Consider the following 53630-nt stretch of genomic DNA (forward strand, 5'->3'; position numbering starts at 1 on the left):
TATGCCGTCTTTTATGGAGGGGATTGAGCTCGATTAACACTGTTCTGCGATGGTCAATCTGGCGTCGCACCCATCAATGGCGAGCGCAGCAGGCTCATTATCGCGCTCGTGGTTGCGCGCCACCGTGAATAGTTACGGCTGTAGTATTAGAGCCGCTAACACAAGTCGTCCACGAAGCGCGAACAGATCACGGCAGCGGGCAAGCAGAGCAAGGCGATATGGATGTCCAGACGCCGCTCGAAGCGGATGCGCAGCTTACCCAAACCGGCAAACCAGGCGTGCGTGCGCTCGACTACCCAGTCGGACCTGAACAATCCGTCCAGGCTGATGCAGCAAGGCTGGAAAGCTGGAACGGTATGGTGGGAATTGCAAGAGACAGGCATATTGGCGTGAATTTCCTGCAAATTTCGACGAAGGTTGAATGGGTCCAAAGACGCTGGTGCCAGAGGGGATTTATTCCGCCAGCCGCTGCGCGAGCAGATCAACTTGAAGCATCCGTTGGTTCGTCTGGCCGATCTAATTGACTGGGACCGATTGAGCACGGCGATGAGCGCGAGCTTCGTGTCGCACTGCGGCCGGCCGGCAACGTCGTCGCGTTTGATCGCGGGGTTGCTGTACTTGCAGCACGCCTTCGACCTGTCGGACGAGGACGTGGTCTGGCAATGGCTGGAGAACCCGTACTGGCAAGTTTTTACCGGTGAGACGTACTTGCAGACCCGGGCGCCGATCGATGCGTCGAGCCTGACGCGCTGGCGTAAGCGGTTGGGTGAAGCGGGCGTTGAAGAACTGCTAGCCGAGACAATCTAGGCGGCCAAGCGGGCCCACGTCATCAAGACCTCGAGCCTGAGGCGGGTGATCGTTGACACAACGGTGATGGAAAAGGCGATCGCTTATCCCACCGATTCGCGGCTGCTCGAGCGTTGCCGGGAACATCGGGTGAAAGCCGCCGCCCGGCACGGGCTGAAACTGCGACAAAACTATAACCGTGAGGCGCCACGTCTGGATCAGCTTGTCAGCTTCGAACGCCGCGAACATCTTGTCAAGAACCGGCCGATGCATAGCAAGCGCGTCGGTATGTACGTCAACACACGACGCATGCAGTACCAAGCTTGCGTTAAGGTCTTCAGCGAGACGCACTGAGGTCAACGAGAAGCGCACCATGACCATGTGCCGAGCCGACTGGATTGGAAAAAAGATCATGACCGATGGTTTGCTTAAACTACGTGCCAACGGAGGTGCTTGAACTAACTTTTCCTGTCCCTGTTTTCTGAGATCGCCCCCCTAGATACAAGTGGTTGGTTCTATGTACGAGAGATTTTTGTGTGGAAAAGCGACTCGGCCTCTCCCAGCGGGAGCGTTTAATGTAAATATACTTTATTCGTTACTCCATCACGCTGTTGGAGAACCCAATGAACCTTCGTATTGATGTTGAAACTGCCCGCGCAGCGCACGCGTTCTTGCAACGCGTCGCCGGTCGTTACTCGGTGAATCGAGCGATCTTGTTCGGTAGCCGCGCACGTTACGCGCACGGGCCTGAGAGCGACGTGGATATTGCCGTGATTCTATTAGGACAACATGGCAAGCGCACACCGATCGCGTTGGACATGGCCGGTATGGCGTTCGATGTGCTCCTGGAGACGGGCGTGCTGGTCGAAGCGTTGCCGCTTTGGGAGGATGAGATGGAGCATCCCGAACTGTTTAGTAACCCGGCATTGATCAAAAACATCCGTCGCGAGGGTATTGCGCTATGAACATGACGACCAAAAACTACATCGCCAAGGCGGACGCGCACTCGAAGAGGCGCATGTACTGTTGAATGCTGTTGCGCGCAAAGTAAAAATGAGCCACTTCAAGGCGCGATACAAACCTTGTACTACAGCCCTACATGATATATGATATACATATCATGCAAAGGAGCTTTTATGAGTCGTATCCTCGTTGACTTACCGGACTCGCGGCTCGAGGAGTTGGCAGCCATTGTGGAGATCGAGCATCGCCCACGCGCTGCCATCATTCGTGACGCGATCGAGGCGTATATCTCCCAACGTAAGGGCTCACTCGGGGCAGATGCCTTCGGGCTGTGGAAGAGCAAGAAGGTCGATGGCCTTGCCTATGAGCAGGAGCTTCGTTCCGAATGGTAAAGGCGCTCTTTGACACGAACATCTTGATCGACTATCTAAGCGGGATCAGCGCTGCAAGGAAGGAGTTGGGGCGTTATGAATATCGTGCGATCAGCACGATTACCTGGATGGAGATTCTTGTTGGTGCCTCTACCGAGGAAGAATCCGCGATTCGAGCATGGCTCGGCTCGTTCAATGTAGTCGCCCTCGATAATGCAATCGCGAACCGGGCAGTGGAAATTCGAAAGACCAAACGGGTTCGATTGCCAGATGCCATTGTGTGGGCGACAGCACAGGTGCACTCGCTCCTGCTTGTTTCACGAAATACGAAAGATTTTCCTGCGGACGAACCAAGCGTACGCGTCCCGTATAAAATCTAGGAAAAGCGCAATGGCCTACAAAATCACGCGTGCTGGGGACAAAATAAGGTAAGTGTTTGTACTAAACCGCTGACGCGGTAGTGGAAGATCGGCGGAGGTGGGTACCTGGCACTCGACACCAGTGGCATTTTTAGTCCATGGGTTTTCTCGGCGCACGGGATGGGAATATCCCCGGCATGAGCCAAGCCGACGCTGAACCATCTGCACACCGGCCCTCTCGCACAAGCGAGCGCGCACTGGTTTGCGTGACATCGTCCGCATCAAAATCGACAAAAGATTGAGTACGGCTGGTAAGCTGAGCCCCATCACCTGGCCACCTATCCATTTCAAGCACTCCGTGCCATTGACAAACACGTACTTTGAATGGCAAGGCAAACGCGTTGCGCTCGATAGCGAACGTTTCACCCACTGGGCGAAGCAAAGCGGTCTACCCGACAATGAGCGTGAGCGCTCAACACAGCGAAGAGGCGCCCGTTGTCTGAGCCACCACCACTCAATGGCTGGCTCGAAGCCTTGATGCCGTGGGCACGCTTGGCCGATATGCCTTCCAGTCGTGTTCAGGGCTGACGACTGACATCGCTTGTAAACAGTACACGGCAGTTGTCAGCCGTGCTGTCTCTATCACCGCAGCGCTGTTGCCGCACATCGTATGGTCGCGTGCCTTCCACATTGGCTGACCGCTGCGCCGCCGCGCGCGGCCATGTGCACTGATCCAATGTGCTGTATCAACAAAAGTTGCGACTCGTTGTCATCAGCGAACCTAGTAAATGCGACAGATTCACCAGGCGCCGAGCGACTAAGAGTCGCTAACGCAACCTGGATGTCAGGCCGTAAGCCCCGCATCCTGGGGCCATGGCAAAAGGCAAAATCAGTAATGAATGGTGGGCGGTACTGGAGCCGTTGATTCCAGCGTTCACGCTCTCACCCAAAGGCGGCCATCGGCGCACTGTTGACGAGCGGGCGGCATTGAACGGCATTCCGTATGTTCTGCATACAGGCGTTGCATGGTAAGACTTGCCGCAGGAGCTCGGCTTCGGTAGTGGCATGACATGTTGGCGACGATTGCGCGACTGGCAGGGCGCAGGCGTGTGGAGCAGGCTGCATCTGGCGATGCTTCGCCGGTTGCGTGAACATGGCCAGATTGATTGAGAACGAGCGAGCCTGGATGCGGCCAGCGTTGCCAGCCCCCGGGGGGCCAGGAAACCGGCCCCAACTCGACGGAGCGAGGCAAACTCGGGAGCAAACGGCATCTGCTCGTAGATGCCCGAGGCCCTCCCTTGGCGATCACCGTCACGGGTGCCAACCGGCATGATTCGATGGTGTTCGAGCGCACCCTCGATACCCTCCCAGCCGTGCCGGGCTTGAGCGGTTCGCCGAGCAAACGCCCAGGCAAACTGCGTGCGCACAAGGGCTTTGCTATTTAGTCTTGCAAACCAAACAAGCTGACTACACCGTTGCACATCACAATGCAGGTATTTTCGGACACGGCAACTCAACAACTAGGCCCATGATCTAGTCAACGCCAGCCGATCGCGCACGTCATGATGCGCATCGAGACTGTACTGGCGCGACCGCTGGAATCTACACGTGCCTCAATCCAAATTTGTCTTCGGGTCCTGGGTCGTTCCATGCGCTTCGGCCGAGGGGGCGTCCCGGCATTCCATCTGCTGCGCGTCCACCGATGCGTGCGCCGATGGCGGCTGCGCCGGCTGCGACGACGTCTTTGCTCTGTGCGCTTCGTTTGACGAGCCCACCGCGTCGGTCTTCGCATCGGCACGTTGTCGTTTGGCGCCGCCATGCGGATGCGAGCGCCGCGACGCCAGCCAACGCGCGCGCGCTGCCTGCGGCGCCGAAACCTCACCGACAGGATTGCCTTGCAAATCGACACGCGCAGCATGTTCGACAAGGCAACTCCAGTAACGATTACCCTGACACCACGTCGCGATCGCATCCTTGATCTGCGCTTCGGTCAACCCAAGCTTTTTCGCATGCTGCATCGCATCGATATGAATACCGAGTTTGAGCGGCAGCTTCGGTTCCGGTTTTTTAGGGAAAGCCTTTGGAAAGCACTTCTGCAAGCGCCAAATCGCTTCCACCACCGGATCGACCAGTTTGTTGCCCTGCGCAACGGACCGCTGCTGACCGTGCTGCTCGGTTCGTGCCAACTTTGCATGATAAGCCGCGGACTGTTGCTTGCCCTGCTGCTTGCCTTGTTGGGCATGCTGCGGCCCGCCTCGTTCTGTACGCTGCTTCGCCTGCTCAGCACGTTGCTGTTTAGCCTGTGCAGCGAGTTGCTGCTTCAGCGCGGCAAGTTGCTCAAAACCCATGTTGCTTGTTATTTAAAAGGAGTCTGCCCATTGTAGCAGTTCATCTTTGGGCGCAAGAAACTGTCGTCCGGTCACGAAGCCGCGTGCGGCGGCTGCGGCGTACCCGAATTGGCACTCAATAAGTCCTCGCTGCGCTCAATCACATAGCGCTCCAGCCTCAAGACCACCGCGTCGTTTCGCAGTTCATTCCATGGTATTGCCGCAAGCGGCACGATTCGCACCGGCGCGCGTGGTTGCGCGTGATCGAGCACGCGGCCGCGATAGTCGATCTGGGCGCCGACGCACGCTTCGTCGCGTGGCGCGAACGCTAGAAACGCACGTCCCCATGGAATGCGCGCTTGCGGCGTCGAAAACCCGATTGTCACGCTCAACAAAGCCACGCGGATCGTCGTTTGCGATGTGATCATCGCTCTCCCATCGACGGTTCGCGCTTGCCTTGCGGCCCGCGTGTGCGAGTTGGATGCCCGGGATCGCGCCGGCTGCCTTGGTCGCCGCTACCGACGGCTCGAATACCGCGGCCTGCGCATCGGACCACGGCCGGCCCTGCAGCCGCGGTGCATCATGGCTCAGCCGAGGTCAACCGGTATAAAGATTTGGGCGTTGTCGCGCTGCACCAGCAACGCAACGCTGCTACCGGCCCGCGAGAGGCTTGATGCGAGTTGAGCAGGCGTGGTGACCGGCTGGCCGTTCACCGCCAGGATGACATCGCCAGGCTGCACGCCGGCAGCCGCTGCCGGGCCCGCGACGTCCTGCACCAGCAGACCGTGAGCCCGCACCGCGCGTTGCTCCTGCGGCGTCAATACGCGTACCGCGACACCGAGCCGGCCCTGCGCCTTGCCTTGCGCATCGTTGGACTCGACCTTGCCGTTTGCGAACGCGCCCAATGTTACATTCACGTCCTTCGTGCTTCTGTCACGCCACACCTGCAGTTTTGCAGTCGTGCCCGGTTGCATCGCGGCGATCTGCGCGGGCAATTCCGACGAGCTGAGCACCGGCGCGCCATTGACCTGCAAGATCACGTCGCCTGCCTTCAGTCCGGCCTTTGCGGCCGGTCCACCAGGCTCAACCGAACTGATCAGCGCACCCTGCGGCTGCTTTAAGCCAAACGAGTTGGCCAGCGCCTGGTTCACGCCCTGCACCGACACACCCAACCGCCCACGACTGACATGACCGGTCTTCACTAACTGGTCCTTCACACGGATCGCCTCATCAATCGGGATCGCGAATGACAGGCCCTGGAAACCACCGGTCTGAGAGTAAATCATCGAGTTGATCCCGATCACATCACCCTGCAGATTGAACAACGGTCCGCCTGAATTGCCTGGATTCACCGGCACATCGGTTTGAATAAACTGTGTATAGTTCTCATCCGGCAGCGCACGCGACTTCGCGCTGATAATGCCCGACGTCACGGTGTTGTCAAAACCATACGGCGAGCCAATCGCGACCACCCACTGACCGACCTTGCTTTGCTTTGGATCGCCGATCTTCACCACCGGCAGGTTGCCCGCGTCGATCTTGAGCACCGCCACATCAGACTGCTTATCGCTGCCCACCACCTTCGCGCGGAACTCGCGCTTATCGGTCAGTCGCACGGTCACCACGTTCGCGCCATCGATCACGTGCGCGTTCGTCAGGATATATCCGTCCTTGCTGATGATGAAGCCCGAACCCAGGCTGCTGCTCGGCACCTCCTGCTGCGGGCCGAGGTTGCCACCAAACCCGTAGAAGCGGCGGAAGAATTGGAAGAACGGGTCACTCGGGTCGATTGGCAACGGCAGGCCGCGCTGCGCGGCCTGCCGCACGATATGCTTCGCGCTGATGTTGACGACCGCCGGACCGTACGTTTCAACCAACCCGGAGAAATCGGGTACGCCGGTCTTCGCGGCAGCCTCGGCCGGCATCATCGGAACGGCATGGGCCGACTGCACAGGCTCAATGTCCTTGTGCCCAGCGAAGTACCCGGCCGATAACGCGGCCGCCACCGCGACGGCCACGGCGCTACGCGACAGGATTTTGGTTTTCATCGATTGCGCTCCTCGTCGAATGACTGCTATGACGCCTGCCAGAATAGGAGCGGCCGCTTAAATCTATCTTAAAACGAGAGCCTCAGGCTCGGTGCGTAATGCCGTGTCTTGTCCAGGGGCGCTCGGGCGACATCGCCCTGCCTAGTACGGGGATCCCATTGTCATACATGGCTGCTTATCGTCCGTCGAGCCCACGGAACAGCAAAGCAAGCGCGGCCTCCAGGCGGGAGGCGAGGTATACGAGCGGATGGTGCGGTTTCGAGACGACTTGACAAGTGGCGCTGGCCATAAGCCACGCGGCCAGCGCTACTTGCCAAGCCGCGCGCGCAGCGCCCGCGCCGTTCCCAGCAGCCCTTCGTAGCCCGAACGCGCATGATCCGGCAGATCCGGATCACCGACCAGCGCCCCTAGTGTCTCGATCAAGCTGTACAGGATACCCTTGGCGGCGCCGGCTGCGATATGGCCCGACGAAAGCTGTGTGTCCACATGATTGAGCGCGGCATCCAGATGGTCAACATCTGGCCGTTCGCCACGCACGCCTGGCGAAGACGACTGCCCAACGGGGTTCGATTCTTCTCGCATTCCGCTCTCCTGTTCAAAGATCCGCTTACCCATCCCGCCTATCGTCCCCTTTTGGAAAGACGTTGGCGCGACGTCGGAACTCCGGTCTGACGCTTAGAGCATACCCTTTATTCACAATATCATATTGGCTCAATACACGGAATGCGGCAATGAGTCAGCGTTTCAGGGTGCTTGAGCAAATCGCTTTTTTGCTTGTCGTGATGTTTGGGTTGATCTGTTTCGCCGTGGTCGTTTACGGGTACAGCCCTAGGGCGCGGCACGCGGTGCACGCGGTCATCGAGACAGGCCGCCAATTCCCTGCACCATGCTCATCGCCGTCGCCGGACAGCTGCGTAGCCTACCTGATCAACTAACGCACTCAGCCGGAGCCGCACGACACGCGACCCCCGCCGGCTATACCGTGCCGGACCCGAACACTTCCGTATGGACCCGCTCCGGCACAACGCCCGCGTCGATCAACGCGCGCTTGTGTGGCGCCATGAACGGCACCGGCCCGCACATGTAAAAGTCAGCGGTGCGGACCAGTTCGTCATCGAGCCATTCCGACGGCTCGCCGCGGCCGGTCGCATCATAGTCGACGCCTATTCGGTCCATGTCCGACGCGAGTTCGTAGTAGACCCGCTTCGTAATGTTAGGGTGGGTTGCCACCCTGTCATTCAGCCAATCGCGAAACGCGTGTACCGCGCCGTTGCGGCACGCATGGACGAATACTTATTACACGGCGCAATATTGGACGAAACGTCGCAGGCCGCACGGCACCTTGCGCGCATGGCCGGTTCAGCCGTCTGCCGCAGTGGGCTGCCGAGCGACGTCCGCCGTGGGCATGGCCCCGTTTGGGCCCAGTGTCTCGGACAAAAAATCGATGAAGGTGCGCACCTTCGACGTCATGTACTTGCGGCTCGTGTAGACTGCGTACACGCGCGGCGAGAACAGCACATAGTCTGGCAGCAGCCTGAGCAGTGCGCCGTCGCGCACCTCGTTCGCGACAATCCACTCCGGCAGGTACGCCAAGCCTAACCCCGCCTTGACACATTGCAGCGCCATCGATGTGTCGTTGGTCTTGAGCACCGCGCGGTTCCTGATAGTGAACCGCCCACGCGGCCCTGACAACTCAACCCTGTCCAAGTTCGTATAATTCGGCAACACGATCCGGTGCGCCTCGATGTCGAGCGGCTCGCGCGGCATGCGATGCCGAGCTAGATAATCGGGTGCGCCCACTAGCAGGAACGGCACTTCGCACAATGGCCGCACGATTAGCGACGGCGACGGCTCGGAGGTGGCGCGCAATGCCATGTCATAGCCTTCCTGCGTCAGGTCGACAAAGCGATTCTCCAGTCGCAAGTCGATCAACACATGGGGAAACCTGTGCTGGTAGGCCGCGATCAGGTCCGCGAATCGCCGCGTCGCGAACCAGCCCGGTGCCGAGACTTTCAGCACACCCTGCGGCTGGCTGCTCTGTGCGCCAAGCGCCGCTTCGGCGACCTGCAGAATGTCCAGTGCCTCGCAGCATTGTTCGTAATACACGCTGCCTGCCTCGGTCAGACTCATGTGACGCGTGGTGCGGTTTAGCAACCGGACATGAAGCTCACGCTCGAGGTTGGCGATATGCTTGCTTGTCATCGCAGTCGAGATATTCAAGCGCTCGGCCGCCTTCACAAAACTGCCCGCTTCGGCGACTTCACGGAACACCCGGATGCTGGTGAGTCTGTCCACGCTGCCCTTCCTGTTGATAAGACCGACGCGCGGATGATAGCGGGTTCCGCGCGGCACCGTCGCCGGGCACGTGCATCATTTCCTCTTGATACGAAAGGCCCTCGACGTGGCAATCCTGCCACATACCAAACACATCAGTGCCGAGAACACGCGTGCGTTGGGCGATATACGCGCCGACCGCGCCGCGGATCACTGCAGCACGCTGGGTGAAGCCCGAGACTGGCTGACCCTACAACCCTTTATCAACGGTAGGCCAATCAAGCGAACCACCCAGCGAGCCTCAACCTGCACGGAGAACGCCGTATCAAGCATCGTGCCCCGGCGCCCGTTCACGCGCGAGCACCGGTGCAAGCGCCGCGCCAGTATGGCTGTGCCTGACCTTTGCGAGCTCCTCGGGCGCCGCGGCGGCCACCACCGTCCCGCCGCCAGCGCCGCCTTCCGGACCCAGGTCGATGATCCAGTCCGCCTCGGCGATCACATCAAGGTCGTGCTCGATCACGACGACGCTGTGCCCAGCATCGACGAGCCGGTGCAGCACGTGAATCAGCTTCGCGACATCAGCCATGTGCAGACCGACCGTCGGCTCATCAAGCACGTATAGCGTATGCGGAATGCGCTGGCCGCGTCGCGCGACGTCATCACGGACCTTGCTCAACTCGGTGATGAGCTTGATGCGTTGCGCCTCCCCCCCGGACAACGTCGGTGATGGCTGTCCCAGCGTCAAATAGCCCAGACCCACGTCTTTCATCAACTGCAACGGATGCGCAATCGATGAGATCGCGCCAAAAAACTCGACTGCCTCATCCACCTCCATCGTCAGCACGTCACCGATACTGCGGCCGTGCCACGTGACAGCCAGCGTTTCCAGATTAAACCGTTGCCCGTGACAAACGTCACACGGCACCTTGACGTCCGGCAGGAAGCTCATGCCGATGGTGCGTACGCCCTGTCCTTCACACGCTGGACAACGGCCGTCGCCGGTGTTGTACGAAAAGCGCGATGCCTGGTAGCCGCGCGCCCGTGCCTCCAACGTCTGCGCAAACAGCTTGCGGATCGCATCCCAGACGCCAATGTACGTGGCTGGACAGGAGCGCGGCGTTTTGCCGATCGGCGTCTGGTCCACTTCCAGCACCCGATCGATGCCGTCCCAGCCGGTAATCGACTCACAACCGCGCCACAGATGACGGACACTGATACGCGGACGGGCATCGGTGCGCGCCAGCACGCTCGCGCGTCGGGTGCGTGCCGACATGGTGTTGGCGTCGCCCTGCACCGCTTTGCGCGCGCGACGCTCCGCCGGCGATGACAGCACCGAGCGCCCGACCGCATCGAGCAGATTTGCCATCAGGACATCGCGCGCGAGCGTCGATTTGCCGGAACCCGATACGCCCGTGATCGCGACCAGCCGCGCCAGCGGGATATCGACCGTCACATCGCGCAGGTTGTGCAGCGACGCGTGTCGCACGGTCAGCCAACGCGACGGCGCCGTGCGGCCGGCCGCATCGACAGCGCGTCTCGGCTGCAACGGGTGCACGATCGGTTGCGCGAGATAGCGGCCAGTCAACGACCGCGGGTCCGCCGCAATGTCGGCAACGCGGCCGGATGCGACGAGCATACCGCCGCGCTTGCCGGCTCCAGGCCCGACGTCGATGATATGGTCCGCGCGCCGGATCGTGTCCTCATCGTGCTCGACAACAACCAGCGTGTTGCCCTTCTCGCCGAGCTTGCGCAGCGCGTCCAGCAAGATCCGGTTGTCCCGCGGATGCAGTCCGATCGTCGGTTCGTCCAGCACATAGCACACCCCTTGTAGGTTGCTGCCGAGTTGCGCGGCAAGGCGGATGCGTTGAGCTTCGCCACCGGACAGACTGGGCGCCGCGCGATCCAGGCTCAAATAGCCCAACCCAACCTCTTCGAGAAATTCGAGCCGGCTTTGTATCTCGCTGACGACGTCGCGCGCAATCTCCGCATCGCGCCCGCTCATCCGCAATTGACTGATCCAGTGCCGCGTATCCGATACCGTCCACTGTGCAATCGCGACGATGGGCTGACCCGCAAACGTGATCGCCCGCGACACGTCGTTCAGCCGCGTGCCGCCACAATCCGGGCAAGGTGTGTCGTCGACGCCTTCAGGCTCTTGCTCTTCAGAGGGCAACGTTTGCTCCCGACCACGCTCATCCCCGCCGACGACCGTGTCATCGAACGCGGCGCGTTGCTCGCCCGTCAGTTTCAAACCGGTACCGACGCATGTCGTGCACCAGCCATGCTTGCTGTTGTACGAGAACATACGCGGATCCAACTCTGGATAGCTGGTGCCGCACACCGGGCATGCGCGCTTGGTCGAGAATACCTTGATCGCACCTATATCGGCACCCGAGCCGCCGCGCGTCATGCCGTCGAGCAGGCCGTCCAGCGGCGCAAGCACGTGCATCACACCCTTGCCGACCTCGAGCGTGTCCGCCAGCAGGCGGCGCAACTCGCCTTCATGATCCGCCGACACGACCAGGTCGGCGACCGGCAGCTCGATCGTATGCTCTCGGAAGCGGTCCAGCTTCGGCCACGGATCAACACCGACGAACGCGCCATCGACACGCAGGTGCGTATTGCCCCGTGCCTTTGCCCACTTGGCCAGGTCTGTATAGACGCCCTTGCGGTTCACAACGAGTGGGGCGAGCAAGCCGATATGCTGTCCCTTATAGTCACGCAGCAACTGCGCGGCAATCGACTCGATGCTCTGCGACGTGACCGGCGTGCCGTCATGCACGCAATGCTGCACGCCCAGCTTCACATACAGCAGACGCAGAAAGTGCCACACTTCGGAGGTCGTCGCGACCGTGCTCTTGCGGCCGCCGCGCGACAACCGTTGCTCGATTGCGACGGTCGGTGGAATACCATACACCGCGTCGACTTCCGGCCGGCCCGCAGGCTGCACGATCGAGCGAGCATACGCGTTCAGCGACTCGAGATAGCGGCGCTGCCCCTCATGGAACAGAATGTCGAACGCGAGCGTCGACTTGCCCGAGCCCGACACCCCGGTGACCACGTTGAACTTACCGTGGGGGATATCGACGTCGAGTGACTTCAGATTGTGCTCGCGCGCGTTAACGATCCGCACCGCCTGCTCGGCGCTCGCACGCCGCACGCGCCCCGTCGCCAATGCCGTTTGCAGCGCAACGCCGGCGGCAGCGGCCTCGCCGGCCAAGTACGGCACCAACGGCTCGTTCACGCAATGCGGATCGGGTAATGTCGCACTGCCGGCGCCCGCCTGCAATGCCCGGTCGTATTGCAGCAGCGCCTGACCCGTGTGCGATTGCGCGCAGCGCTTCGCGTCTTCCGGCGTGCCACTGCACACGAGCTTGCCGCCCGCATCGCCGCCATCGGGACCGAGATCGATCAGCCAATCCGCCGTACGGATCACATCGAGATTGTGCTCGATCACAATCAGCGAATGACCTCGCTCGAGCAGCTTACCAAACGCGCGCATGAGCTTCGCGATGTCATCGAAGTGCAGGCCGGTGGTCGGCTCATCGAACATGAACAACCGTGCCGGTACGATGCCCGCGCCTCGGCCCGGCGTGGTCTCGGCGAGAAAGCCGGCGAGCTTGAGCCGCTGCGCTTCGCCGCCGGACAGCGTCGGCACAGGTTGACCGAGTTTCACATATTCGAGCCCGACGTCGACGATCGGCTGCAACACACGCAGTACTTCCGCATCGCTGGCAAACAGCGCCGTCGCCTCGCTGACCGTCAATTGCAGCACGTCGGTGATCGACAGGCGGCGCGGCGCGCCGCCTGTCGCCACGCGCTCGATCGTCACGTCCAACACTTCCGCGCGATAACGCTTGCCGTCGCAATCCGGGCAGCGCAGATACACGTCGCTGAGGAACTGCATCTCGACATGCTCGAACCCCGAGCCACCACACGTCGGACAGCGCCCATCCCCGGAATTGAAACTGAATGTGCCGGCCGTGTAGCCACGCTGCAGCGCGAGGGGCGCCTTGGCGAACAGCTTGCGGATTTCGTCGAACGCACCCACATAGCTGGCCGGGTTCGACCGCGCCGTCTTACCGATCGGTGACTGGTCGACAAACACGACGTCGCCCAGTGCGTCGGCGCCGCGCAGCGCACGATAGGCACCCGGCGCGTCGGTCGGCTTGCCAAAGTGGCGCGCTAGGGCCGGGTACAGCACGTCCTGTAGCAGCGTTGATTTGCCGGAGCCGGACACACCTGTCACACATACCAGCCGCTGCAGCGGAATCTCGACGGTGACGTCGCGCAGGTTGTGCTCGGCCGCCCCTTCGAGCACCAGTCTTCGCGTCTGCGCATCGATAGGTCGGGGCAGCCACTCGGACGCATCGGCGACACGCTGGCGGCCGTCCAGATACGCGCCGGTCAGCGTCGACGCGTTGCGTACGTCAGCCGGCGTGCCGTCGTAGACGATCATACCGCCGCGCTCCCCCGGACCGGGGCCCATATCGATCAGGCGGTCGGCCGCAAGCATCACGAGCGGGTCATGCTCGACGACCACCAGTGTGTTGCCGGCATCGCGCAATCGCTGCATCGCCTCGATGATCCGGCCGAGGTCGCGCGGGTGCAAGCCGATGCTGGGCTCGTCCAGCACGAACAACGTATTGACCAGCGACGTGCCCAGCGCGGTCGTCAGATTGATCCGCTGCACCTCGCCGCCGGACAGCGTGCGACTCTGCCTGTCCAGCGTCAGGTAGCCAAGACCGACGTCGCACAAGTAGCGTAAGCGGGTGCGCACTTCGGCCAGCAGCAGCTTCAGTGCATCGTCGAGTAACAGACTCGGCAGCGTTAGCTCATCGAAAAACCGGCGGATGCGCTCGATCGGCATCAGCATCAGGTCATGAATTGTCAAGCCGGGCAACGCTTCGAGCTGCGCACGCGTCCAGTCCACGCCGCGCGGCATGAACCGCTGCTCGCGCGGTAACACCGCGTCCGCATTGGCTTGCGTGCCGAGCCGCCACAGCAGCGCGTCCGTCTTGAGCCGTGCGCCGCCGCACGTGTCGCAGGGCGTATAGCTGCGATACTTCGACAGCAGCACACGGATATGCATCTTGTACGCCTTCGATTCCAGATAATCGAAGAAACGCCGTACACCGTACCAGTGCCGCTGCCAATCGCCGTCCCAATCCGGCGAGCCGTTGATGACCCAATCGCGGTGCTGCGCGGACAACTGCGCCCACGGCGTGTCACGCGGGATGGCCGCGCGCGCCGCGTAACGCATCAAGTCGTCCTGGCACTCCTTCCACGCGGGGGTCTGCATCGGCTTGATCGCCCCCTCGCGCAGCGACTTGCGCTCGTCCGGGATCACCAGCCCAAGGTCAACGCCGATCACGCGGCCAAAACCGCGGCACTTGTCGCACGCGCCATACGGCGAATTGAACGAGAACAATGCCGGCTGCGGCTCCGCATAGCGCACATCACTATCCGGGCAATGTAGACCGGTCGAGAAGCGCCAGGTCTGCGCGGACACATCGCCGTGCTCGGGCACCTGCACGTCAACGCGGCCGCCGCCGCGCTTGAGCGCCATCTCGATCGCCTCCACGACCCGCGCCTTATCAGCGTCGTGCACGCGAAAGCGGTCTGCGACGACGTCCAGCAGCTTGCGAGAACCGGACACGGTGGCCACCATGCGCTGCGCGTGTACGCGCGTATAGCCACTTGCCGACAGCCACTGCTCGACTTCCGCCTGCGTTGCGGTGTCCGGTAGTTCAACTGGGAACGTCACGATCACCCGCGGGTCACGCTCGCGCGTGCGTTCAATCAGCTCCGCGTAGATCGTCTCGGGCGTATCGTGGCGCACCCGCTGCGCGGTTCGGCGGTCAAACAGCTCCGCGGCACGCGCATAAAGCAGCTTCAGATGATCGTTCAACTCGGTCATCGTGCCGACGGTCGAGCGTGAGCTACGCACCGGATTCGTCTGGTCAATCGCGATGGCCGGCGGCACGCCATCGACCCGATCCACCTGTGGCCGATCCATGCGGTCCAGGAACTGACGCGCATACGCGCTGAAGGTCTCGACATAGCGCCGTTGCCCTTCCGCATAGAGCGTGTCGAATACAAGGCTCGACTTGCCGGAGCCCGACGGTCCGGTCACCACTGTCATTTCGCCCGGATACAAGTCGAGGTCGAGGTTCTTCAGGTTATGCTGGCGCGCGCCACGGATACGGATTGAGTTCGAGGAAGACAATTTATCCGACCATTTTAGGAGACTCCCCAATACTGTACACGCATACAGTGTTTTTGTCTTCTACGATCGGATCAGCGGCACGCGTCGCCGCTTGTTATTATTTTCACGCTCACACTGACCGGCGTCATCATCGCAATAGCAACAATCGGCGCGGGCCATCCGATACTTGGACTGCGACTTTACCTGGCTTCGACGCTGTCCCTTGTATTGGATGGAACGTGATGCGCCAGCAACGCAATCGAAGACGAACGACGCGCTGGACAGACGCTGCCACGCTTATGCGGCCCGGTCTAACATGCACCGCGCCGACATCAGTCGCCGATCCCACTGGCCGAGCATACGTGCCACAACCGGCGGTTTGCTCAGGATGGCGCTATCATAGCGCTTGCCAGCAAATCGCATCACGTCGACGACGCGAAATCCCTGTGAACGATAAAACGCGATGAGGTGCGCCGCCGGATACGGGGTATCGAGCGCGAGCGCCGCGTAGCCCCGGGTGGCCGCCCGATGCTCGGCGAACGCCAGCAGCAGCGTGCCGAATCCGCGTCCCTGCCATGCCGGATCGATGCCAAACTGACGCAGCGTCGCAACATCATGCAACCGATAGTAATCGCATGCGGAATCAACATCGGGTGCGTACAACGTCATTGTGCCGATTAACGTAGAGCCGCATGCCGCGACGAAGCAATCGCCGGCCCGCGCACGTTGTATCGTCGAGGTAACCGACTGGTCGACACACGCACAGTTCAGCCCCATGGTTCCAAGGCCAGCAAATGCGCGATGCAGCATGGCGGTCAACGACGCATAGGAATCCGCGCGTGGGTCGAACCGCCTAATTGTGATGCTCCGTTTAACTGTCCGCGCCTTGCCGCCATCAACACACGAGCGCTGCAACACCATGCGACCTCCGACACTGAATCAGTTGTACGAAGTCTAGAGCCCGACTTCGCGGTGTCGCAAGAAAAAATACTGTAAAAACGCGGCGACCGTCGTCGCGACGCGCGCTGCACCGTCAGGCCGCGTGGCTGCCGGGGACCGCGCGGGCGCCGATTGTGCTGCGCTCGTTATACTCGCCGATAGCGATATTGATCATTGTATGGCTGCCGATACCGTTGCTGATCGTTAGATCGGTATATTGGCGCTAGTATCGTTGCTGATTGTTATATTGACGCCAGTATCGCTGCTGATCGTTATATTGGCGCCAGTATCGTTGCCGGTCGTTGTATTGCCGCCAATACCGTTGTCGATCGTTATATTGGCGCCAGTATCGCTGCTGATCACGACGCGCCCGCTCGCTCGCGCTGTCGCTGATACGCATGCGACAATCGTCGTTCTCGTACCGCACGGTGCCCGGCTCCATGGCCATGCATCGAAGCGCGTGGGCAAGGATCATCGTAGCCAGCAGTATCACTCGTTTCTTGTGCACCGACATTCTCCATTGCATGGCCTGTGCGGGACGTGGCACAGTAGCGCGGCAGCGCGGTCACGTGCCGAAACGACTTCGCATGCGGCGCGCCGGCAACGCGGTGCCGAACACAAAATTCGCCCAGCCAGTTATGCTTTCGGATACATTGGCGGACCCTGGCGGATCACACATGGACAACCTAAGCAAGGCGGAGCAGAAAACAAGCGGTGCCGAAGGCATGCTTGACGTCGGCAACGGCCATTCAATCTACTGGCGCGAATTGGGCGATCCGCAGGCGCAGCCGATCGTCGTGCTGCATGGCGGCCCCGGCGGCGCGATGAACTTGGGCTGGGCCGACCATCTCGATAAGACGCGCTGGCGGATTGTCTTCTTCGACCAGCGCGGCTGTGGCCGCTCCACGCCGTTCGGCGAGCTTACGCACAACGGCATCGCGGATCTGGTGGGCGATATTGAGAAGCTGCGCGAACACTTGCGCATCGAGCGCTGGGCCGTGTTCGGTGGCTCATGGGGTACGACACTCGCGCTCGCCTATGGCAGCACGCATCCGCAACACTGTAGCGGATTTCTGCTGCGCGGCGTCTACCTGGCGCGCGAGCAGGACACCGACTGGTTCCTGTGGGACGTGCGGCGTCTGTACCCCGACCTACATGCGGCGTTTCTCGAGGCAATCGAAAAAGCCAGCGGCCAGCGACCCGCCAGCGCACGTGACGTGCTCGCACTGACGCACGCGTCGCTGGCGCGCTGCGATGCAGCCGGCATTGAACTCGCCCGCGCGTGGCATCACTATGAAACGACGCTGTCCATCATCCGGCACGATACGGTGTCCGGCCAGAAACCCATCCCCAAGGACGCACAGGCACGGGCGGCCATCGCCATGGCGCTGCTCGAGCGGCATTACATGGCCGACGAACTGCCGCCGTCACCGCCGCTGCTCACGCGTGTCTCTCGTATCGCCCATTTGCCATGCCACATCGTCCATGGCCGTTTCGACATGGTCTGTCCGGCCGACCAGGCCTACGCGCTGGCCGCCGCTTGGCCGCGCGCGCGGCTATCTTTCGTCGACGCTGCCGGGCATTGGACATTCGATCCCGGTATTTCGGCCGGCTTGCTGGAAGCGGCCAGCCGGCTCCGAGCCGACTTGGCTGGTTGACACACGGCCTTGCCGCCGCCCTGCCGCGCCCGGCCATGTCACACCTCGATTTTACAGCGCTTTGCGTTACCTCAAAAAGACGCCGTCGACTCAATGAACCGACGGCGAGCAGAGAAAGACCCAATACGGTCTTGCTATACAGTCTCGCTGCCAAGCTGTATAACGCTTTGATCATAGGCAATGGTCTATATAGGATTCGATACTGCGGCGTACTGCTATAAAGATTTGTCGCATCAAGGCGCCCCACTACCTACATCCGACGCAAGCTGTGCCGTTTCTTCCCGCCTCCGCGGTATTTAATCTACTTCGCCATGCTATGAATCGAAATTTGGTAGAGTCGCAATTTCGTCAGCCAACTTATGCCTGCACTTAAGTGAGTAGCTGGCTCGAGGTGCATGTGTCCGTCCCGCCTGGCGTTTTGTCGCTCGTTGCCACGCGCGGCACGCGCCTTGCGAACGATCCTGGTGTATATCGACATCCTGGCCGTAAGGTTTGAGGCCCGATTACCGGTTATGCACAAAAATGGATGCCATGGGTACCCCACTCACAAATATCGATGTGGCACCGGCCGTGCCCGCCTGCGACCCCGGGTGCCGCACTGGACCGGCCCGCCTGCAGAATCCGGAACATGGCCAACCGGCAGCATGCGGCGCCCCCAGGAACGTAGCCGAACATCTTGGCCACCGATGGCACCCGAGATAGCTCACGTCAATCGCGCGGTGTCGGCGATGGCAGCGTCTCGAAGTCCCAAGCGATACTGGCATACGCACGTGCGGCCCTTTCAGGATCCGACGATCGTCTAGCGTCATCGAAATCATGCGCCGGCCCGACCGTCATCGCCGCCACTCCATTGATTAGCGAACCGAAACAATTTACCGCAGCAAGGTACGTCTCGCCTGATTTTAGATGCTCAATGGCATCGCGGCTGAATACCCTGCTTTCGACCAGATGCGCCCCCGTATGGGTTTGCGTACCGGAGCACAACCCTTTCATATTCGCAATGACCCCGTCATGCGCGTGATCCGATATGCCGATATTCTGTTTCTCCAATAGGCCACTGACTTGTTGCACCACGGGAGGATAATACTTCGCTTCAGGGTGCTGAGCAAAGAAGGCAGCCTGGCTCGTCACGTTCCTACGCCTTGCCATCGACGCGTGGCGCGCAAGCGCGGGCAACTCAGCCAACACGCCCTCTGGCTTTGAACCGGCACGTGCTCGCCCCTGCCCCGCGACTTCGCTATGTGTATTCAACTCATTGTGAAACGACAAGGAATCCACCGGCGCCGAGCCTGGATTGATCGTATTGACTTGCATGGGGGGCCTCACTCATTAGACTGTCAAATAAAGGCATCTGGCTTGACGGATATGCAACGCGTACTGATTCAACAACGTCAGTCAGTGCTCAATCAGGTTAGGTCCGCGCACAGACATTAATAGTCACGATGGCGATCAAAGAGCCGTTTTAGCGAAGTCTCGATGATCCATTTATAATTTTTCAGCCTACCTAATTAATACAAACTGAACTGCTTTTAAAGTAACGATAACGCAGATGCGGCCAGTAGTCCTGCGGCACTGCGTCACAGGACGGAGACAGCGTATGATTTACTTCTTCGCGGAATAGGTAGATACCGCTCAAACAATAAACCCTATAGGCGGTCGCATGAACAGCACGATGGCCACCCTTGCGGTAAATCTGTGTACCCATACTTTCGACCAGCGTGTCATCCGCTTTTAATGTGGCTCCACTATCAATAGATCGATAATCGGATTCAACCATGCAGGAGACAGTATGCACGGCATACCCCATATTGACGTTGTGTCACAGCAGCAAAGCTGCCCGCTTAGTGTGGTTCCCAGCGCGCCATGCGACAGACCCGGGCATGGTCCTGATCTACTAGACCGGCGCTCAAGCGCTAACGCATGGATTCAACTGCTTGAACGCCATGCAACCGTTCGGCCCGCTGATACAATGGGTGTTGCCCCACAAGCATTCAGGTGGATTCGTCAATCAGCGGATGGTACGCGGCATACAGGGTGAGAGCATCGGCAAATGCCTGGTATTCACCGATGGCTTGTCGCTCGAGGTACACCACGGCGGGGACAGGCTCGACTGGCTCGAGCCGTGCACTGAACAGGGACACAGACGTCCCAGGCTACACGAATCTCTAGCCCGTCGCGATCAACTGCGGACTTTCTGCGCTTCAACGTATCGCACTGCTGCAATCGGCCGCAGATCTTCGATGTGCTGCGTCGCGCGATGGATCGAGCCAGCATGGCTTGACCGGGCGCGAGTGGCACGCTATTCCCGAAAAACCTCACCTTTGCGACGCCCGCTGCCGCGTCGCATCAGAATCCCATGCCCTTGTCCCGAATACTCTCACCTTTGGGATGTCAGGCCGCATGCCTGCATCACGCTCGAAGAGCAGCAAGCCGACGCGGTCGTCGCCACGTCATCAAGCTGGCTCAATCTCGGTGCGTGAGCGTTTTCGCGGAAAGCGTGGAACCCGACGCGCAACTGCGCCGCCGGCGGTCCACGGCAGGCCAGACCCAACAAAGACGCCTATTCGGGCGACCCGAAGCACAGGAAAACCTGCGCGGCCCAGTTCACCCCGACGTGGCCGCCGGGGGATAACGCGCACCATAGCGGGTTCCTGTCACCACCATGGCCGATGCGCGCAGCCGGCGCTCACTTCAGCAACTTGTCCAACCATCCGACGTAGCGATCGGCGAAACCTTGCAAGAACTGCTTCGTTCTGGCATTCGCAATGTCGCCACCGGCACTGAAAGTATCGTCCTTGATATGCAAGAAGACCTCGGGCTGACCGAGCGTGGGCACATCTAGGTACGCAAGTACGTTGCGCAGCTGCTGCTGAGCGATCGCCGTACCGATCGTGCCGATCGAGGCACCCGCCACCGCAGCCGGCTTGCCAGCGAAAGAATTCTTGCCATACGGACGGGAGGCCCAGTCGATCGCGTTCTTCAACACGCCGGGCAGGCCACGGTTGTACTCGGGGGTGAAGAACCACAACGCCTGCGCCGCCTCGATATCACGCTTTAGCCGGCTGACCGGCTCCGGCACCTGCGCTTCCAGATCCTCACTGAACAACGGCAACGTAGCAATATCGACGAACCGGCACTCGAGCCGGTCGCCCGCCAGCCGCGTGAGCGCATGCGCGAGCTTCTTGTTCCACGAATCCGCACGGATACTGCCGACGATTACCGCAACTTTGTAAGCCATCACGCCCTCCTTCGAACAGTGGATAGGACAGTGCACGCCCATACGGATCATCGCGCGCCACCTCCCCCTCACTATAGCGGCGCTGGATGAAAGTATCGAGCAGCGCGTGCAATGCATTCGGGCAACACATGAGACAGGCTCGGCCAACATCGCTCAGACCCGCACGCGCTGCGCGCGTCAGCGTGTTGCATCGGCGCCATCGCCCGTTACCACTTCAGGCGTTTGCGTACAATCGTGATGTCCGCGCATGGCCGTCCTGAACCGTTGTTCTACGGAAAGGCGCCGTCATTGCGCCGGCGCCCAATGATTGATCTTCTTGCTTTTCGCGCATTAGTGACTACGATCATTCAATCAGGGGCCAGCAGCCCGCCAGCCCCGGATGATGCGGCGTGACGCGGCCGTGCACACCGCCCCCGCTCGCGCCACGCGGGGAGCCTATCATGGAGATCGTTTTCGTCAATACACCGCCGGAATTCCGCGGCTGGAATCTGACCGTGGGATTCACCGCAAAGGTCGATGACCGACAAGTCGATTGCTCGATCTCGGCAGAAGCACTCGAGGACCATTTCGGCGCGGAGTCGCCCAATCCGGGCGACCTGTTGGCAGCGTTCGACCGGCACCGCGCAGCAATCCAGCGTGTCGCACGTAACGTGCTTCAAGGTTCGGGTTTCAACGAGATCTTGTTGCGTAGCGGCTACCTGCGCTTCCAGCAATGCCGCGAAGCGGCACGCGCGACACAGTGTAGCTGAAGCCGCGCCCCTATCACGTTGGTTACGCCGGATCGCCGGTCATGGTCGAGACCAGACGGTGTCCCCGCACCACCGCGAAGGAACACACAATGCGCGTGACAAGCCTAGTTAACGGTAGCGACCCGCAGGCTCGCGACACATTCACGATGTTGTGGCACTGACACCTGCAAGCAGTCAACCGCGAAGTCGAACCGGCCAAGCCCAGCGGATTGCGCCACTGACGGCGTGGCGTCAGCGACGCACGAACGGCACAGAAACTGCGGCAGCACGACGCGCCCGCCGTCGCAGCCGTCGCTGCACGCGCCAACGACGGCGCCACTGCTCGCCGATAGTCTGGTGTGCACGCCAGCACTCCGCGAGCTGCCATGACGCGAGCGCCAGGCCGCTGAACACGACCTCGCGCATGCGCTTGGTCACCGCCAACGACATCGCGGTCGCCGCATCGACTCCCAGCATCTGCGCCAGCACGAGCACCGCCGCCTCTTGCACCCCAAGACCGGCCGGCACGATGAACGCGGCGTGGCGTACCGCCTGGATCAGCGCCTCGATAGCCAGCGCCGCGCCGATCGATACGGGATGACCCAGCAGCGCCAATGCCCAATACGTTTCCAGCGCGCCAATCACGTAGCCGGCCAGTTGCCATGCAAACGCTGACGCCAACGTCGCCGCACGCGTGAGCACCGCGTCGATGCGGCGATCCAATGCGGCACCGTCGACGCCGGCCAGCAACCGATGATCGGCCCCGAACAATCGTTTCGCGAAACGGTCGAGCTTGTCGAACAAGCCGCCGCGTCGCAACAACACCACGCATACGATCGGTATCGGCAACGACACTACGAGGCCGACGACAATTGGAGTCAGCGAACCGTGGTGCGAAGCCTGCAGAAAGATCAGCACGATGCCCAGCGCTGAGAACACATACTGGACCGCAATCGTGGTCAGTACCTCAACAACCACCGACGCGGCCACCAGGCCCGAATCGTTGACGCGCCACGCGGCCAGCCGGATACCAACCAGTTCACCGCCGATGCCCGCGGACGGCAGCATCCGGGACACGGCTTCGCGCACCGTCGCCGCCCAGGTCAGGAACGGCAGCGACGCGCGCCGTTCCAACAGGATTCGCCATGCTTGCGCATCGAATGCAAGCGGCACGATGTGAAACGGCACCAGCCATAACAACGCAAAGCCCGCCTGCGACAGCGACTGACTCACGTCATGCACGCCCTCGTGCCACAGCAACGCGACGAAGATCGCGATGCCCAGAGGCCAACTCAGTGCGCGCAGCAGCTTCATGCTAGCGCCTCGCGATTCGCGCCGGTTCGGGCCGGCAGCACATCGCGGAAACCGCCGCGCCGCACGTTCGCCGCTGCCAGCGCCGCGGCAACACGCGGCGACAGCAGCGCGTCGAGTTCGTCCGCATGGCGATAATCGCGCATCGACGGCGTGATGGCCCCCTCGCCCGGCACAGCCGGATGCAGATAGATCTCGCCGATCCCGGGCGGCAGATGCGCGACAGCCGCGAGCAGCGCGGCCTCGTCCATCTGGCCACTGCGGGCCATACCCACTACGTAGTCATTGTGCGCGATCCCGGCACGCCGCAGCCGCGACTTGACCAACGTGATCCACGGCCGCAGCAGCAGCGGCGCGTCAGCCTCTCGGGGCAGCCGCATCGCGTGCATGCCGTAATCGCGGCCGATTTCAACGATCAGCGACAAGACGGTCGGGTGCAGGTGGAAATGCTTGTGCGTATTGACGTGGTCCAGCGTCAGGCCAGTCGCCGCGAACGCGTCGAACTGCGCTCGGATCTCGCGAGCCAGTTGCCGGCGCACATGCGGCAGGAAAAAGAACCGAACCCCGTCGCGAGCCATCGCATCGCCAAACCGGCCATGTGCGTCGACCAAGGACGCGATGCGCTCACGCGGCAGCATCGCATTGCCGTCGGCCAGCACCAGATGTAAGCCGACACGCAGCGACGGCATCCGGCGCGCGCGCTCGAGCGCATCGCGCGCGGCTGGCGCGGCCACCATCAGGCTCGCCGCATTCAGGATGCCCTCGCGATGCGCGCGCTCGACTGCCTCGTTCACGCGCGGATGCAGCCCGAAGTCGTCGGCGGTGACGATCAATGCGCGGGCCGACGACTGTGTCACGCCTCGTGTGCTCGCAGGAAGCGGAAGAACTCGACCCCCTCGCGCAGCCGGCGCTTCATCATTTCCCAGCTCGTTAGCATCTCCCGCACGATCTCCCAGATCTTCGACGGCCGGAAATAGAACCGCTTGTAAAACTCCTCGAGGCCGTGATAAATGTCCTCGCGCGACAGGTGCGGGTAGCCGATCGCCGCCAACTGCACGCCCTCATGGCTGACCAGGTTGATGACCTTGTTTTCCTCCAGCCAACCGTTCTCGACGGCCTGTTTGTACAGCGTCGTCCCAGGATACGGCGCGGCCAGCGACACCTGGATCGTATGCGGGTTGATTTCCTTCGCATACGCAATGGTTTTTTGAATCGTCTCGCGCGTTTCTCCGGGCAGGCCGAGGATGAAGGTGCCGTGAATCTTGATACCGAGCTTGCGGCAGTCCTCACTGAAACGGCGTGCGATATCGGTGCGCAACCCTTTCTTAATATTCAGCAAGATCTGATCGTCGCCGGACTCGTAGCCGACCAGCAACAGCCGCAAGCCGTTTTCCTTCATGATCTTCAGCGTCGAATACGGCACGTTCGCCTTAGCATTGCACGACCACGTGACACCAAGCTTGCCGAGCCCACGCGCGATGGCCTCCACACGCGGCTTGAAGTCGGTGAACGTGTCGTCGTCGAACATGATCTCCTTGACTTCAGGCATGTTGTCGCGGATCCACTTCACTTCCTCCAGCACGTTCTCGACCGAGCGTACCCGATAGCGATGCCCACCAACCGTTTGTGGCCACAGGCAGAATGTGCAGCGCGAACGGCAGCCGCGGCCCGTATAGATCGACACGTATGGATGCTTCAGGTAGCCGATGAAATAGTGGTCGATCTTCAGGTCGCGCTTGTAGACAGGCGCCACGAACGGCAACTCGTCCATGTTCTCGATCATCGGCCGTGGTGGATTGTGCTCGATTGAACCATCGGCCAGCCGGTAAGACAGGCCGGTGACGTCCTTCAACGGCCGGCCTTCGGCGACTTCCTTACACGTATAGTCGAACTCCTCGCGGCCGACCCAGTCGATCGCCGCACTCGCGCTGAGCGAGCCATGCGGATCAACCGCCACTTTTGCGCCAACCATGCCGATCATCACCGAGGGCTTGCGCTCCTTGAGCTTCTGCGCAAACAACGCGTCGGTCGGAAATGACGGCGTGCTCGTGTGGATAACGACCAGATCATAGCCTTGCGCGATATCAAGCGTCGCCTCGACCGATAGGCCGTCAGCCGGCGCGTCGAGCACGCGGCTGCCCGGCACCATCGCGGCGGGCTGCGCGAGCCATGTCGGGTACCAGAACGAGCGTATTTCGCGCTTGGCCTGATAGCGTGATCCGGCGCCGCCGTCAAAACCGTCAAACGACGGAGCCTGCAAGAAAAGCGTCTTCATTTAGTCAAATACTCCGCAATGTGCGATGAACGCCGCACCGCTTGCCCCAAAAAGCCGTGACCTCGATCGGTCGGGGCGCACGCCGCTACAGCGACTCACGGTTGCGCGACGGCAATGGCGTGCCGACCAGCGGCACGCGCGAGCCGCGCCAGTATACGTGCGAGCCAACCGCAGCGCTCAGCCATTGGCCCAACAACAACATATCGCGCAACGGCACCAGCGGCAAATCGCGCAGAAAGGAGCGCACGGTGCGCGCGCCGTGGTCCCGAGCCACCTCGCCGGTGATGTAGACGCCACGCCAGTGCAGCACCAGTCGCGCGAGCAAGCCGATGCCGGCCAGCGCCGCGGCAACGCCACCCAATAGCGTCTGGGACGCAGGCTGGGCTAGCGCGAGCGCCGCAGCCGCGATCAGCCACGGCGACGTGAACGTGATGAACAGGAAGCCAAAGCCGAACGGATTAATCGAGCGGATCGTGCGCAACCAACGCGTTTCACGCCGCCACAGTGCACCAAAATGCGACTCCGCGACGTCGGTGGATACCGTGATGTCGGACAGCACCGTCGCGAGCCCGGTTTCGCGCGCGTGCTCGGCCAACCAGTAATCGTCCGCGAGACAGTTCTTCAATCGCTGGAAACCGCCAATTGTATCAAGGGTTTGCCGCCGCAGCGCCAGCGTCGCGCCAAAACCGAAGCGGGTCGATCCTCCGGCATGCGCGACCCGCACCGACGGCGCGAACCAGTCGTTGACGAACATCGCGCCGAGCCGCGTCCACCACGGACCGACACCATGCGCCCGGTACAGGCACGTGACCACGCCCACAGCCGGATCGGCCAGCGGCGCGCACACCGAGGCCAGGTAATGCGGCTGCACCGCGATATCGCTATCGGCAAGGACAATCGTATCGTAGCGGGCGCGCGCAGCCAGGTTGATCAGATTGCTGACCTTTAGATTGCTGCCATGCACATGCGGATCAACAAACAGTCGGATGTCGCATGACGGATAAGCCGCTTGCAGCCGCTCGACGACCGCAATCGCCGGATCGTTCGGAGAGTGGACACCGCAAAGCAATTCGAAGCACGGATGATCCTGCTCGCAGAACGTCGCGAGGTTCTCAAACAACCGCGGCTCTAGCCCGCACAGCGGCTTGAGCACGCTGACCGGCGCAAGCGGCGCGCCCGGCGCATTCAGTTGTGACGGATGCGGGCGACGCCCGCGCAGCGACACCGCCGCGGCGATCACAGCATAAAACGCCGCCATGGCGGCGACGGTCACGATTAACCAGGATGCGAGGTTTGCAGTGGCTACCATCACACAGTATGACGCATGTTGCCTGGGTGGCATGCGTCGTTTTCGTTCGTTGTTGCCACTCCAAGCCGGGGCGGGCAACGCTAAAGTAATCAACCGAAAGTAATATGAAAGGCTAGTTCGTTGGCGCGCCGGGCTCAAAAGCAAGTCCTGGATGATAACGACTCGATGTGATGGCAGCAACCGCGTGTTGACGAAAATCACGACCTCGCACACCACTACACAAAGGCCTTTCGTCATCCTGGTGTGCCCTTCGTCATCCTGTGGGCCTGCGCAGGCGTCGGTGTTGGCATCTGCGCATCCAGTCCGAGGAGCGAAGCTGGATTGACCGGGCTGCAAAGGTTCGCGGGAAAATCTTCAGGCGCTGCGCTTCGGCCCGACAGCGAACCAGGACGAAGCAGGTGAATGACTTAAGAGCGTAAAAAAACAAGCATTACAATCCATGGCAGTGATTTGATTGGCAGGCAGTCGATGACAGTGTGCGTTGCGCTGCAAACCTTTGGCGCGCTGCTGTCAAGCCACCGCTACGCGAGCGGGACGAGCGCAGCCTGACACTGACTGAGTTGTATCAAGCTCGATTTTGCAAATCCCTGCAAGGACTCCAGCAGTAGGCAACTCACCATGGAATTGGAATTTCCAATTGCCATTTTCTGATGAACTGCCCTATACTGGAATTGCCGCTGAAAACAGCAGCGGTCGGGTGTGGAAATCCGGTAGATACAGGCGCACAGAAGCCGCGCCATTTTGATGTGTGCGGCTTTTTTGTGCGTAACGTCTGGCACGTCTATGGCGGGCCGGGCGGGGCCAGCTTCGGCTGGGCCGGTTCCTGTATCCCGGTTTCCACCCCCGTTCGGTCTGCCACCCTTTCCGTGGAAAGAAAGGGAGCGGGTGAAAACCGGGATACAGGAGCCAGCCATGGATAGTCCCCCTCTTGGCGTTTGTTCGTCCGAATATTGCCCTCTGCGTGTTCGGCGAACGCCGCTGCTTCTTTTTCCTCGTCTTTGCGCGTTTTGTGCGTCGCTTGTTGCCTTTAAACGGGTGCCTCGCCATTTGTCCATCACGCACCGAGCCGCGCAGCCACCGTAAAATAGTTCAACTCTCCACTGTTGCTCTAAACGAAGCGGACGTCTCGCGCAACCGTTAGGACTCTTAATCTAACGGCTTAAACGTCTTTTCCGCTTCTCCTCACATCGTGCCTATCGGCGCGAGGGGTGGGTTTTGCCCAAAGCAACGAGGAGGTGCATGGCCCGCATCGCTCCAGCGACGCGGGCCAACAGATACCGTGGTAGATCAAGGATTTTACGTCATTGTCATGGACCCGGCGCACGTGCGCTTCGTCGTGCCGCCGGTCGTACTTTCTAAACGAGACAGCATAGGAATATGGCTAACCGTCACGAGTCTGACCGTCACCGCGTTTCTCATACGTCTTGACCTTGGCATCGTGGTCTCGCTGGGCGAGGCGTGGACTGCCTGGTGGTGGCTGCGTCGGTTTGAGCCGGCCCTCACCACAAGCCAGTTCAGCATCAGTGCGGCAGGCATGGTTTGGTTCGGGTCAACATCGGGGCCCGCCCTGATCGCAATGCATCGAGTGAGTCGCGTTTGCCTAGTCTCGCCGCGCAAGCGCCGCGTTGTACTGCTGTCGCGACGCGCGCTTTGCGGTGAGCCACAGGCCTTGCTATGGCGGCATCCTAAGCGCAGGCGCGTGGCTAAGTGGGGCATCGTGGTCGAGGCCGATGGGCTCGATTATGCGATCGCGCAGGGCCTGTCTGGCGGTACCGCGCTTCGTTTAGCGCGGGCAATGCGACGGGCACTGCGTGCTGCACTGCAAGACGGACATTGGACTTGATGCTCTTTTCATGCCGACATGGCGCGTATTGAGCGCTGCTCAGGACAAGCCTAGAACATGATGCACAACGCTGCCTCGTTATTGCTCCTGCATCGCTTATGGCAGGGGAAACACGTTGCGCTCGCGGTGCATGGATTGTTACATGATCGATACGGTGGAGCGCGCCGTGGCCTGTCACGATCGGCCTTGCATGACGCGATCAAGCATGTCTTTCGCGGCGCCGCGTCGTGGCTACGCGCGCGGACCCATATTCGCCGATCGGGCCGACGAACTGGTGCGCGCGTCGGCGCATTGGCTGCGACATACGGCCGGCCCACATCAGGCCGACGGCGGCCTCGATCTGCACACGGTGCGCGACAACCTCGGGCACGCGTCGCTGACCACCACGAGCCTGTACTTGCACAAAGAAGAGGACACGCGACACCGCGAGACGGTGCGCGGCCATCGGATGAACTGGGGCGACACGGACCCGGTCGAGCCCCCTGCTCAGGAACCACAGCGCTGATTGCCGGCGCCTCCTGTCCTGAGCAAAATCGCGGCTTACCAGGAGCGGCAGCCAACACCAAAAACAGGTTTCAGAAAGCTGACTCAACCCATTCCATCATCACTTCGAGAAGCTTCGCAAACGCACGTTGTTGTCCCTGGTGGCGAGCACGCATTACGCGCGCTGGCACAGCTTATGGGACCGCGCGTTGATGGCGACGTTTCGGAGCGCGGGGTTGAAGGTGTTGCAAGCCCTTGAATTGACTGTTAACTGCATTAATATTGAGCCGGACCAGCTCATCCACATTAGCGCGCCAGGCTCACGTTTCTCACGTCAATCTCGGCCCGAGGCGTTTGCGCGGTCGGCGCTGGCGCGCTGGTTAGTCGAACGGCACGCCAGTGGCGTGGACAGTACCTGGGTCTTTCCCGGCGCACGGGATGAGCGCCCGATGCACGCGGTCACCGCGCTGCGCGCCACCGAGGCACCACTGCGCCGGCGCACTGCTAGGCTGATAGCGCAGCCGGCACCAGGCCATCTCGATGAGCTGGGTTCGCACTCGCCTATTTCCCTGCTTGCTGATCTCCTGATCAATCCGGCTCTATGCGCTATAACAGTCGCTCATGCAGCTCGCTGGGCAGCGGCGTGCCATCATGACAAACCAGTTTGCCGCTCGCTAGCCGCTTCGCAAACGTCCTATGATCGAAACCGTCCCAGTAACCCATTGTGATCAACAGCTTACGCATACGCTCGCGGTGCTGCAGCACCTCTTTGTGCAACTGCCCTCGATCACGAATCAACTGACGCGAAGCTTCCTCTTGCAGCGAGGGCACTCGCACGACGCGCATGCGGTCGCGTTCGCCATGCAGCCATGCTCGCAGATTCGTGACCCGCTTGATCGCATCAAGCCGATCCGTCTTGGCGCGACGCCTATGCCGTTCCACCGGAATACTGGCCGCATCGATCACGTAACAATCCATGTCACGCGAGCGCAGCGCTCTATAGATCCAGAATCCATCCTGCCCAGCCTCATAACTGACCACCACACGCACCTCTTGGGGCGGCAACCATTCCTGCTTGTACCGCTCAATCACCTCCAAAGGGCTTGCACTCGCATAGCCGCTTGCGCTCCCCTTACCGTGTGCACCGCTGGACTCTGTCTGTGTCCATCATGCAGCGCAATTTTCCATTAGGCCCCCGCCAGTTCGAGTGATGTTGCCAGTATTACGTTCTCAGCATCGACTCCGGCTCAGTGAGCTGTACGCGTGATAGCCTCCGTTGCGTTCGCCTTGATTCACTTAAGCTTACGACTTAAGCTTTGGTTGGTCTCACGCTACATAGGATCTATGGTAGGGTTGGATGTCGTCGCGACGTGCTTTTGGCCGTTGCGTTTGAGTAAACGGAGTATCGTTTCGCCGCTGATCGAAATGCCCAGCCGCTGCGCCAGGCGCGCACCTGCGGCGCCACTGAGCGCCAAGCCCACATGCCACAGCAGCGTCTGTGCTCGGGCTGTGCGACGCTGCTGACGCGCAGTAAATGGCGCAAGGCATTGGGCGAATGTTTGCCGGCAACACAGTGCGTTATCGCAACGAAAGCGCCGCACATGGATTTCCAGTGTGACGCGGTGGCCACTACACGGTAGGTCCTCAACGCGTCGTCGGTACTCTGCGTGTATCCGGGAACTTGTCGCTCCACACGCCGTGCAGCGCGCAACGAGCCCTTTAGGTTTCAGTGCAACGATGAGCCGATGGCCGATCATTTCCCATCCGAGAATGCGCAGGTCGGCAGCGGGCAACAGGCGTTGGAGGAAGGAAAAATCCATGCCTATTATCCGAATGATGCGATATCGCGCATGGCCACTATTGTCACCTGCAGGTTCACACAAAGTGGGAAAGAGCCATTTTCAACGTGCTGCTGACACAAGTGCGCCGAGACGTCGAGCGGCCAGCGCACCACGCTTCACTTCAACCGGCGTCAGACGATGCGTTAAAAGCCGTCTGAACGATACGAACGATCTCAGTACCGATATTTGGGTCATCCAGTAGCGTAAACTCCTGGCACAGCTTGTTTGAAATGTTGCCATCGTTGTCCCGTATTGACCGGATGATGCGGTCAATCTCGGTGTCCGGACCTTCAATGACTTCCTTGATTTGCGCGCGAGCGATGCGCAAACTGCGCAGATAGGTCGCTTCCTTGCGCATTTCCTGGTCAATTGTAAGGTTCACGACGTGGGCGAGATATTCGACATGTTCGGTTAAATCAAGGTAGCACCAAGCCGCGCAAGCGTCATCATATGCGTCGAAGTTCAGGTTGTAGCGTATGCCGTCTTCGGCGACCTTTTCAGGGCCAAACCGGTACTGATCCTGATACCGTTGCATCAGGGGTTTGGAAAACCCTTCCAACACCTGGTCATAGCGGCGCCGGTTGGCCGTCGTGCTTGTGATCGCGGCTGATATGGGCAGAATGAACGGCGCAGGTACTGCGCCGTCACGCCGTAGCACATCATTGACCAGGAACCGTGAGATTCGGCCATTGCCGTCGGACATAGGATGGATATAAACGAAACCGAACGACAGGACAGCGGCGCGAGCCAGTGGTGCGCGCCCAGCAGTACGCTGGTCGAACGCGTGCAAGCCGGCCAACATGGACGCTGTATCGGTCCAGTGTGGCGCGATGTAATGCACCAGCGGCACGAAAGTCGAATCAACTTCGCCAACGAAGACAGGCGATTTCCGAAGGCCATAGCGGGTCGCTCTAGGCCCTAAAATTTCAGTTTGCAGCTCGGTGAGAGCTGCTTCGTTGAGCGGGCTTCGGTAGTGGCCACAGCGTTTTTCCATGACCGCAGCGAAGCGCTTGACGCGATTGACATGCCGGTCCTCGTGCTCAATGGTAAAACTGGCCAGGCTTTCCTTGACGGTAAGCCACACTGCGCTGCGCATGAGTAAATCTTCGCCATATTCGACTTCCAGCTCGCGCAGGCGCTGCCCGCAATCGTAGGCCTCGGCGGCTCGAACCTTGTCGGTACGGTAAACCGTTGGACAGTAGTCGCGCGTGCCAGGTAAATTGTCACGTACGCGCCAGCGCGGGTTATTTTGCGCGCACAAGGCCGTCAGATAGAGACGCTCATCCAGAGCGTCGATGTAGTTGCCCGCTTCCACACCACTAAACGTGAGTCGCCGGCCAGTCAGCCATTCGTAGAAAAAGCCCGCGCGTCGGGCGTACTGGCCGGTCGGTTCGGATTGGATCCAAGTTTCCAGCTCAGCCGCCGGTACCCTATCAAAGAGGCGCGCCAAGAATTCGAGATGGATGCCTTCCCGCTTGAAAGCAAACGTCAAATGCCCAGCCAGCGTATCCGCAGGCTTAAACTGGGGAGGATAGAATTCATGCGTCACACCGTCTACGCACTCGGTGGAACGCGACTTGGCCAGCTGACTGTCAATCCGCAACGGCTGCACCGCCTCGACGCCAAAATGCTCCGCCAACCACCGATAGCCGATCCAGTCAGGCATATAGAAACGCCCCTTTTGTACGAGTTTCGTTTATTTGACCACAATTCCTTATAAAAATTACTGGTAACACACAAAAAACATATAAATCTCTGTCAGCCGTCTGGCCGCTGAGGGCGATCGGCAAAGGCAAACAAGCACGGCTCGTACACATGCCATGCCGCCGCGGTTAATGGCAGCACCGGTCGGACTCGCTGCAGCTGCAGCCGGCGCCCTACACGCTTGAGACGGCGCCGAAGGATATGCCGCTCGTCGGCCACTTAGAAGCGGGCCCCCTCCTCGCTTCAGATGCGCTGGCCCTACTACGCAAGAAGCTCTTTGCGCAGGCCGCGCGGCGATTCGAGCGCGCCTATCCGGGAACAGCGGCCGCCCTACAGGGCATCTACTGGCTACGCCGCACGCATGCAAACCGTGCTGCTGAACGCGGGCATCGATTTGGGAGCGTGCACACGGGGCTAGGACACGTCAATTTAACGTTCGCAACTATCTACACGAAGGGGGATACGGCAAGACAGTACCGTGCGCTCGACCCCGAAGGTGTCGTGATGCTGATCAATGAAGGCCTTCAGGACTTGAAACGGCGGTCGAGCTCCGCCTGGGCGAAAAATGCGTTCGCCAGTTGGAGAATCTCGTTGGTCCGGCGCAGTGCCTTGACCTCGCGCTCCAAGGCCTTGATGCGTTCACGCTCGGCCGTACTCACGCCATCGCGCTCGCCACGATCGAGCTCGTCGCGCTTAACCCAATCCAACAGCGTCTGCGGCGTGCAGCCGATCATCGGCGCAATCGATTCGACTGCCGCCCACATCGACGGGTGCTCGCTACGCTGCTCGCGTACCAGGCGCACTGCCCGCTCTCAAACTTCCGGGGAAAACTTGCTTGGCTTCTTGTTCATCGCTCCATTCTCTCAAGAGTTGACGCCTCCACAAAACTCGGTGCAGTTCACTAACACGCTTTAGACGTTATTTGAGGAGCCTGCCTCCGTCCTTAAGTTAAATGGATTGGCCTATTACGCCATAGGGTGACGGACAATGACGGTGCTTAACCAAGAGTGCGCTCAGATGCAGGGCCATCCGCGGCGCATTGGCGCATAACAGCGTTGCGCAAGCCGATGCCAATCAGCGGCCGGTCGTCGATGCAGCGCCGCTGGCTTTGCCCAACCGCCAAGATTGACGTGATAGTTCACCGTGGCACTGAAAAACAGTGCAAACCGCCCTATGCTGAACAAAAGGGATTTTCGGAATCCGTCATGCTGCTGCGCACGCTCCGCAAGTTGTGTTTCGGGTGGACCCTCGCCACACTAGCTGCCGGTGCCGTGCCAGCGCCCGCGCCAGTCGCGCTGCTCCCTGTCAGCGGTGCGATGGGTCCTGCGAGCGCCGATTTCATCGAGCGCGGCCTGGCTCGGGCGGCCAGCATGCACGCGCAGTTGGTCGTGATCGAGTTGGACACGTCCGGCGGACTAGACCCTTCGATGCGCCAGATCATCAAGGCAATACTCGCGTCATCGGTCCCGGTGGCGACATTCGTCGCCCCGGCTGGCGCACGGGCCGCCAGCGCGGGAACTTATATCCTGTACGCCAGCCACATCGCCGCGATGGCGCCCGGCACCAACCTTGGTGCCGCCACGCCGATCCAACTCGGCATCGGCGACGAGTCATCGCCATCAGGTTCGGATGGCGGCCCCGCGACGGATACGACCGAGAGCCGGGCCGCCGAGGCAGCCAGCGGCGCCGCGACAGCCGCAGCCGCACCGACATCGTCGCCCACGCGATCCATCGACGTGCCAGGCGACCCGCGCAGCACCGGGACACGTAAGCAGATCCAGGACGCGGCTGCCTACATTCGCAGTCTGGCCCAATTGCATGGCCGAAACGGCGAATGGGCCGAGCGCGCAGTACGTGATGCGGTCAGCCTGCCAGCGAGCGACGCGCTGTCGTGCCACGTAGTCGACGTGGTGGCCAGCGACCTGAATGCGTTGCTCGCGCAACTCGACGGCAGACGAATCGGCACCGCGCACGGGATGCGTACGCTGCAGACCGCCCATGCCCCTGTCGTGCGAATCGAGCCCGATTGGCGCACTCGTCTACTCACCGTAATCACCAACCCGAACGTCGCGCTGATCCTGATGATGATCGGCATGTACGGGTTGTTCTTCGAGTTCACCAATCCGGGTTTCATGCTGCCAGGAGTGGCGGGTGCGATTAGCTTACTGGTGGGCTTATTTGCGCTGCACATGCTGCCAGTCAACTACGCCGGATTGATTCTGATACTGCTGGGCATTGCCTTTTTGATCGCCGAAGCATTCCTGCCGACATTCGGCTCGCTTGGCTTTGGCGGAATCGTCGCGTTCGGCATCGGCGCATTGATGCTGATCGACACCGAGGTCCCCGGCTTCGGCATCCCGCTGCCGTTGATCATCGCGCTCGCGTTGCTCAGCGCGACATGCTTCATCGCGATTTCCAGCGTTGCGCTGCGCGCGCGCCGGCGTCCGGTCACGGCGGGTGCCGAGACGCTGGTCGGCAGCACCGGCGTCATGCTTGGCGAGTGGGCACCGTCCGTCACCGGCGACGGCGCCTCCAACGCGGGCCAGTCGTCGACCGGCTGGGCTCGAATCCAAGGCGAACAGTGGCGCGTGCGCAGCGATCATGCACTGCCCAGCGGCGCGCCCGTGCGTGTGACGGGCCGGCATGGCCTGACACTGAGCGTCATACCGGCGCCACCGCCCGAACCAGGAGAGCATTCGTAATGAATTTAACTTTCGGCTTCACCGGCTTCCTCGTGCTGCTCGTGGTGGCGATCCTTGTCGCAGCGATCCGAATATTCCGCGAATATGAACGCGGCGTGGTGTTCATGCTGGGCCGCTTCTGGCAAGTCAAAGGGCCGGGCCTCGTGTTGATCATTCCCGGCGTTCAGCAGCTCGTGAAGATTGATCTGCGCACCGTCGTGCTAGACGTGCCGTCGCAGGACCTGATCACACACGATAACGTATCGGTCAAGGTCAACGCGGTCGTGTACTTCCGCGTCGTTGATCCGGAAAAAGCGGTGATTCAGGTCGCGCGCTACCTGGAGGCCACCAGCCAGCTGGCGCAGACCACGCTGCGCTCGGTGCTCGGCAAGCACGAACTTGACGAGCTACTGGCCGAGCGCGAGAAGCTTAACGATGATATCCAGAAGGCGCTCGATGCGCAGACGGACACATGGGGTATCAAGGTATCAAACGTCGAGATCAAGCACGTTGACCTGAACGAGTCGATGGTGCGCGCCATCGCGCGGCAAGCCGAGGCCGAACGCGAGCGCCGCGCCAAGGTCATTCACGCGGAAGGCGAGTTGCAGGCATCGGAGAAACTGCTGCAGGCCGCGCAGATGCTCGCCCGGCAGCCGCAGGCAATGCAATTGCGCTACCTGCAGACGCTGACCAGCATCGCCGGTGACAAGACCTCGACGATCGTGTTTCCGGTCCCAATGGACTTGGTTGATGCACTGGCCGCCACCGCGCGCAAAACCGACAGCTAGCCGATAAAGCATGCGATCGTATCAGCGCATGCGGCAGCGCCGGCGTGCGTATCGACATCGCCCACACGGGCCAGGCTCGACCCAGCCGGCGCCAGCGGCCGTCCACCCGATCGACCGCGAGCGCATCGCAAGCGTGTACGGATTGACGCCCCATTGCAGCACGCCAACGCCCGCGTGCCATGCCAGGCCGATACACGACAATGCGACATCGACGATCGACGTGTCGAGTTGGACGACGACCCATTCGACGCACGTCGTCAACGCGACCCGCGTCGCACTCGCGCTGCGCTTCGTTGGGTGATCCGTCGCATGGACGGGCACCAGGCAGATCCAGCATCGACCTTCAGATGGATGGGCTAATGACACGGCCTAGCTCACTAACGGCCGTGCCTGCTTGCGCGCGTCGGCCCCTCGCGGTGTGGTGTTATCGTTGCCGCCCGCACCGCGCTCCGGTATGGTGTGCTCATACTCACTGCACCGATGAACGTTGCGCGTGCCCGCAGCGTACCGCAAAATGCCTGATACTACTGAATCCGTCCACGAACCGATCCGCACCGACGTACTGATCATCGGTGCCGGTCCAGTCGGGTTGTTCGCCGCCTTCGAGGCCGGCGTGATCGGACTGACGTGTGAGGTCGTCGACACGCTTGCGCAAATCGGCGGCCAATGCACCGAACTGTATCCGGACAAGCCCATTTTCGATATTCCGGCGATTCCAGTCTGCACCGCGCGCGAACTGGTCGAACGGCTTGCCGAGCAGTGTCACCCGTTCAACGTGCCGATCCATCTGAGCCAGCGCGTGGTCCATGTCGAGCAACGCGAGGACGGCCGCTGGCGCGCTCGCACGGAGCAGCAACTGGAGTTCGATGCCGCGGCGATCCTGATCAGCGCAGGCAATGGCGCGTTCGTGCCGCAACGGCTGGCGCTGCCCGACGCAGCCTCGCTGGAGGGACGCCATCTGCACTACGCGGTGCGCAACCTCAATGACTTCGCGGGTCGGCGCGTGGTCGTGGCAGGCGGCGGCGACTCGGCGCTCGATTGGGCGCTCGCGCTGCGCCACGTCGCCGAGCATGTGACGCTCGTACACCGACGCAACGCGTTTCGTGCGGCGGACTCGACCGTGGAACAGTTGCGCCGCGCCGCTGACGCTGGCGAACTCGATATCGTGACAGGCACGATCGCGGCATTGCGCACCGAGCACGGCGCGTTGCAGGCGGTGGATATCGCGCAGATCGGCGTGCAAACGAGCGTGCCCGCGGAACATGTCATTGCGCTATATGGATTGGTCGCCGATTTGGGACCTATCGCGCAGTGGGGCATGGAGATTCGCGCGGGACGTATCGCAGTGGACACATCCAACTACGAAAGCTCGCGCCCGGGCCTGTTCGCGGTCGGTGACATCGCGATCTACCCAAACAAGCAGAAGCTGATCCTGTCGGGCTTCCACGAGGCCGCGCTGGCGCTGCGCAAGGTATATGGCTATGCGCATCCTGAGCGCAAGCGCGTGCATGTCCACTCCAGCTACGATTCCGCGTTGTCGGAGAAGATCCTCGGCACGCCGGCCGCGTCGGAATAAACACGCGGCGCACCGGTGCTCAAGTGCGCCGTCACCACGCCGTGCATGGGCGTTGCCGCGGCAGCCCGGCCATGCGGTAGCCGAGCCACGCGGTCGCCGCGGTCTGTCGCGACCGGCCATTGTCTGTTCTGCCCCCAGGGACAGCACGGTGAATTCACCGCGCCTTGCCATGCCATGACACCGTGACTGTGCTGGACGGCATCGCATGCACGGTGGCCTACGTCAGGCAGCGGGCCAGATGGAAACGCATTTCGGACTCCTCCGGCTGCGCGCCGCTGGCCGGCTGCGCAACCCTGACAATCGTGCCGCCCGTCGCCGACGGCGTCAGCAGGATGACCCAGTGACCCCGTCCGATGTTCAACTCCGTCATTTCACCGCTGCGTGACGCGCGCGCGTTCGGCAGGCGTTCGCGCAAGCAGGCGCTGACATCGCGCGTGGAGCGCAGCGAAGACACGTAGATCAGCGGCTTATCCTGCGCGAGCGGCGACGCACCGTGTCCGCCGTTTGTCGCACTCGAGCATCCGGCCATGCCGAGCACTGTCGCAAATGTGAAACAACTCCGGCGGATCAATACGCAATGGGAGGGTTGTCGCATAAGGCTGTTCCTAAAACTTTCTTTTTACGGCATAATCCGAAACGTCGAAATCCTTGACTTCCTTAAAAAGGAAACTTCTTCGCAATCGACACCGCGGTTCCGAGACGTTATAGGCGATTTGAGCAGACCAGAAGGTCGAACCCGAAAAAAAGCCGGCACGAAGCCGGCTGTGAAGGGCTCTGGCCTTATTCCGAGGGCTTAACCAGAACCTGAGACCAATGCGAGGTGTGCCCCCGCATGGGGCCGTAATTATCGCATATAAAGCACTGACGAGTGGCAAAATCCGCCCGCCAGTGCTAATTCTTCGCAGAATCCGTTGACTGCCTCTGCTTTTAACTCGCGCTGAACGACTCCATTCCGATGCCGGATGCCGAATTGGATGGATTGTCGGGGGCGTTGCGCATGCGTGATTGGATGGAGCGCCATGGGATCGGCGAACGCAAGCCATCCAGTAAGCTGGCCAAGATCCTCGAAATGGGTGATTCGAACGCGCACCGCCCCGAGTTCGTCGCCGTGCATGGCGAACGCGGCTGGTGGGTGCTCGATGCCGCGGTTGCGCTGGCTGGCGTGCCGCATGCAGTCGAGCGGATTGAGATCCGGCCGCGCGCGCTGTACCGGCCCAGCGTCGAACTCGACGACGACGAGCCTTTAGTGAACAGCGGTCTTCGAAAAGCCGTTCATCAACACAACACCGACAACGATGAACCCCATGCCGGTCACCGCTGGCCAATCGAGCCGCTGATCGTAGACGAAGAAAGCCACCAGCGAAATCAATACAATGCCGACTCCCGACCAGATCGCATAGGCAATGCCGACCGGCACCGAACGCAACGTCAACGCCAGGCAATAGAACGCGACCGCGTAGCTGAGCGCGGTAATCACCGACGGCAGCAGCCGCGTGAAACCATCGGACGCCTTGAGCGCCGACGTGCCGATCACTTCGGCGACGATCGCAATCGCGAGATAGAGATAGGCAAGCATAGGAGGACATCATTGCGGCAACGACCCCGATTATACCGATGATCCACATTTGTCTGGCGAGGAACGCGCGGCGCATGGCCGGCCATGACAAGCACCTGCCGCGCTCGAAGCGCGTGCCGGCGTTCACGCGCTTCGGCCATGTTTTCTGCGGTAAGGGTCGAGATGAGGACGATGGCGATGGATGCGCGTTCCACAATAAACCGGGCAGAACGGCGCACGATCCGTGCCGAACCGGGTAAAATCCGGCGCGAACGGGGCGGGCGGCGACAAACTATGCTACCTTTGCGGATATTTTGGCGCGCGCAGTCGCCATAGTGGCGCCCGGACGCGCCATCGCGACTGCACGCAGCCGTCCTCACGTTTTATTGCACATCGAGGAGCTCGTGGGCATCGCCGAATCCATCGAAGTACATCACGCCATGATCAGCCAGCAGGCCGCGTCGGGCAGTTCATTTTATGCCGCGATGCGCATCCTGCCGCGCGCGCAGCGCGAAGGCATGTACGAGATTTATTCGTTCTGCCGCCAGGTCGACGATATCGCGGACAGTGGCGCGCCGCGCGAGAGCCGGCTGGCCGCGCTCGAGCAATGGCGCACCGCGATCGCCGCCTTGTACGCCGGCAATGCAAGCCCGCAGTTGGCCACGCTTGCGCGCGTCGCGCAGCAGTTCTCGCTGCGGCAGGACGATTTCATCACGGTGATCGACGGCATGGAGATGGACGTGGTCGACACTATTGTCACGCCGGATCGCGATACGCTGGACCTGTATTGCGACCGCGTCGCCAGTGCGGTTGGCCGCTTATCGGTGAAGGTTTTCGGGATGCCGGACGACGACGGCCGGCAACTCGCGCACCATCTTGGACGAGCGCTGCAGTTGACCAACATCCTGCGTGACATCGACGAGGATGCCGATATCGGCCGCGTCTACCTGCCGCGCGACGCGCTCGCGGCGGCCGGCATCGCACACCTTACGCCCGACGCGGTCCGCGCCACGTCGCTCGATCGCGCATGTGCGCCACTGGTTGCCCACGCGCGCAAGCACTTTGCGCAAGCCACCACGATCATGGCGCGGCATCCGCGCCGCATGGTCATTGCGCCGCGCATCATGGCGCAAACCTATCACGCGTTATTCAAGCAGTTGGTCCGGCGCGGCTTCGCTGCGCCGCGTGAGCGCGTGCGCGTGTCGCGTGTGCGTCTCATGCTGGCCGTTGCCAGACACTGGCTGTTCTGATCATACGGCCGGCCCGCCGCCGGCCGTACGCCGCACGGCGGAATTGTTGCGAGGAATACGAATGAACATGTTGCATGAACCGTTGAATCCCGACGTCGATGACGCGCGCACCGTGCACACTAGCGCGCCGCCGGCCGAGCGTCTGGAGCAGGCGATCCGCTCGGCGACCAACGCGCTGCTGGACGCTCAACATGACGACGGCCATTGGCTATTCGAGTTGGAAGCTGACGCGACGATCCCGGCCGAGTATGTGTTGATGGTCCATTATCTGGGGGAGACGCCGGACCCTGTACTCGAGGCGAAGATCGGCGCCTACCTGACACGCATCCAGGGCGAACATGGCGGCTGGCCGCTGTTCCACGACGGCGCCTTCGACATGAGCGCCAGCGTCAAAGCCTATTTCGCGCTGAAGATGATCGGCGAACCGCTTGACGCACCGCATATGAAGCGCGCGCGCGATGCGATCCTGGCGCGTGGCGGCGCAGCCAAGAGCAACGTGTTTACGCGTATCCTGCTCGCGCTGTACGGCATACTCGACTGGCGGGCGGTGCCGATGATGCCCGTGGAGATCATGCTGCTGCCGAGATGGTTTCCGTTTCACCTATCGAAAGTGTCGTACTGGGCGCGCACCGTGATCGTGCCGCTACTCGTGCTGCAGGCCAAGCGGCCGCGCGCGCGCAATCCTCGCGGCATTGGCATTGATGAGATTTTCGTCGGTTCGCCACGCAACGTCGGGCCGATATCGAAGGCCCCGCATCAGAGCCAGGGATGGTTTTCGTTCTTCTCGACCATCGACGCGCTGCTGCGCAAGCTCGATCCGTATTTCCCAAAACAATCGCGCCAGAAGGCCATTGACGCCGCGGTGCACTTTGTCGACGAGCGCCTGAACGGCGAGGACGGCCTTGGCGCGATCTTCCCGGCCATGGTCAACTCGGTACTCATGTACGATGTGCTCGGCTATCCACCGGACCATCCGCATCGCGCGATCGCGCGCAAGTCGATCGACAAGTTGCTGGTGGTCCACGACCATGAGGCCTATTGCCAGCCTTGCCTGTCGCCCGTCTGGGACACCGCGCTGACTGCACACGCGCTGCTGGAGACCGGTGAACCGCGCGCGATCGAGCACGCGGCAAAGGGACTGGACTGGCTGTTGCCGCTGCAGGTCCTGGACACCCAAGGCGATTGGATCTCACGTCGCGCAAACGTGCGGCCTGGCGGCTGGGCGTTCCAGTTCGCAAACCCGCATTACCCGGACGTGGACGACACGGCGGTGGTCGCCATGGCAATGGAGCGCGTTGAGCAGCTGCAGGTGCGCAATCGCTATCGCAATGCGATCGACCGGGCCTGCGAGTGGGTGGTCGGCATGCAAAGCCACAACGGCGGCTGGGGCGCGTTTGAGCCGGAAAACACCCATCTATACTTGAACAACATCCCGTTCTCCGATCATGGCGCGCTGCTGGACCCGCCGACCGTGGATGTGTCGGCACGGTGTCTATCGATGCTTGCGCAACTGCCCAGTACGCCGCAGCGGCAGGCTTCGGCTTCGCGCGCGAAGCACTACCTCCTCGCCGAGCAGGAGGATGACGGCAGTTGGTATGGCCGATGGGGCATGAATTACATCTACGGCACCTGGTCCGCGTTGTGCGGCCTGCGCGCCGCCGGCGTCACGCCGGACACGTCGCCGATGCGGCGCGCGGCGCATTGGTTGCGCTCGATCCAAAATCCGGACGGTGGCTGGGGCGAGGACGGCAGCAGCTACAAGCTCGACTACCGTGGCTACGAGCGGGCGCCGAGCACCGCGTCACAGACCGCATGGGCGCTGCTAGCGCTGATGGCGGCGGGCTGCGAACACGACGAATCCGTCGCGCGTGGCATCGCGTATTTGCTGAACACGCAAAACGACGCAGGACTATGGGACGAGGCGCTGTTTACCGCAACCGGATTCCCACGCGTGTTCTACCTGCGCTATCACGGCTACTGCAAGTTCTTCCCGCTGTGGGCGCTCGCACGTTACCGCAATCTCACCGTACGCAATGCATGCACCGTAGCCTGCGGGATGTGATGCATGACGCACCGGTGGTGGTGGTCACCGGCCTCGCCTTCGAGGCCCGGATCGCCGCGGGTCCGGACGTACGCGTAATCTGTCAGCAAAATGCCGGACTAGCGACCTCGCTCGGCGCGATCATCGCGCAGAACCGGTCCTGCTCAGGGCTGGTGAGCTTCGGCACCGCAGGCGCACTGGTGAAATCGTTGCGCCCCGGCGCGTTGCTGGTGGCCCGTTCGGTGCTAGCCGCCGACCCGCGCGTCCTGCGCCAAGCGAGCGCAGCAGCGCGGGACGATGCGATGCTAGTCAACGCGCGGCGCTACGCGAGCGACGAACGATGGTCGCACGCGTTGCTCGAGCGGCTCAACGGCGCGGTCCACGCCGATCTTGCTGGCATCGCGACGCCAGTCATCCAGGCGGCGGACAAGCAGCGACTGCAGCACGCGTGTGGCGCGTGGGCCGCCGACATGGAGTCGCACATCGTCGCGCGCATCGCAAATGAGCGCGGCCTGCCTTTCGTATGCGTGCGCGCGATCGTCGATCCAGCCGAGCGTTCTCTGCCGCCGGCCGCGATCGCAGCGCTCAACGACGACGGGTCAACGAACCTGGGCGCCGTCCTGCGCTCACTGCTCGTCCATCCGGGTCAGTTGTCTGCACTACTGGCGCTCGCGCGCAATGCGCGGGATGCACGTCACGCGCTGGTCGCGGCACGGTGCAGGATCGGTGCGGCTTTCGGTTTTCCGTCCCACGTGGGCGGCCACGTCACGGCAACATCGGCAGACTACTAGCCGACGCCGCCTGCCGCCGCGCGCGCCGACGCCGCCGGCACCCCGCGCCCCAACGACATCACCGTCCAACTCAACGGACATCATCGCCCGGCTCAACGACGCGCCTGCGAGCGGCCTTTCCACATGCCGCCATGGCCACGCCAGTGCTGCAGCGCGGAGTCCAGTGTGAAGCCCGTATACAACGCGGCGACAACCGGCAAGCATGGCCCCCACCAGCGCGAACGACCGTAGAAACGCAACATGGGCAGGTACGCGAAGGCCATCGCCGCCCAGGCCAGCGCGCCCGCCACACGGGCAAGCCCGCTGCCGAACAGAGCTAGCAGCGGCGGCGCGACAAAGGTGACCAGCAGTGACACGATCGTGCCGCACAGCAACCACGGCGAATAGTGCAGCTGCGCATACGCGGTACGCGCGACCATGCGGTGAATCTCGCCCAGATTGTCATACGGCCGCACGCTGCGCGCTCGATGGGTCAGGCCCAGCCAGATCGCACCTTGCGTCTTCATCCGGGCGCCCAGCGCACAGTCATCGATGATCTCATCACGGATCGCCTCGATGCCGCCGGCCGCACGCAAGGCCTCCACCTGCACCAGCATGCATCCGCCCGCCGCAGCCGCCATTGGATGGTCACGCCGGTTAACCCATGAAAACGGATACAGCATCTGGAAGAACAGCACGAAGGCCGGGATCAGCGCGCGCTCGAACCATGCGTCGCAGCGCAGCTTCGCCATCAATGAAACCATGACGCGCCGGTCCACGATCGCGCGCGTGACCAGTTGCCGCACATTATCTGGAGCGTGCTCTATGTCGGCGTCCGTCAACAGCCACCACGCGGGCAGCGGATCGGTGGCGCGCGCGGCCTCAATGCCTTGCCGGACTGCCCAAAGCTTGCCGGTCCAGCCGGCCGGCAGGGGCTCGCCGCGCAGTACCGTGAGCCGCTCGGCGGCGCCCATGGCGCGCGCCGCGTCGCGCGCGACGGCAGCAGTGCCGTCCTCGCTGTGGTCATCAACGACCACGACGCGCACCGACCCCGGGTAGTCCTGCCGCAACAGGCTGCTCACTGTCTGCGCGATCGAAGCGGCCTCGTTGCGCGCCGGAATCACTGCGACGACTGCCGGCCATGCTTTAGGGGTGCCGGTGCCGAGCGAATACCGGTCATCCCGTTCGTGCGCCTGCCAGAATCCGCCACGCGCGACGAGCAGCACGATCCAGATCACCAGCGATAGCGCTGCAATGGCTGTTAGCAAGCTTCACCCCAAGTAGCCGTTGGCGCGAAACCAGTCGAGCGCATCGCGCAAGCCGTCGGTATGGGGGCGGGCGTGATAGCCCAACTCGCGCCGCGCCTTCGCGGAACTGAAAAACATGTGATGGCGCGACATTCGCAACGCATCGACGGTCACGAACGGCTCGCGGCCCGTCCATTGCGCGATGCCTTGCGCCGCCAATGCAATCGGATACAGCGGCCAGCGCGGCAGCTCGAGCGACGGCGGCTTGCGGCCAACCATCCGCGCGATCGCCGCCAGCATCTCGCGCAGCAGCACATCGTCGCCGCCGAGAATATAGCGCTCGCCGATCCGCCCACGGTCCATCGCAAGCAGATGGCCTTGTGCGACATCGTCCACATGCACGAGATTCAAGCCGGTATCAACGAAGGCCGGAATTTTGCCGGTCGCCGCCTCGACAATCATGCGTCCGGTCGGCGTAGGCTTGATGTCACGCGGCCCAATCGGCGTTGACGGGTTCACGATCACCGCCGGCAGCCCTTGCTGCGCGACCATCTGCTCGACGATACGCTCGGCGGCCACCTTGCTGCGCTTGTAGACGCCGATCGTGCTCGCCTCGTCAGCCGGCGTGGTCTCGTCGACCGGACCGGTGACGCCGCTCACGCGCAGTGTCGCGACGCTGCTCGTATAGACGACGCGTTCGACACGCCGACGCAGCGCTGCCTGCATCACGCAGCGGGTTCCGTCGGCGTTGGCACGCATGATTTCATTGCTGTCGCGCGCCCACAGCCGGTAGTCGGCCGCCACGTGGAACAACACATCGACCTGATCGAGCGCGCGCTCAACCGAGGCTGCATCGCGCATATCGCCTTCGGCCAGCTCGATATCCAGGTCGCGCAAGTTGCCGCGCGGGCTGCTCACTCGTACCAGCGCGCGTACACGGAAGCCGCGCGCGAGCGCAGCCCGGGCCAGCGCCGAGCCAACAAAACCGGACGCGCCGGTCACCAGCACACGGACCGACATTACGCTTTGGATTGACGCAATTCGGCCAACTTGATCTCGACGTGCTGCGAGAACACATACTCGGCCGGACGCTGACGATCGAACGAGACGTCCGGCGCGAATGGGCCTTCGGTTTTTACGCCGCGCAGCGACACGCCGAGCGCACGCAACGGATGGGAGATCGTATCGTTCACCGCGGTCGCCTCGTAGCCACTGTGAACCATGCAATCCGCGCACTTCTCATAGTTGCCCGTGCCGTACCGGTCCCAGTCGGTCGTCTCCATCAACTCGCGATAGGTCTTCGTGTAGCCTTCGCCGAGCAGGTAGCACGGCCGCTGCCAGCCGAACACGGTGCGGGTCGGATTGCCCCACGGCGTGCAATGGTACGTGCGGTTGCCGGCGAGGAAATCGAGGAACAGGCTGGACTGGCTGAACGACCACGCCTTGCCGCCCTTGCCACGCCGCAGGATGTCGCGGAACAGGTTCTTGGTCTTTTCGCGATTTAGGAAATGCTGCTGGTCCGGCGCGCGCTCATAGGCATAGCCAGGTGACACGGTGATCCCGTCGATGCCCAGCCGCTTGACCTCATCGAAGAACGTCGCGACCTGCTCCGGCTGTGCGTCATTGAACAACGTGCAATTGATGTTGACACGGAAGCCGCGCGACTTGGCCAACTTGATCGCCGACACGCAACGGTCGTACACGCCCTGCTGGCAGACCGACTTGTCATGCATCTCGCGGTCGCCGTCCAGATGGATCGACCAGACGAAGAAGGGGCTCGGCTGGTAATCGTCGATCTTCTTTTCGAGCAGCAACGCGTTCGTGCACAAGTAGACGAACTTGCGGCGCGCAATGATGCCCTTGACGATCTCGGGCATTTCCTTGTGCAGCAACGGCTCACCGCCGGCAATCGAGACCACCGGCGCCCCGCATTCGTCGACTGCCTCGAGCGCCTCGGCCAACGATACACGCTGATTCAGAATGGGGTCCGGATAGTCAATCTTGCCGCAACCCGAACACGCCAGGTTGCAGCGGAACAGCGGCTCGAGCATCAGCACGAGCGGATAACGCTTGTTGCGCTTCAGTCGCTGCTTGACCAGGTAAGCGCCGACGTACGCGGATTGCAGAAATGGGATGGCCAACTTCGACTCCTTTGCTTCACGCGGTCAGTTCAGCCGGCAGCCTGAACTGGATGTTTTCTTCAATGCCGTCCATGACCGATACGTCAACCGGGCCCAGCCGACGCAGCGCGTCGATCACGTCGTCGACCATCGATTCCGGCGCCGACGCGCCCGCGGTAATCCCGATGGTGCTCGCCCCGCGGACCCACTGTGGATTGAGTTCGCCGCCGTCGGCGAGCAAGTAGCTCGGCACGCCCGATTCGGCACCGATCTCGCGCAGCCGGTTCGAGTTCGAACTGTTGGTTGCGCCGACCACCAGCAGCACATCCGCGCGCTTGCACAACTCGCGCACCGCGGTCTGCCGGTTTTGCGTCGCATAGCAGATGTCCTTCGTATCCGGACCGACAATATCGGTGAAGCGCCGCTTCAACGCCGCAATGATGCCGCGCGTCTCGTCAACCGACAGCGTCGTCTGAGTCACGTAAGAGACGGGTGTGTCAACCGGGATGTCGAGTCGCTCGACGTCCGCCTCGGTCTGCACCAGCGACACCGGCCCATCGATCTGCCCCATCGTGCCAAGAATCTCCGGGTGGCCGGCGTGGCCAATCAGGATCACTTGACGGCCGCTTTTCAGATAATTCTTGCCCTGCAGATGCACCTTGGTCACGAGCGGACAGGTCGCATTGAGCACGCGCAGGCCCCGCGCCTGCGCCTCGTCTTCGACCGCTTTTGCGACGCCATGCGCGCTGAAGATCGTCACCGCCCTGGGCGGCGCCTCGGACAGCTCATCGATGAAACGCGCGCCCTTGGCCTTCAGCGATTCCACCACATGTCGATTGTGAACAATTTCGTGGCGCACATAAACAGGGGCACCGTATTTCTGCAACGCGCGCTCGACAATTTCGATCGCGCGAACCACGCCGGCGCAAAACCCGCGGGGTTGAGCAAGAATGACTTGCATAGCGTTCTCCATAGGCGGTGGGCGATTTTAACGCTCAAGGCCAATTCATGCAGGTTCAGCGGCACCGCCTGTTGCAGGAAACGCAACAATTCGCCGCAAACGGCTGGAATTAAAAGATGTTACTGACCGAAGCGCGCATTGTGTGCACTCAGGTACTGGATCAGCCCGTCGATGCCGCCTTGCGCAATCTGGCTCGCGAACTGCTGCTGATAAATCTGGATCAACCACGCGCCCATCATGTCGATGTCGTAAATCCTCCAGCCGTCTCGCCCCTTACCGAGCCGGTAGCCCACATTCATGTCATCGCCGCTGCCTTGCACGCGGGTCTTGACCACCGCATCCGTCCCCTTGGCACTGATCGCCGCTGGCTCGAAGCGAAACCGCACATTCTGGTCGCGGATCTGCGTCAACTGCAGCGCGTACGTATGCACGAGTAGCAGTTGGAACTGCTCGACCAGTTGCTTGCGCTGCTCCGGCGTCGCCTGGTTCCAGGCCGCCGCGCCAACGGCAATACGCGTCGTCCTGGCAAAGTCGGTGTACGGTAGAAACTCACGTTCGACGATCTTGGAGGTCACGTTGACATCGCCACTGCGCGCGGCGGCATCGGCACGCGTCGCCTTGACCACGTTTTCCACCGCGCTGCGCACCGCATCGCTCGGGCTCACGGCACCGCCTTTCGACGTCTGGGCGAGCGCCGTACCGGCCATACCGAATACACACAGCGCCACCACGGAAGACAACCATTTGTTCATCGCAATTTTCCCACGAAATTCATATCGACTGCCTCAAATCCACCTTTTGCCACAATAACCGGCGTTCCGCGGCCGTAGCTTAACGCAACTCGGCTTGCCGCACGGTGGCAAACCGGCGTGCAGGCATGATTCGCGCATCACGGCTGCTGGCGGCGTTTTGTCAAAGCGCGCGCGCCGCACCCAGCAAAGCGCTCGTACCACACCCTGCAAAGCGCTCGCGCCACGCCCTGTATACTCGACGCCGAACCTCGAATTTCAGGCCATCCCCATGCTGACTTCGCTCCTCGCCCGCATCGTGCGTTTTTCGACGCGGCATGCGTACTTCGTCATCGCGGTGTCCATCTTGCTGTGCGCAGCCAGCATGGTGTACATCGCGAAACATTTTGCGATCGATACCGACGTCGCCGGGTTGATCGACCAAAACACGCCGTGGGCGCAGCGCGGCAAGGCGATCGACGACGCGTTCCCGCAGCGGGCCGACGTCACGCTGGCGGTCGTCCAGGCGCCGGCGGCCGAGTTCGCGCAACGCGCGGCAGCCGAGCTGGCCGTGCGGCTCAAATCGGAAACCGCTTACTTCTCGTCCGTGACACGCCCGGACGGCGGCGCGTTCTTCGAGCGTAATGGACTGCTGTTCATGTCGCAGAACGAATTGACCGCGTTGACCGGCAAACTGATCGATGCGCGGCCCCTGCTGAATCGGCTCGCACACGACCCGTCGCTACGCGGCCTATCCAGCCTGCTATCGGTCACGCTACTCACGCCGCTGCAGACCGGCCAGGTCACGCTGCCCGGCATGGCCAAGCTGCTAGGCCGCAGTGCCGACACAATCGACGCGGTGCTCGCCGGACAGCCGGCTGGCCTGTCGTGGAGCGGACTCGTCGCGCCAGACTTGCCCTCGCGCGCGTTCGTGCAAGTGCAGCCGCTGCTCGACTATCGGTCGCTGGAGGCAGGGGCCGCGGCGGCGGCGCGGATCAAGCAGGTGGCAGCCGAGTTGCAGCTGGCGCAGCGTTATGGCGCGAGCGTGCAATTGACCGGCCCACGGCCGCTGGCTGACGAAGAGTTTGGATCGGTCCGCGAAGGCGCGGTACCCAATGCCATCGGGACATTGCTCACAGTACTGGTCATTCTGTGGTTCGCGGTCCGCTCGCGCCGGATGGTGTTCGCCGTGTTCCTGACGCTGCTGGTCGGACTTGCGATCACCGCCGCGCTCGGATTGATGATGGTCGGCGCATTGAACATGATCTCGGTCGCGTTCGCCGTGCTATTCGTGGGGATCGGCGTGGACTTTGGCATTCAGTTCGCCGTACGCTATCGCGAGCAATTCCACCTGTGCGGCAACCTGGAGCGCGCGCTGGAGGGCACCGCGCGCTCGATCGCGATGCCGCTGTCGCTCGCGGCTGCGGCCACCGCCGCGAGCTTTTTCTCGTTTCTGCCGACCGCCTACCGCGGCATATCGGAGCTCGGGCAGATTGCCGGCGTGGGTATTCTGTTCGTCGCGTTGCCGTCCTGCGTAACCTTGCTGCCGGCGCTGATCTCGGTGCTGCGGCCGAACGGGCGCGGCGCAGCGCCCGGATTCAAGTCGTTCGCCCCGCTGGACGAATTCACCGAGCGCCATCGCAACCCGCTCCTGCTTGTCACGCTCGCGCTGGTCGTGGCAGGCTTGCCGCTGCTGACGCAACTGCGCTTTGACTTCAATCCGTTGCATTTGAAAGATCCCAACAGCGAATCGATGCGCACGCTCGCCTCGCTGGCCAGCACGTCCGACACCGGCGTCAACGATGTCCAATTGCTGGCCGCGTCGCTGGGCGACGCGCAGCAGGCCGCCAACAAGCTGCGCGCGCTGCCGGAAGTGGGCCGTGTGGTAACAGCCGCCAGTTTCGTGCCCGACGACCAGCCGCAGAAGCTGGCCATGATCGCCCAGGCGGCACGGCAATTGTTGCCCGTGCTGGAGCAAACGCCATCGGACCCCGCACCCGACGGGGCACGCGTGTCAGCATTGCGCAACGCGGCTGCGATGCTGGAGAATGCGGCACTTGATCATCCAGGGCCCGGTGTAAAGGAGGCCGAACATCTGGCGGCGTCACTGCGTAAGCTGGCGGCGGCGGATGCGGCCACGCGCGATCGTGCCGAACGCGCGATTGCCCAGCCGCTGCAATTGTCGCTCGCGTCGCTGACAAACCTGCTCAAGCCCACTTCGATCACACTGCAGACATTGCCGGCTGAATTGCGTTCGCAATGGGTCACCTCCGACGGACGTGCCCTCGTGCAGATCTCGCCCAAACTGGCCACCAGCATGAATCCCGACGACGATACGAAACTGCGCGCATTCAGTGCGGCCGTGCTGGCCGCCGAACCGCAGGCCATCGGCGGGCCCATCTCGATCTTGCATTCGGCCGACACGATCGTGCACGCGTTCGTGCAGGCCGGCGTGCTGGCGCTAGTGTCGATCACGGTGCTCCTATGGATCGCGCTGCGGCGCCTGGGCGACGTACTGCGTACGCTAGTACCGCTGCTGGTCTCGGCAGTCGTGACGCTCGAGCTGTCGGTCGTGCTGAACCTGCCGCTGAACTTCGCGAACATCATCGCGCTGCCGCTGTTGCTGGGCGTGGGCGTCGCGTTCAAGATCTACTACGTGATGGCATGGCGCGCCGGGGCGACGAAACTGCTGCAGTCCGGATTGACCCAGGCGGTGATTTTGTCGGCCGGGACCACGGCGACCGCGTTCGGCAGCCTGTGGCTGTCGCATCATCCGGGCACCTCGAGCATGGGCGCATTGCTCACACTGTCGCTCGTGTGCACGCTGATCGGCGCGGTGTTCTTCCAGCCGGTGCTGATGGGCAAGCCGCGCGAGCAGGCCGCGCGCAGTACTGCCTCGCGGCGTGCCCACGATAAGCAGCGCGCCGACAAGGCGAAATCACACTAGCGGGTGGTCACGTCGGTTCTCAAGCGGCGGGTGCCGCGTGGCCGATGATGATGCCCCGACCCCACTGTTTGCGCTCGTGCGGCGTTGACGGCAGCGGGCCCAGGACAAACGGCGGCAAACCAGCGCTGTCTTGCTGGGCCGTCGCCGTCGCGCTGCGGGTGGCCAATCCGAAACGCTGAACCATGCCGGCGACCGACATCGTTTCGGATGACGAAGATATTCTGAGCTCTTCAAACGGCGCGGGAATCTGCATGGCCGTGCTGGCACGGGGCGCAACAGACGACGGCAAGCTTAAGTCTGGTCCGTGCTCGGGCGGCAGGGTCGGGGAATCAGGATAAGATCCGGCAGACTGGCTGGCTTGCGCGGGAGATGACACGGGTCGCTCCTTAAATAACAATGCGACCAGCATAACGCAGATATATCGTAGTGCAAATAATCTCCGCGATGCAGCATACCGCAGATCCGCATACACGGTGGGACGCAACGCTCCAGCTAGCATCATGTCGGTGGCCGGCGCCTCCATGCAATGCTAAGCCATCCTTTATGCGACGCCATCCTTGGCTAAACGGCACGCGGATAACTTCCCACCCGGTAGCCGAGCAGTGACGCCAACCGATTGGCCGCAGCAATGTACTGATCTTCTGAAATCGCGCCGTTCGCCTGAAGCGCCTCCAACGCAGACATCGCTTGCTGCGCGTCATCGGCCCCCACCTCGTCGCCCTGTCGCGGCACTGGCGCGATCACCCCGCCAGCCTCCTTGGCCCGCCGGCGCAGCGGCTGGGTCATCCCGTCCGGCAGCAACACCAATTCCGTCAGATTCATCGGTAGCCGGCCATCGACGGCGGCAGCCCTCAACATGGCCTTCAGCGTGCTGTCGGACACCGGGCCGGCCGCCGGCTCGCCGAATACGGGTGCGTACCGGCACACGGCCTCCCGCAGTGCGCGGGTGGAGCGCGGGCACAGGTACTGCCGGATGGTTTCGCGTAGCGTGCTGCGACACGTCGAGCCGACGTTTGAATCAGCTGGCGACGCTATCGCGTGCTCTGCCCGCTGGGCTGCGCGCAACATCGCACGCAGCCGGCCGCGCTCGACGTGCTGCGTCAACGAACGCACCAATGCACGCAAGTCATCCTGGGTTAGCCTGTCCGACGGGCGTGGCTCGCCGCCATTAACGCGCACGTCAGACATGCGCGGTTCGTCCTCATCGGCCAGCACCGCTGGCAGCCGCGGATCGTCGTCATGGCTCGACGCATTCGACTCGAGCCCGAGCTCACTGAGCGGCATGCCGTGTGCGGCCAGGTATTGGGCGGACGGCAACAGCAGCAACGCCTCGCACCGCCGCGCACCGACCGATGTCAGCGGCGACGTCGGCTCAGTTTGCCACACCTGGAGCGAATACCAGGCGCTGTCCGGCCCTATGGCGGCTTCCGTCCATGGCGCATGATAGAGCGGATGCCAGTCAGTATCGAAATGCGCGTCCAACTGTCGCGCCAGGGAGCCGTGCCGCGTTGCGGTGATATCAACGCCGTCAGCCGTGCTCGAGCGGCGGCGTTGCAGCCCCTCAAACATGACGTGCGTGTGCTGCCCCGAAGCGGTGACCGGCGAGCGTTGTAGTGGAGCGTTGGGTTCGTCCAATGGCGACACAACGCGGACCGAACGTATGGATGGTATCGACACCGATTCCTCCGTCGATATTTAAAACGCCGGGAGGATAGCGTCACGTCATCGTTGCCGCGACGCAGAAGCGATGTCGCGGCCAACGCCCGCGAATGCCAACGCCTTATCGGGTTGACCGGCAACGGGCCTATCGCACAAGCATGGCTACGCAGTTCGCTTGTCCTGTGTCCCGCGAACCGGTGAACGGGACAAACGATCGGTGATGCCACGGCGAATCGACGCGGCAATGCCGGCCGCGTCGAGCCCCACTGAGGCAAGCTGCCGCGCGGCATCGCCATGGTCAATGAACGTATCGGGCAAGCCAAGTTGCACCAGCGGCACGAGCTTGCCGTGACACGCCAACGCTTGCGCGACAGCCGAGCCGGCGCCCCCCATCACGCACCCTTCCTCGACGGTCACGAGCAGTTCATGCGTGTCGGCGAGCTGTAGCACAAGCGCCTCGTCCAACGGCTTCACGAAACGCATGTTCGCCACCGTCGCGTCCAACTCCTGCGCCGCCGTCAGACTCGGCGCCAGCATCGAGCCAAACGCCAGAATCGCCACCCGATGGCCGGCCGGCGCATGCGACTGCCGCCGGATCTCCCCCTTGCCCACCGGCACCCCGCTCAGCCGCTTCTGCGTGGC

The 53630-nt window shown here is 62.0% G+C and carries 46 protein-coding genes, 6 pseudogenes and 1 other annotated feature; of the genes and pseudogenes, 18 read left to right on the forward strand and 34 right to left on the reverse strand.

Translation table 11 applies throughout. From position 1 onward, the window contains the following. Positions 1-155 precede the first annotated feature (155 nt). A pseudogene (locus KQH60_RS05715) lies at positions 156-299 on the reverse strand (IS5/IS1182 family transposase); the annotation flags it as partial. A 122-nt stretch (positions 300-421) separates the two neighbouring features. On the opposite strand from KQH60_RS05715, the pseudogene KQH60_RS05720 reads away from it, so the two are divergent. The 5 genes and pseudogenes from KQH60_RS05720 to KQH60_RS05740 form a co-directional block, all read left to right on the forward strand. Beyond that, a pseudogene (locus KQH60_RS05720) lies at positions 422-1002 on the forward strand (transposase); the annotation flags it as partial. A gap of 407 nt (positions 1003-1409) precedes the next feature. Next, on the forward strand, positions 1410-1751 hold the full coding sequence (locus KQH60_RS05725; protein WP_237575572.1) for a nucleotidyltransferase family protein: 342 nt from the start codon (positions 1410-1412) through the stop codon (positions 1749-1751). Between the two features lie 171 nt (positions 1752-1922). Then, positions 1923-2141, forward strand: a complete 219-nt coding sequence (locus tag KQH60_RS05730) for a ribbon-helix-helix protein, CopG family (RefSeq protein WP_237575573.1) — start codon at positions 1923-1925, stop codon at positions 2139-2141. Continuing rightward, positions 2135-2500, forward strand: coding sequence for a type II toxin-antitoxin system VapC family toxin (locus KQH60_RS05735; protein ID WP_237575574.1), 366 nt, complete (start codon positions 2135-2137; stop codon positions 2498-2500). Before KQH60_RS05730 ends, KQH60_RS05735 begins: the two co-directional genes overlap by 7 nt. 852 nt (positions 2501-3352) lie before the next feature. Further along, positions 3353-3915: pseudogene (locus KQH60_RS05740) on the forward strand (IS5 family transposase); the annotation flags it as partial. Between the two features lie 177 nt (positions 3916-4092). Here KQH60_RS05740 and KQH60_RS05745 read toward each other — a convergent pair. From KQH60_RS05745 to KQH60_RS05785, 9 genes and pseudogenes are all read right to left on the reverse strand, one after another. After that, complete coding sequence (locus KQH60_RS05745) at positions 4093-4827, reverse strand: ProQ/FinO family protein (RefSeq protein ID WP_237575575.1); 735 nt, start codon at positions 4825-4827, stop codon at positions 4093-4095. Positions 4828-4898: 71 nt separating this feature from the next. Then, a complete protein-coding gene (locus tag KQH60_RS05750; RefSeq protein WP_237575576.1) occupies positions 4899-5234 on the reverse strand; it encodes a hypothetical protein in 336 nt (111 codons plus the stop codon). After that, positions 5200-5361, reverse strand: a pseudogene (locus KQH60_RS05755) (NADH:flavin oxidoreductase/NADH oxidase); the annotation flags it as partial. The gene KQH60_RS05750 and the pseudogene KQH60_RS05755, both read right to left, overlap by 35 nt. A 32-nt stretch (positions 5362-5393) precedes the next feature. Then, positions 5394-6854 carry a DegQ family serine endoprotease gene (locus tag KQH60_RS05760; protein WP_237575577.1) on the reverse strand — a complete coding sequence of 487 codons (1461 nt, stop codon included), beginning with the start codon at positions 6852-6854 and terminating at the stop codon, positions 5394-5396. Positions 6855-7160: 306 nt separating this feature from the next. Then, a complete protein-coding gene (locus tag KQH60_RS05765) occupies positions 7161-7436 on the reverse strand; it encodes a hypothetical protein (protein ID WP_237575578.1) in 276 nt (91 codons plus the stop codon). A gap of 393 nt (positions 7437-7829) precedes the next feature. Beyond that, entirely contained in the window at positions 7830-8084 is a 255-nt protein-coding gene (locus KQH60_RS05770; protein WP_237575579.1) for a hypothetical protein, read from the reverse strand. 129 nt (positions 8085-8213) lie between these two features. After that, a complete protein-coding gene (locus KQH60_RS05775) occupies positions 8214-9149 on the reverse strand; it encodes a LysR family transcriptional regulator (protein WP_237575580.1) in 936 nt (311 codons plus the stop codon). Positions 9150-9453: 304 nt separating this feature from the next. Then, positions 9454-15357, reverse strand: coding sequence for an excinuclease ABC subunit UvrA (gene uvrA, locus KQH60_RS05780; protein ID WP_237575581.1), 5904 nt, complete (start codon positions 15355-15357; stop codon positions 9454-9456). A gap of 276 nt (positions 15358-15633) precedes the next feature. Next, positions 15634-16257 carry a GNAT family N-acetyltransferase gene (locus tag KQH60_RS05785; protein ID WP_237575582.1) on the reverse strand — a complete coding sequence of 208 codons (624 nt, stop codon included), beginning with the start codon at positions 16255-16257 and terminating at the stop codon, positions 15634-15636. A 695-nt stretch (positions 16258-16952) separates the two neighbouring features. Here KQH60_RS05785 and pip point away from each other — a divergent pair. After that, the gene (gene pip / locus KQH60_RS05790; protein ID WP_237575583.1) at positions 16953-17933 is read left to right on the forward strand and encodes a prolyl aminopeptidase; all 981 of its coding nucleotides are present in this window, start codon (positions 16953-16955) and stop codon (positions 17931-17933) included. Between the two features lie 708 nt (positions 17934-18641). Here pip and KQH60_RS05795 read toward each other — a convergent pair. From KQH60_RS05795 to KQH60_RS05810, 4 genes are all read right to left on the reverse strand, one after another. Beyond that, complete coding sequence (locus tag KQH60_RS05795; protein WP_237575584.1) at positions 18642-19247, reverse strand: hypothetical protein; 606 nt, start codon at positions 19245-19247, stop codon at positions 18642-18644. Between the two features lie 190 nt (positions 19248-19437). Beyond that, positions 19438-19710 (reverse strand): hypothetical protein, encoded by a 273-nt coding sequence (locus tag KQH60_RS05800; protein WP_237575585.1) that lies wholly within the window; start codon positions 19708-19710, stop codon positions 19438-19440. A 214-nt stretch (positions 19711-19924) separates the two neighbouring features. Further along, positions 19925-20074, reverse strand: coding sequence for a hypothetical protein (locus KQH60_RS05805; RefSeq protein WP_237575586.1), 150 nt, complete (start codon positions 20072-20074; stop codon positions 19925-19927). Positions 20075-20619: 545 nt separating this feature from the next. After that, positions 20620-21171: an NADPH-dependent FMN reductase gene (locus tag KQH60_RS05810; RefSeq protein WP_237575587.1), complete on the reverse strand. Its 552-nt coding sequence runs from the start codon at positions 21169-21171 to the stop codon at positions 20620-20622. Positions 21172-21611: 440 nt separating this feature from the next. Here KQH60_RS05810 and KQH60_RS05815 point away from each other — a divergent pair, with 440 nt between their 5' ends. Then, on the forward strand, positions 21612-21920 hold the full coding sequence (locus KQH60_RS05815; RefSeq protein ID WP_237575588.1) for a DUF1488 domain-containing protein: 309 nt from the start codon (positions 21612-21614) through the stop codon (positions 21918-21920). A gap of 231 nt (positions 21921-22151) precedes the next feature. Here KQH60_RS05815 and KQH60_RS05820 read toward each other — a convergent pair whose 3' ends face one another. From KQH60_RS05820 to hpnI, 4 genes are all read right to left on the reverse strand, one after another. Continuing rightward, positions 22152-23213 (reverse strand): lysylphosphatidylglycerol synthase domain-containing protein, encoded by a 1062-nt coding sequence (locus tag KQH60_RS05820; protein ID WP_237575589.1) that lies wholly within the window; start codon positions 23211-23213, stop codon positions 22152-22154. Continuing rightward, positions 23210-24067 (reverse strand): hopanoid biosynthesis-associated protein HpnK, encoded by an 858-nt coding sequence (gene hpnK, locus KQH60_RS05825; protein ID WP_237575590.1) that lies wholly within the window; start codon positions 24065-24067, stop codon positions 23210-23212. Before hpnK ends, KQH60_RS05820 begins: the two co-directional genes overlap by 4 nt. Next, positions 24064-25485 carry a hopanoid biosynthesis associated radical SAM protein HpnJ gene (hpnJ, locus tag KQH60_RS05830; RefSeq protein ID WP_237575591.1) on the reverse strand — a complete coding sequence of 474 codons (1422 nt, stop codon included), beginning with the start codon at positions 25483-25485 and terminating at the stop codon, positions 24064-24066. The genes hpnK and hpnJ overlap by 4 nt, the downstream gene beginning before the upstream one ends. Positions 25486-25570: 85 nt before the next feature. Beyond that, complete coding sequence (gene hpnI, locus KQH60_RS05835) at positions 25571-26794, reverse strand: bacteriohopanetetrol glucosamine biosynthesis glycosyltransferase HpnI (RefSeq protein ID WP_237575592.1); 1224 nt, start codon at positions 26792-26794, stop codon at positions 25571-25573. A gap of 1309 nt (positions 26795-28103) precedes the next feature. On the opposite strand from hpnI, the gene KQH60_RS05840 reads away from it, so the two are divergent. Further along, positions 28104-28637, forward strand: coding sequence for a hypothetical protein (locus tag KQH60_RS05840; protein WP_237575593.1), 534 nt, complete (start codon positions 28104-28106; stop codon positions 28635-28637). Positions 28638-28790: 153 nt separating this feature from the next. Then, positions 28791-29142, forward strand: a pseudogene (locus KQH60_RS05845) (tyrosine-type recombinase/integrase); the annotation flags it as partial. A 358-nt stretch (positions 29143-29500) separates the two neighbouring features. On the opposite strand, the gene KQH60_RS15005 reads toward KQH60_RS05845, so the two are convergent. From KQH60_RS15005 to KQH60_RS05855, 3 genes are all read right to left on the reverse strand, one after another. After that, positions 29501-29713 (reverse strand): hypothetical protein, encoded by a 213-nt coding sequence (locus KQH60_RS15005; RefSeq protein ID WP_368669321.1) that lies wholly within the window; start codon positions 29711-29713, stop codon positions 29501-29503. 13 nt (positions 29714-29726) lie between these two features. Continuing rightward, entirely contained in the window at positions 29727-30212 is a 486-nt protein-coding gene (locus tag KQH60_RS05850) for a transposase (RefSeq protein ID WP_368669319.1), read from the reverse strand. A 239-nt stretch (positions 30213-30451) separates the two neighbouring features. Further along, complete coding sequence (locus KQH60_RS05855) at positions 30452-30940, reverse strand: transposase family protein (RefSeq protein WP_368669320.1); 489 nt, start codon at positions 30938-30940, stop codon at positions 30452-30454. On the opposite strand from KQH60_RS05855, the gene KQH60_RS05860 reads away from it, so the two are divergent. Further along, entirely contained in the window at positions 30866-31036 is a 171-nt protein-coding gene (locus KQH60_RS05860) for a hypothetical protein (protein ID WP_237575614.1), read from the forward strand. The two genes, KQH60_RS05855 and KQH60_RS05860, sit on opposite strands and share 75 nt — an antisense overlap. Before the next feature lie 46 nt (positions 31037-31082). On the opposite strand, the gene KQH60_RS05865 is transcribed toward KQH60_RS05860, so the two are convergent. Together KQH60_RS05865 and KQH60_RS05870 are read right to left on the reverse strand one after the other, a co-directional pair. Further along, on the reverse strand, positions 31083-32510 hold the full coding sequence (locus KQH60_RS05865; RefSeq protein WP_237575594.1) for a Fic family protein: 1428 nt from the start codon (positions 32508-32510) through the stop codon (positions 31083-31085). Between the two features lie 609 nt (positions 32511-33119). Next, positions 33120-33235 (reverse strand) — a sequence feature (AL1L pseudoknot). Next, positions 33149-33468 (reverse strand): annotated as a pseudogene (locus KQH60_RS05870) (IS3 family transposase); the annotation flags it as partial. (Overlaps the previous feature by 87 nt.) 402 nt (positions 33469-33870) lie before the next feature. Between KQH60_RS05870 and KQH60_RS05875 the strand changes: the two are divergent. The 4 genes from KQH60_RS05875 to KQH60_RS05890 all read left to right on the forward strand — a co-directional run bounded on the left by KQH60_RS05875 (position 33871) and on the right by KQH60_RS05890 (position 37710). Beyond that, positions 33871-35367 (forward strand): nodulation protein NfeD, encoded by a 1497-nt coding sequence (locus KQH60_RS05875; RefSeq protein ID WP_237575595.1) that lies wholly within the window; start codon positions 33871-33873, stop codon positions 35365-35367. Then, the gene (locus tag KQH60_RS05880) at positions 35367-36134 is read left to right on the forward strand and encodes a slipin family protein (RefSeq protein ID WP_237575596.1); all 768 of its coding nucleotides are present in this window, start codon (positions 35367-35369) and stop codon (positions 36132-36134) included. Before KQH60_RS05875 ends, KQH60_RS05880 begins: the two co-directional genes overlap by 1 nt. A gap of 10 nt (positions 36135-36144) precedes the next feature. Continuing rightward, positions 36145-36435, forward strand: coding sequence for a hypothetical protein (locus KQH60_RS05885; protein ID WP_237575597.1), 291 nt, complete (start codon positions 36145-36147; stop codon positions 36433-36435). A gap of 213 nt (positions 36436-36648) precedes the next feature. Then, entirely contained in the window at positions 36649-37710 is a 1062-nt protein-coding gene (locus KQH60_RS05890; protein ID WP_237575598.1) for an NAD(P)/FAD-dependent oxidoreductase, read from the forward strand. 217 nt (positions 37711-37927) lie between these two features. On the opposite strand, the gene KQH60_RS05895 is transcribed toward KQH60_RS05890, so the two are convergent. The 3 genes from KQH60_RS05895 to KQH60_RS05905 form a co-directional block, all read right to left on the reverse strand. Further along, positions 37928-38305, reverse strand: a complete 378-nt coding sequence (locus tag KQH60_RS05895; protein WP_237575599.1) for a hypothetical protein — start codon at positions 38303-38305, stop codon at positions 37928-37930. A gap of 249 nt (positions 38306-38554) precedes the next feature. Beyond that, the gene (locus KQH60_RS05900; protein ID WP_237575600.1) at positions 38555-38824 is read right to left on the reverse strand and encodes a hypothetical protein; all 270 of its coding nucleotides are present in this window, start codon (positions 38822-38824) and stop codon (positions 38555-38557) included. Positions 38825-38953: 129 nt separating this feature from the next. Then, positions 38954-39286 carry an SMR family transporter gene (locus KQH60_RS05905; RefSeq protein WP_237575601.1) on the reverse strand — a complete coding sequence of 111 codons (333 nt, stop codon included), beginning with the start codon at positions 39284-39286 and terminating at the stop codon, positions 38954-38956. A gap of 383 nt (positions 39287-39669) precedes the next feature. Between KQH60_RS05905 and hpnD the strand changes: the two genes are divergently transcribed. The 3 genes from hpnD to KQH60_RS05920 all read left to right on the forward strand — a co-directional run bounded on the left by hpnD (position 39670) and on the right by KQH60_RS05920 (position 43347). Next, positions 39670-40515, forward strand: a complete 846-nt coding sequence (hpnD, locus tag KQH60_RS05910; protein WP_237575602.1) for a presqualene diphosphate synthase HpnD — start codon at positions 39670-39672, stop codon at positions 40513-40515. Positions 40516-40597: 82 nt separating this feature from the next. Continuing rightward, positions 40598-42577 (forward strand): squalene--hopene cyclase, encoded by a 1980-nt coding sequence (shc, locus tag KQH60_RS05915; protein WP_237575613.1) that lies wholly within the window; start codon positions 40598-40600, stop codon positions 42575-42577. Further along, entirely contained in the window at positions 42577-43347 is a 771-nt protein-coding gene (locus KQH60_RS05920; protein ID WP_237575603.1) for a 5'-methylthioadenosine nucleosidase/S-adenosylhomocysteine nucleosidase, read from the forward strand. The genes shc and KQH60_RS05920 overlap by 1 nt, the downstream gene beginning before the upstream one ends. A gap of 92 nt (positions 43348-43439) precedes the next feature. On the opposite strand, the gene KQH60_RS05925 is transcribed toward KQH60_RS05920, so the two are convergent. The 5 genes from KQH60_RS05925 to KQH60_RS05945 form a co-directional block, all read right to left on the reverse strand. Further along, positions 43440-44594, reverse strand: a complete 1155-nt coding sequence (locus KQH60_RS05925; protein ID WP_237575604.1) for a glycosyltransferase — start codon at positions 44592-44594, stop codon at positions 43440-43442. A 3-nt stretch (positions 44595-44597) separates the two neighbouring features. Continuing rightward, positions 44598-45593: a hopanoid-associated sugar epimerase gene (gene hpnA / locus KQH60_RS05930; RefSeq protein ID WP_237575605.1), complete on the reverse strand. Its 996-nt coding sequence runs from the start codon at positions 45591-45593 to the stop codon at positions 44598-44600. Continuing rightward, complete coding sequence (gene hpnH / locus KQH60_RS05935; RefSeq protein ID WP_237575606.1) at positions 45593-46714, reverse strand: adenosyl-hopene transferase HpnH; 1122 nt, start codon at positions 46712-46714, stop codon at positions 45593-45595. The genes hpnA and hpnH overlap by 1 nt, the downstream gene beginning before the upstream one ends. A gap of 16 nt (positions 46715-46730) precedes the next feature. Further along, on the reverse strand, positions 46731-47654 hold the full coding sequence (ispH, locus tag KQH60_RS05940) for a 4-hydroxy-3-methylbut-2-enyl diphosphate reductase (protein WP_237575607.1): 924 nt from the start codon (positions 47652-47654) through the stop codon (positions 46731-46733). Positions 47655-47773: 119 nt separating this feature from the next. Beyond that, positions 47774-48406, reverse strand: coding sequence for a phospholipid-binding protein MlaC (locus tag KQH60_RS05945; RefSeq protein WP_237575608.1), 633 nt, complete (start codon positions 48404-48406; stop codon positions 47774-47776). Between the two features lie 268 nt (positions 48407-48674). Here KQH60_RS05945 and KQH60_RS05950 point away from each other — a divergent pair, with 268 nt between their 5' ends. Further along, a complete protein-coding gene (locus tag KQH60_RS05950) occupies positions 48675-51329 on the forward strand; it encodes an MMPL family transporter (protein ID WP_237575609.1) in 2655 nt (884 codons plus the stop codon). Between the two features lie 19 nt (positions 51330-51348). Here KQH60_RS05950 and KQH60_RS05955 read toward each other — a convergent pair whose 3' ends face one another. The 3 genes from KQH60_RS05955 to KQH60_RS05965 all read right to left on the reverse strand — a co-directional run. Then, complete coding sequence (locus KQH60_RS05955) at positions 51349-51705, reverse strand: hypothetical protein (RefSeq protein ID WP_237575610.1); 357 nt, start codon at positions 51703-51705, stop codon at positions 51349-51351. 185 nt (positions 51706-51890) lie between these two features. Beyond that, on the reverse strand, positions 51891-53006 hold the full coding sequence (locus KQH60_RS05960) for a hypothetical protein (RefSeq protein ID WP_237575611.1): 1116 nt from the start codon (positions 53004-53006) through the stop codon (positions 51891-51893). 144 nt (positions 53007-53150) lie between these two features. Then, positions 53151-53630 (reverse strand): transketolase C-terminal domain-containing protein (locus KQH60_RS05965; RefSeq protein ID WP_304611060.1); only part of this gene is annotated, 480 nt, incomplete at its 5' end.

Origin of the sequence: Mycetohabitans sp. B8 (assembly GCF_021991875.1) — a bacterium.
Lineage (GTDB): Bacteria > Pseudomonadota > Gammaproteobacteria > Burkholderiales > Burkholderiaceae > Mycetohabitans.

Excerpts from the sequence above, each read along its gene's own strand:
- KQH60_RS05785 (WP_237575582.1), bottom strand. The coding sequence starts at position 16,257 with ATGGTGTTGCAGCGCTCGTGTGTTGATGGCGGCAAGGCGCGGACAGTT.
- KQH60_RS05905 (WP_237575601.1), bottom strand. The coding sequence starts at position 39,286 with ATGCTTGCCTATCTCTATCTCGCGATTGCGATCGTCGCCGAAGTGATC.
- KQH60_RS05765 (WP_237575578.1), bottom strand. The coding sequence starts at position 7,436 with ATGCGAGAAGAATCGAACCCCGTTGGGCAGTCGTCTTCGCCAGGCGTG.
- KQH60_RS05855 (WP_368669320.1), bottom strand. The coding sequence starts at position 30,940 with ATGGATTTTTCCTTCCTCCAACGCCTGTTGCCCGCTGCCGACCTGCGC.
- KQH60_RS05725 (WP_237575572.1), top strand. The coding sequence starts at position 1,410 with ATGAACCTTCGTATTGATGTTGAAACTGCCCGCGCAGCGCACGCGTTC.
- KQH60_RS05800 (WP_237575585.1), bottom strand. The coding sequence starts at position 19,710 with ATGGTTGAATCCGATTATCGATCTATTGATAGTGGAGCCACATTAAAA.
- KQH60_RS05795 (WP_237575584.1), bottom strand. The coding sequence starts at position 19,247 with ATGCAAGTCAATACGATCAATCCAGGCTCGGCGCCGGTGGATTCCTTG.
- KQH60_RS05895 (WP_237575599.1), bottom strand. The coding sequence starts at position 38,305 with ATGCGACAACCCTCCCATTGCGTATTGATCCGCCGGAGTTGTTTCACA.
- KQH60_RS05890 (WP_237575598.1), top strand. The coding sequence starts at position 36,649 with ATGCCTGATACTACTGAATCCGTCCACGAACCGATCCGCACCGACGTA.
- KQH60_RS05875 (WP_237575595.1), top strand. The coding sequence starts at position 33,871 with ATGCTGCTGCGCACGCTCCGCAAGTTGTGTTTCGGGTGGACCCTCGCC.
- KQH60_RS05760 (WP_237575577.1), bottom strand. The coding sequence starts at position 6,854 with ATGAAAACCAAAATCCTGTCGCGTAGCGCCGTGGCCGTCGCGGTGGCG.
- KQH60_RS05810 (WP_237575587.1), bottom strand. The coding sequence starts at position 21,171 with ATGGCTTACAAAGTTGCGGTAATCGTCGGCAGTATCCGTGCGGATTCG.
- KQH60_RS05880 (WP_237575596.1), top strand. The coding sequence starts at position 35,367 with ATGAATTTAACTTTCGGCTTCACCGGCTTCCTCGTGCTGCTCGTGGTG.
- KQH60_RS05945 (WP_237575608.1), bottom strand. The coding sequence starts at position 48,406 with ATGAACAAATGGTTGTCTTCCGTGGTGGCGCTGTGTGTATTCGGTATG.
- KQH60_RS05750 (WP_237575576.1), bottom strand. The coding sequence starts at position 5,234 with ATGATCACATCGCAAACGACGATCCGCGTGGCTTTGTTGAGCGTGACA.
- KQH60_RS05735 (WP_237575574.1), top strand. The coding sequence starts at position 2,135 with ATGGTAAAGGCGCTCTTTGACACGAACATCTTGATCGACTATCTAAGC.
- KQH60_RS05745 (WP_237575575.1), bottom strand. The coding sequence starts at position 4,827 with ATGGGTTTTGAGCAACTTGCCGCGCTGAAGCAGCAACTCGCTGCACAG.
- hpnA (WP_237575605.1), bottom strand. The coding sequence starts at position 45,593 with ATGTCGGTCCGTGTGCTGGTGACCGGCGCGTCCGGTTTTGTTGGCTCG.
- KQH60_RS05840 (WP_237575593.1), top strand. The coding sequence starts at position 28,104 with ATGGACCCGGCGCACGTGCGCTTCGTCGTGCCGCCGGTCGTACTTTCT.
- hpnI (WP_237575592.1), bottom strand. The coding sequence starts at position 26,794 with ATGGTAGCCACTGCAAACCTCGCATCCTGGTTAATCGTGACCGTCGCC.
- KQH60_RS05860 (WP_237575614.1), top strand. The coding sequence starts at position 30,866 with ATGGCCGATCATTTCCCATCCGAGAATGCGCAGGTCGGCAGCGGGCAA.
- KQH60_RS05820 (WP_237575589.1), bottom strand. The coding sequence starts at position 23,213 with ATGAAGCTGCTGCGCGCACTGAGTTGGCCTCTGGGCATCGCGATCTTC.
- KQH60_RS05920 (WP_237575603.1), top strand. The coding sequence starts at position 42,577 with ATGCATGACGCACCGGTGGTGGTGGTCACCGGCCTCGCCTTCGAGGCC.
- KQH60_RS05730 (WP_237575573.1), top strand. The coding sequence starts at position 1,923 with ATGAGTCGTATCCTCGTTGACTTACCGGACTCGCGGCTCGAGGAGTTG.
- KQH60_RS05815 (WP_237575588.1), top strand. The coding sequence starts at position 21,612 with ATGGAGATCGTTTTCGTCAATACACCGCCGGAATTCCGCGGCTGGAAT.
- KQH60_RS05950 (WP_237575609.1), top strand. The coding sequence starts at position 48,675 with ATGCTGACTTCGCTCCTCGCCCGCATCGTGCGTTTTTCGACGCGGCAT.
- KQH60_RS05885 (WP_237575597.1), top strand. The coding sequence starts at position 36,145 with ATGCGATCGTATCAGCGCATGCGGCAGCGCCGGCGTGCGTATCGACAT.
- ispH (WP_237575607.1), bottom strand. The coding sequence starts at position 47,654 with ATGCAAGTCATTCTTGCTCAACCCCGCGGGTTTTGCGCCGGCGTGGTT.
- KQH60_RS05900 (WP_237575600.1), bottom strand. The coding sequence starts at position 38,824 with ATGCACGGCGACGAACTCGGGGCGGTGCGCGTTCGAATCACCCATTTC.
- hpnJ (WP_237575591.1), bottom strand. The coding sequence starts at position 25,485 with ATGAAGACGCTTTTCTTGCAGGCTCCGTCGTTTGACGGTTTTGACGGC.
- pip (WP_237575583.1), top strand. The coding sequence starts at position 16,953 with ATGGACAACCTAAGCAAGGCGGAGCAGAAAACAAGCGGTGCCGAAGGC.